Origin of the sequence: Brucella tritici (genome assembly GCF_902825325.1) — a bacterium.
Classification (GTDB): Bacteria; Pseudomonadota; Alphaproteobacteria; order Rhizobiales; family Rhizobiaceae; genus Brucella.
In genome coordinates this window covers 57,672-115,342 of sequence record NZ_CADEAR010000008.1, presented here as the reverse complement: position 1 = coordinate 115,342, position 57,671 = coordinate 57,672, and the positions used below count along the sequence as shown (strand labels likewise).

Here is a 57,671-nt window from a genome sequence, read left to right as displayed (position 1 = left end):
TCGACACCGAAGGCGGTGTTCTCGGCAACATCATTCTGGCCATTCTCAATGCCAATGGTATCAAGACCACGGATCGCATCCAGCTCGGCGCGACGCCGGTCGTTCGCAAGGCGATCACCGTCGGCGAAATCGACATCTATCCCGAATATACGGGCAATGCCGCCTTCTTCTTCAACAAGGCGGACGATCCGCTCTGGAAAGACCCAGCCAAAGCCTATGAGACTGCAAAGCAGCTCGATTACGATGCCAACAAGATCGTCTGGCTGGCGCCATCACCGGCAAACAACACCTGGGGCATTGCGGTGCGCAAGGATGTCGCCGACGAAAACAAGCTTACGAACCTGAGCGAGTTCGGAAAGTACATTTCAGGTGGCGGGAAGGTCATTCTGGCCGCATCGTCGGAATTCGTGAACTCGGCAGCAGCCCTGCCAGCGTTCCAGACCGCCTATAGCTTCACCCTGAAACCCGACCAGCTCATCACACTTTCAGGCGGGGATACGGCCGCAACCATTGCTGCCGCTGCCAACCAGACCAACGGCGCCAACGCGGCCATGGTCTACGGCACCGATGGCGGCATCGCACCCTCCGGGCTTGTGGTTCTTGAAGACGACAAGCATGTGCAGCCGGTTTACCAGCCCGCCCCGATCATCCGTGAGGAAGTCTTGAAGAAGAATCCGAAAATCGAGGAGTTGCTGAAGCCCGTTTTCGAGAAACTTGACCTGACCACCCTTCAGGAACTCAACGGTCGCGTGCAACTGGGTGGCGAACCGGCAAAGGCGGTTGCCGAGGATTTTCTTAAAGCCAACGGTTTTCTCAAGTAGAGAGCGCGATAACGGATAATTGCCGGGCATGAGTGCAACAAACCAGACGATCCAGGCAAATGGCACGAAGGGCCTGTTTGCATATATCGACAAGCTCGGACTGGTCATTGCAGCAATCGGCTTATCGGGATTGCTTCTGCCATTCGCAAATTTTCGGGCAAACCGCATCGTTCAAGGCGAGCCGCGTTATCTTTTGGATGCCCTGCCGACCTCGTTGGCGCTGCTGTTCGCCGCTGTCGTAGCGGCAGGACTGCTGATCGGCTTTGTCCGTAACAACAATTCGTTGCGGCTGTTCGCTGCTCTGTTCTGCCTCGCATCGGTCATGGTGGCAATCGGCTTCGCCGCGTCATATCTGTCGCCCGAAGGAAACAGATATGCGCGGGTTTCTCCAGCTTCCGGCTTTTGGCTGCTGTTTTTTGCGAGCGCACTTTATGTCGCGGATGGGCTGGTCCGGTTGCGTGCCGGTCCGTTTTTACGGGTCGGACTGCTGGTCATTGCGGGATTGCTTCTGGCCGCGCTGCTTTCCTCGGGACTCTGGGACAGCATCTCATTCATGAAGGAATATCAAAGCCGCGCGGACAGCTTCTGGAATGAAGCCGAACGGCATATAGCCCTGGCTTTGGGATCGCTTGCAGCGGCAACCGCAGTGGGTATTCCGCTGGGGCTTGTCTGCCATCGCTTGGCCGGGCTGCGCGCTTTCGTTCTGAACAGCCTCAATATCGTGCAGACCATTCCGTCCATGGCGCTGTTCGGTATTTTGATCGCGCCACTCAGTTGGGTCGCCACGCAGTTTCCATGGGCGGGCGCTATCGGTATCCGTGGAATCGGAGCTGCACCGGCATTCGTCGCACTTTTCCTCTATTCGCTGCTGCCTATCGTGGCAAATACCGTCGCAGGACTGGCACAGGTGCCGGAACCGGTAACGGACGCAGCCCGCGGCATGGGCATGACGCGCCTGCAACGCCTCTTCAAGACCGAGTTTCCGCTCGCTTTTCCCGTTATTCTCACCGGCATACGTATCGTCATGGTGCAGAATATCGGCCTCACGACCATCGCGGCATTGATTGGCGGCGGCGGCTTCGGAACATTCGTTTTTCAGGGCATTGGGCAAACGGCGATGGATCTTGTTCTGCTGGGCGCCTTGCCTACCGTTCTCCTCGCCTTTGCAGCCGCCGTCATTCTCGATGCCGCGATAGAAATCACCGAAAGAGGCAGCTCCCAATGATCGAGTTCGACCATATCACGAAGCGCTATAACGGGCGCGCAGCGGTGGACGCGGTGAGCTTTACCATCGAACCCCACAGCATTGCTGCCATTGTCGGGACGTCCGGTTCCGGCAAGACGACCCTCCTGCGGATGGTCAATCGTCTGGTCGAGCCGACCGACGGGGAAATCCGCATCGATGGCCGCAGTGTCATGGACGAACCCGGTCATGTTCTGCGCCGGCAGATCGGCTACGTCATCCAGCAGAACGGACTTTTTCCGCATCGCACCGTCGCGGAGAATATTGCGACGGTTCCCCTTCTGCTCGGATGGCAGAAACAGCGCATCGATACCCGCGTGGATGAACTGCTTGAGCTCTTCCAGCTTGAACCGGCAGACTATCGCGACCGCTACCCGCATGAACTTTCCGGCGGGCAACAGCAACGTGTCGGTGTGGCACGCGCGCTCGCTGCCGGGCCGAACATCCTTCTCATGGACGAGCCGTTCGGGGCACTCGATCCGGTAATCCGGGCCAAGGCGCAGGAAGATCTGAAGGCGATCCAGAAGCGGCTCGGCACGACCATAATCCTTGTCACGCACGACATGGAGGAAGCCATATCGCTGGGTGATCGTATCGCCGTCATGGATGACGGAAAATTGCTGCAATATGGTCCGCCGGCAGAAATTCTTGCCCGCCCGGCAACCGATTTCGTTGAGCGCCTTGTCGGTACGGGCGAACGGCCCTTCCGTCTCCTCTCTCTGATGGACCTGAAAACCGTGCTCCAGCCCGGTGATGCGAGCGGTGCAACAATGCCGGTAACGGCGTCGCAACGCGATGCCCTTGCCGAGCTTCTGTGGTCAGGGCGCAAAGCCCTTCCCGTTCTTGACCATGATGGAAGGCCACTTGGACAAGTCACGCTCGACAGGCTGCTGCATCAGGCAGAGCGTCCGGCATGAAATTGTTCCTGTCCCTTGTTCCGCGTGCGCTGCTTCTAGGCATTCTGCTGCTGTTTCTGTGGCGGCCCCATCTTTTCGAGCCATTGTTTCGACCGCTCGTCGATGAGGGCGTCCCCGTCATTTATGATCGTGCAAATTTCGTAACGCTGACTTTACAGCATCTCGGTCTGGTCGCTCTGGCTGCACTGGCTTCCACGATTGTGGCTGTCTCGATGGCAATCTTTGTCACCAGAAAGCAGGGTGCGGAGTTTCTGCCGCTCTCACGCAGTCTTGTGAATATCGGCCAGACCTTTCCTCCCGTTGCAGTGCTGGCACTTGCAGTGCCGGTCTTCGGTTTCGGAGACAAACCGACCCTGATTGCGCTCTTCCTCTACGGTCTGCTTCCGATTTTTGAAAATACGCTGACAGGACTAACGACTTTGCCGCCTCCGGTTGTCGAAGCTGCGCGCGGCATGGGGATGACCAGCGCACAGCGGCTTGTGAAAGTCGAGGTTCCACTTGCCATGCCGGTTATTCTGGCGGGTATCAGACTTTCCGCCGTGATCGGCCTTGCAACGGCCACCATCGGCTCGACTGTCGCTGCCAGAACGCTTGGAGAAGTCATCATCGCCGGGCTCATTTCCAACAATCTTGCCTTCGTTTTGCAGGGAGGGCTCGTCGTGGCCGCACTTGCCATACTCATCTTCGATGGGTTTCAGGCAATTGAGCGTTATCTCCTGAAACGTTCCGGGCGGGGCCTTTGAAAGACGCCACGGCATTCCTATATCCTTGCAAATAACCAGCCAGTGAGGAACGGGATGAATATCGGGCAGGCGGCTGCAGCATCTGGCATATCGGCGAAGATGATCCGCCATTATGAAACAATCGGACTGATTGAAGCTGCCGAGAGAACCGGTTCGGGCTATCGCGTCTATACGCAGAAAGATGTCGAAACCCTGCGCTTCATCCGCCGCAGCCGCGATCTCGGTTTTCAGGTTGAACAGATCAAGGAACTCCTGACGCTCTGGCGCGACCGCAACCGCGCATCGGCTGATGTCAAGAAGGTGGCGCTTGGGCATGTCGAGGAGCTGGAAGCCAAGATGCGCCAGCTTCAGGAAATGGCTGATACGCTGCGCTACCTCGCGAAAAACTGTCACGGCGACAACCGCCCCGATTGCCCGATCATTCACCAGCTTGCAGAAAACAGCGTGGAAAGCCGCAAACGTCCGGCTCCGCGAAAAGGTGAATTGCTGCACGGCAAAATCTGAGATTTTCAAATGAAAACGCCGGGATTACTCCCGGCGTTTTTCTTTCATATCACCGGCTCAGCCTTTCGGCAGAGTATAGGCGATCACGTAATCGCCGGGCTTGGTGCCGACAGAACCATGCCCACCGGCAACCATCAAAACGAACTGCTGATCGCCGACCGTATAGCTCATCGGCGTCGACTGACCTCCAGCAGGAAGCCGTGCTTCCCAGAGCTGCTTGCCCGAAGTCAGGTCATAGGCGCGCAGATAGTCATCCACGGCTGCACCAAGGAAGGCAACGCCGCCTGCGGTAATCATCGGTCCGCCAATGCCCGGAACGCCGACCTTCAGCGGAAGTGGAACCGGTGACATATCGCGGATCGTTCCATTCCGATGCTTGTAGGCGATTTTGCCGGTTCGCAGGTCAACACCGGCGACATAGCCCCATGGCGGCGTCTGGCAGGGAATGCCGAGCGGCCCCAGGAATGGTCCCATGAAGACGCCATAAGGGGCGCCGTCGTTGCGGTTCAGGCCCTGCTCGCTTCCCTTTTCATCCTGTCCTTTCGGCGGGATGTCCGCACGCGGGACAAGACGTGAGGTGAAGGCGAGATAGGTCGGCATACCAAACATGACTTGCCGCACCGGATCGACGGCCACGCTGCCCCAGTTGAACACACCGAAATTGCCCGGATAGACAATCGTTCCGCGCAGCGAAGGCGGGGTATATCGGCCTTCATAGAACAGCTCGTGGAACTTGATACGACAAGCGAGCTGATCGAACATCGTCACGCCCCACATGTCGCTTTCGCGCAAGGGCGGCGGACTGAAAGTGAGGTCGGAAATCGGCTGCGTTGGGGCTGTATGGTCCTCGGGTATCGCGCCTGTCGGAGCTGGAATTTCCTTGACCGGAATGATCGGCTCGCCGGTACGTCGATCCAGAACATAGAGATCGCCCTGCTTCGTCGGTCCGACCAGTGCCGGAACCCCGTTGATTTCCAGCAGGACCGGCTGGGCTGGAACGTCCATATCCCATAGATCATGGTGAACCGTCTGACGCACCCAGCGAAGTTGTCCGGTGTTCACATCGAGAGCGACGATGGACGAGGAAAACTTCTCCACATTCTCGCTGCGGTCCATACCAAGCTGGTCGGGCACCTTGTTGCCGAGCGGAACAAAGATTAGCCCAAGCTTCTCATCGACGCTTGAAACGGACCAGCTATTGGGTGAGTTGGTCGTGTAGTGCTCACCCTCCGGCAGCGGCGTGGTTACATCCGGATTGCCCGAATCCCAGTTCCACAGCAGTTGGCCGGTACGGATATCGAATGCGCGGATGACGCCGGACTGTTCTTCCGTCGAGTAATTGTCATTGACGGCGCCGCCAACGATGATCTTGTCTCCGACGACGACAGGCGGTGAAGTGGAGTAATAATACCCTGCCGGATTGTATTTCATGCCATGGCTGAGATCGAGCGTACCGCCATTGGCGAAATCCGTGCAGATTTCTCCGGTGGCCGTATCCAGTGCAATCAATCGTGCGTCAGATGTCGGCAGATAGACACGCTCGGCGCATTTTGCTCCAGCCGTTGCGGTCGCATCCTTCCAGTAGCTCACACCACGGCAGGTCTGGTGCTGGCGATCCGTATTGAAGCCAACCTTGGGATCGAATTTCCACTTTTCCTTGCCGGTTGCCGCATCCAGCGCAATAGCCCAGTTATGCGGCGTGCAGAGATAAAGGGAATCGCCAATCTTGAGCGGCGTAACCTGATAGGTCGTTTCGCCAACATCCTGCGGCTGCTTCACATCGCCGGTCTGATACTGCCAGGCAACCTGAAGCTTGGAAACATTATCCGGCGTTATCTGCGCCAGCGGCGAATAGCGCTGACCGTAAGGCGTTCGACCATATTGATGCCATTCGCCATCGGGCACGTTACCGCCAAGATCGGGCGTTGCAGCCACCTTCTCCGTCGGCAGGTCTCCGGCAATGTTGTAGCTATCCTGGGTTATCGCATAGCCTGCGACCACGACTGCGATCACCGAGGCTGCAGCCAGCGGCAGACCACTATCGCCTGCCCCGTTGTTCAGTGGTTTCCTGATCCAGGGTGTCAGCATCCAGAAGCCGAGCAGCACGATGATGCCGCCGCGTGCGCCAAGCTGCCACCAATCGAAGCCGACTTCGTAAACGGCCCAGCCCAGCGATCCGAGGATAACAAGCGCATAGACCCATAATGCCGAGGCGCTGCGCCGGGACAGCAAAACGGCGGTCAGCAGAAAGCCGATCGCCGCGAGTATGTAATACCAGCTCCCGCCAAGTGCGGCGAGCCAGATGCCTCCCGCGCCGAGCGCAAGCCCAATCAGAAAAAGAACGATGGAAGTTAACCAGATAAGCAAGACATTACCCCTTCCAGCATAAACGGCATCCCATCATATGTGCAGAGAAGCCGGGCGGATTAACCGCTCACCAATTTCGAGGCAATCCAGATATGGCCAGATATGGCCAGATATGGCCAGATATAGGTTGCAAGTCTTGCGGCAATCCGTGTGCCGCACAACTCCATGCTGCCTACATATCCACATAGGCGAGCATGGAAAAAATCTAGGGAGCGGCAGAGTAATTCTTTCGCGGGAAAGATCGAAAGGGACTGACCTCCATTCGAGCGCCATCCTTGATTAAGGCAGAGTGCAGGAAAGGGGCTTTGGGCCGTCAAAAGACGTAAAACGGTGCCGGAATATGCATATTTTCGCTCGTCAATTGCGGCGAGCGCATGGCAAAACTGTGTGTATTCCGGCTTTCAGGAGGCTTTTTAGCGGCATCACGCAGAACCGCGCATGATGAGGTGGCTATCGAGACGGCGTATTTCCTTCTCGACTGCCGCCCCGCTTTCCTGCGCATTGATCCGCGAAAAAAGCATATCGAGACCCAAATGCGCAATTTGCCGATAGTCCTGCGCAACCGTCGTCAGCGGCGGACAGGTGAAGCGGCTAAGAGGATGGTCGTCATGACCGGCGACGCGAAGATCGCAGCCCTCTTCACGCCCGACATGGCGCCGACGCTCGAATGCCGCGGAAATTACGCCGAAAGCCAGACGATCATTGGCACACAGGACCGTGCGCGTCGGAAAGCCGCCGCGATCAAAAATCCGGCCCGCCTCCTGATAGCCCAGTTCCTCGAAATTCCAGTTCTTTGCTTCTATGGGAAGGATGATCGGTTCAACGCCAAGCCTTTCCATCGTTTCGATATAGGCCGAACGCCGCTCCAGCGCATTCTGGTTTACCGCCGGCATTTCGAGGAAGCAGGGGTGTTCCCCCGTTCGATAAAGATATTCGGTGATATTCCCTATGCTCTGGCGATTATCCGTGCCGACGAACGGCTGGTCATCGCTGATGCGGCTGTCCAGGAAGACCGCAGGTGTCGAGTTCGACAGACTGGAAAGAAGCTTCTCATCGGTATCGAAACCGAGCGGGGCCATCAGAACACCCGCAATCTTGAGAGACATCAACGTGCGCATCGCCCGCGCTTCGAGTTTTCTGTCACCATGAGATGACAGCACGATGGTCCAGTAGCCCTCCGCCAGACAGCGCATCTCGATCTGGCGAATGATCTCCGCGTAGAAGGGATCGGATATATGCGGAACGATAACGCCGATGTTCTTCGGCTTCTTGCGATTGAGACTGACTGCAAAAATGTTGGGCTGATAATTATAGTCTTTCAGCGCCTTTTCGATACGAGCCCGCGTGGAAGGCTTCACGCTTTCAGGATTGTCGAAATATTTCGAGACCGTAGGACGAGACAATCCGCTTGCCGCCGCGAACTCTTCCATCGTCCTGATCTTCTGTTCGGTCATGCCCTGCTTTTCCCACTGGGGTATCGAAGTGATTTTTCGGTGTCACCCACTTTTCTTTTCATGCGTAAATTTATTTCCGCTCAGAAGCAACAAATTTCAGCGCATCAGTGATCAACAGCCCACGCCTTCACCTCTTTTCTATAGCTCACGCCCGCGTCGCGTGCCCAAATTCAATCGTTATAATTTTTACACGTGAAAAATTTTATATTGACACGCTGAACAAGCTCTAGCATGTCTAGGGGAGCTCAATCATGGGCTGAAGGCCCTGCCCTTCGGGAGGTTTGCAGTTGGCGACAACTAACGAACCAGCAGGAAAACCGTTGTTCATGTCCCATAGAAGGACGTCCCGGCGAGCGCCGGTCATTCGGAGGAAATCATGTTTCGCAAATCGCTCAGCCGTATTCTCTTTTCCGGCGTAGCCCTGGCCATGATGGCAGGTGCTGCATCTGCCGAAGGCATCGGCGCATCGCTTCTGACCCAGCAGCATCCTTTCTACATCTCGCTCGCAGACGCGATGAAGAAGGAAGCGCAGGCAGAGAATGTGCCGCTGGAAGTCTCCATCGCCAATCAGGATTTGAGCAAGCAGCTCGCCGATGTGGAAGATTTCATCACCAAGGGCGTCGATGTCATCATCATTTCGCCGGTTGACAGCAAGGGCGTCCGCTCGGCCATCAACAAGGCTGAAAAGGCTGGCATCAAGGTCATCACCGTCGACGTTCCGGCCAACAATGTCGATGTGACTTCCTTTGTGGGCACGGACAACTTCGCAGGCGGCGAAAAGGCTGCCGAACTGATGGCAAAGTCCATCGGCGAGAAGGGCAACGTCGCCGTGATCGATTACCCGACGGTTCAGTCGGTCGTTGATCGTATTGAAGGCTTCAAGAAGGGCATCGCCAAATATCCGGACATCAAGATCGTGGCGATCCAGCCGGGCATCACCCGTCCAGAAGCTCTTTCGGCTGCCCAGAACATCCTTCAGGCCAATCCGGATATCGTCGGCATCTTCGGCTTCGGTGACGATGCCGCATTGGCCGCTGCCTCGGCAGTAAAGTCGGCCAAGCTCGAAAACCAGGTCAAGGTGATCGGCTTCGACGGTATGGAAGAAGCCCGTAACGCCGTGAAGAACGACCCGATCATGGTCGGCGTTATTGCGCAGTACCCGGACCAGATGGGCAAGGTCGCGGTTGAAACCGCTGCCAAGGTTATCAAGGGCGAGGAAGTGCCTGCCAAGCAGCCGATCGTTCCGGGCGTCGTCACCAAGGACGGCGAAACCAAGTAACACCGCGTGAAACAGCGACACTCCTCCCAGTTGCTGTTTCCTATCTGCGTGCGGCGGCCCGGCGAACACCACGCGCCTTGCCGCCGCCGCAACCCTTTTTGAATTGCAGACTTCGCTCGCGATCAATCTTAAAATCCGCCTGCGGAACTGAATAACGGAGAGTGGAGGCCCCCAAAGTGACAGATACCGAGACAGCCACCAGATCCGAACGAGAAGCCACGCCGGATACGGTTCTTGAAATTCGCGATGTCGCGAAATCCTTCGGCCCGGTCATCGCGCTGAAGCGCATGAACCTGACGGTGCGTCGTGGTCGCGTGCATACGCTGCTCGGCGAAAACGGCGCCGGCAAATCCACGCTGATGAAGATTCTGGCTGGCGTGTTCAAGCCAACATCCGGCACCATCTTGCTCAAAGGTGAGGCCTATGCGCCGAAGAACCCGCGCGACGCGCGTGCCAGTGGCATCGCCATCGTCTTTCAGGAATTGAGCCTCTCCCGCAACCTGACCGTTGCCGAGAATATTTTCGCGAACCACGAGCCAAGCCGCTTCGGGTTTGTGCGGGAGCGCGAACTGAACGCCGCTGCCGACAAGCTCATTGATGAGCTTGGCCTGCCTGTCGATGCGCGTGCAAAGGTCGGCGATCTTTCGATTGCCCAGCGCCAGCTCGTCGAAATCGCCAAGGGATTGAGCCAGCCTGCTGACATCGTCATTCTGGATGAGCCGACCTCGTCGCTGTCCGATAGCGAAGCTGAAATTCTGTTTTCGATCATCGAGCGGCTGAAAGCGAAGGGCACTGCCGTCATCTATATTTCGCACCGCATGGAAGAAATCATGCGGCTTTCCGACGACATTACGGTTGTCCGCGATGGCGAATATGTCACGACCGCCGAAAAGAGCGAGACCAGCATCGACCGTCTGATCGCGCTGATGGTCGGTCGTGAGATGAACGATATCTACCCGCCACGTGAAGCGCCGCGCCCTTCGGAAAATGTTCCGCCGATTCTGGCGACGAAGAACCTCTCCGTGCCGGGCAAATTCCATGACGTCACCATCGATGTGAAGCCGGGCGAAGTTCTGGGGCTGTTCGGACTGGTCGGTTCTGGCCGTTCGGACGTGATGAAGGCATTGTTCGGGATGCTGCGGCCCACGGGTGAGATCAAGCTCGACGGCGAAGTCATCACGCTTTCCTCACCGACCGATGCTATTCGCAACGGCATTGCTTTCGTGACCGAGAACCGCAAGGAAGAAGGTCTTGTTCTTCCGCATAGCGTTGAGCGCAACATCAACATGGTTGGGCTTGGACAGCTGGCGGGGCCTTTCGGCCTGATGCGCTCCAGAGCAGAGCGCTCCGCTGCCAAGGCGGAAGTGCTGCGTCTGGCCATCAAGACAGCATCCATCGACACGGTTGCCGGATCGCTCAGCGGCGGCAACCAGCAGAAGATCGTGCTGGCAAAGTGGCTGCAGACAAAGCCGCGCATCCTCATTCTCGACGAGCCGACGCGCGGTGTTGACGTTGGCGCGAAATTCGAAATCTATCGCATCATCCGTGAACTTGCCGCCAATGGCGCGGCGATCCTGATGGTTTCCTCCGAACTGCCGGAAGTGCTGGGTCTCAGCGACCGCGTGGCCGTCATGCATAACAAGCATGTCGCTGCCATTGTCGATGCCGATGGCCTCACGCCCGAAACCGTCATGAGCTACGCAGCAGGAATGCACATATGAGCAACGCACAAAATCTTCAGAAGAAAGCCGTGGACGCGGAAGTCCGCCGTTCGCTTTTCAGCTCCCCGCTGATCCGCCAATATGGCGGCATCATCATCTCGCTGGCCGTGCTCTGCGTGGTCTTCGCGGTGTTGAACCCGCGCTTTCTCGCCTTCAACAACTTCATGAACATCATGCAGCAGGTGGCGGTGATCGCCGTTGCCGCCTACGGCATGACCTATGTGATCCTGCTCGGTGAAATCGACCTGTCCATCGGTTCGATCATCGCGGTTTCCGGCATGGTGGCGGCGCAAGCCTTTGCCATGGGCTTCGGCTTCGTACCGACTGTTGTTTTCACGCTTGCGGCGGGCGCCATCATGGGCGGGCTGAATGGTGTGCTTTCGGCAAAGCTGATGCTGCCATCCTTCATCGTGACCGTTGCGACGATGGGCATCTATCGCGGCATGGTCAGCCTGCCGACCAATGGTGCACCTGAAATCATCGAAAACGACACATGGCTCGCCATCGGTTCGGAAAACTGGCTCGGCCTGCCGATCATCATCTGGATTGTCGGCGTCCTGTTCATCTTCAACTATATCCTGCTGTCGAAGACCGTTTTCGGCCGCCGTATCTATCTGTCGGGCGGCAACAAGGAAGCGGCGATCTATTCGGGCATCCGCGTCGATCGCATCAAGATCATCGTCTTCATGCTTTCGGGCGTCATGGCGGCGATCAGCGGCATTCTCCTGTCGTCGCGTCTGTCCTCGGCGCAGACCAATGCGGGCATGGGCTACGAACTCGACGCCATTGCGGCGGTCGTGCTGGGCGGCACCTCGCTTGCTGGCGGCGTCGGCACCATGGTCGGCACCATTCTCGGCGCGCTTATCATCGGTGTCATCAATAACGGCATGAATATGCTGTCGGTGCCTTACTTCTATCAGCTCATCGTCAAGGGCGTGGTCATTCTGGTCGCGGTCTGGCTCGATGTGCGCTCGAAATCCGTTCGTACGTAATCGCGGTGCAGCTTATGAAAAAGATCATCACCATCGGTGAAATCGTCGTCGAGATCATGGCCGTGGAAACTGGCAACGGTTTCAAGTCTGCCATCCCGTTGATCGGCCCGTTCGCTTCCGGCGCGCCTGCGATCTTCATCGATCAGGCGGCCAAAATGGGCCAGCCTTGCGGCATGGTCAGTGCAGTCGGCAATGACGATTTCGGCGCACTCAATGTCGAGCGCCTGCAAAAAGACGGCGTGGATGTTTCGGCCATTGGCGTACATCCGACAGCCGCCACCGGCAGCGCCTTCGTGCGTTATCGCCCCGATGGCAATCGCGATTTCATCTTCAATATCAAGCACAGCGCATGCAGCGCCATCGGCCTGACACCGGAAGCTGAAAAGCTGATCGAGACCGCCGATCACCTGCACATCATGGGTTCTGCCCTGTTCTCCGACGGCATTGTTTCGGCGATCCACGAGGCGACAATCCGCATCAAGGCGAAGGGCGGCACAGTGTCCTTCGACCCGAATATCCGCAAGGAAATGCTGGAATTGCCGGGCATGCGCCAGGCACTGGCCCATGCGCTGGAAAACACCGATCTGTTCATGCCAAGCGGCCCGGAAATTTTCCTCTTCACCAAGGCGACCGAGGAAAAGGCTGCTGTGAAAGAACTGCTGGCCCGCGGTATCAAAGCCGTTGTGATCAAGCGCGGCGCTAAAGGCGCAAGCTATTTCGACCAGTCTGGCGAAGTTTTCGCACCTGCTTTCAAGGTCGATGAAATCGACCCAACCGGAGCAGGCGACAGTTTTGGCGCGGCATTTGTCACCTGCTGGCTGCGCGACATGGCCCCGAAGGAAGCTCTGGTCATCGCCAACGCCACCGGCGCACGCGCCGTTGGTGTCAAAGGGCCGATGGAGGGCACCTCGACCATGGCCGAAATTGAAGCCTTCCTTCAGAAAAACGGAGTTCCAGCATGAGCAGCACGAACGTTCTGAGCGCACTTCCCGCACGTTACGCCAGCGGAACTCGCGGCGGCATCACGTCGATCTGCTCTGCGCATCCTCTGGTGATTGAGGCCGCTCTTCTTGAAGGCATCGCGACCAGCACGGACGTGCTGATCGAGGCCACCTGCAATCAGGTCAATCAGGACGGCGGCTATACGGGCATGACGCCTGCCGACTTCCGCCGCTTTGTGGAAGATATTGCGGCTCGCGTCGGCTTCGACACCAAGCGGCTCATTCTGGGTGGCGACCATCTCGGTCCGAACCCGTGGAAGCATCTGCCTGCCGAAGAAGCCCTGCTGAAATCGGATGTCATGATCGACGCCTTCGTGCGCGCAGGCTTCACCAAGATCCATCTCGACACGTCGATGGGTTGCGCTGGCGAACCGGTTGCACTGCCTGATGCCGTGACCGCCGAGCGCGCCGCGCGTCTGGCCAAGGTTTCCGAAGCTGCGGCCCGTGAAGCCGGATACGACCTGCCGGTTTATATCATCGGCACTGAAGTGCCGATTCCCGGCGGTGCGATGGAAGAAATCGAAGAGCTGGAACTGACCAAGCCGGGCGCGGCGGTCGAGACAGTCGCCATTCACCGCAAGGCTTTCGCAGCACTTGGACTGGAAGACGCCTTTGCCCGCGCCATCGGCGTTGTGGTGCAGCCGGGCGTCGAATTCGGCAACGAGAATGTGGTCTTCTACAACAGCGAAAAGGCGACGGCGCTGAGCGGCGTTCTCAGCGAAATGCCGCAATTCGTCTTTGAAGCACATTCGACCGATTATCAGCCGGTGGAAGCGCTTTCCGATCTCGTTCACGACGGCTTCGCCATTCTGAAAGTCGGCCCCGGCCTGACTTTTGCACTGCGCGAGGCGCTTTACGGTCTCGACCAGATTGCGGCTTTCCTCGACAAGCTGCCGGAAGAAGAAACCCTGCGCGGCAAGATGGAAGCACTGCTTCTGGCCGAGCCGAAGAACTGGGAAAAATACTACCATGGCGATGCAGAAGAACTGCGTCTGCAACGCCATTTCTCCTATAGCGACCGCATCCGCTATTACTGGCCGCATCCGGTGGCAACCGCTGCCGTGGACGCGCTTTTGAAGCGTCTGGAAGGTCGCAAGATACCCGAAACGCTGATCAGCCAGTATCTCGGCACGCTTTATCCGGCAGTCGCATCGGGTGGGATTGAACCGACGCCGCATGCTTTGATGGTGGAAGCCGTCCGCAATGTCGTGCGGATTTACGGCAAGGCCGTCGGAACTCATTAGAGCGGTTCCGGTTGAAACGGAACCGCTCTATGTCTTTGTTTGTACGCATTATCCTACGCAAAACCGCTTCGCACTTTTGCTGGAAATGCTCTGAAACAAAAAGGCGCGGTCAATACCGCGCCTTTCTTTTGCTCAGACCTCTATCGGGCTCTTAAAAGCCTTGAGCCGCAAGGCATTGCTCAGCACAAAAATGCTGGAGAAAGCCATGGCGCCTGCCGCCAGAACCGGCGACAACAGCGTTCCGGTGACAGGGTAAAGAACACCCGCCGCCACAGGGATCAGCGCGACGTTGTAGGCAAAGGCCCAGAACAGGTTCTCGCCGATGTTGCGGATCGTCGCCTTCGATATCGCGATGGCATTGACCACACCGCGCAGATCACCCGACATCAGCACCACATCCGCGCTTTCAATCGCAATATCCGTGCCGGTGCCAATCGCAATACCAACATCGGCAGCAGCCAGTGCAGGCGCATCGTTGATACCATCACCGACAAAGGCAATCCGCTTCCCGCCTGCCGAAAGCCGCTTCAGTGCCTCGACCTTGCCGTCCGGCAGCACTTCCGCAACCACTTCATCGATACCCAGACGCCTTGCGATGGCCTCGGCAGTGCGGCGGTTATCGCCCGTGATCATGGCGACCTTCAGCCCCTGTTCGTGCAGGGCAGCAATGGCCGCTGGCGTGGTTTCCTTCATCGGGTCGGCAACGGTCAGGATTGCCGCGAGCTTGCCGTCGATGGCGGCGTAGAGCGGGGACTGTCCTTCATCGCCGAGACGCTTCGCATCATTGGCGAAGATAGCAACGTCATGACCAAGCTTTGCCATGTAACGATCAGCGCCGATGGCAACCTCATGACCGGACACGTGAGCCTTCAAGCCAAAACCGGGCACAGCTTCGAAAGCCGACACATCCGCGAGCTTCAATCCCTTCGCCTTCGCTGCTTCCACAATCGCATCGGCAATAGGATGTTCGGAGCGTGCTTCAACGGCTGCCACAAGCGCCAGAAGTTCGTCCTTATCAAAACCTTCGACGGTCGCAAAATGCGCGAGTGCGGGCTTTCCCTGTGTCAGCGTACCGGTCTTGTCGACGGCAATAACGGAAGCATCGCGCAGGGTCTGCAAGGCATCACCACGACGAAACAGGACGCCGAACTCGGCTGCGCGGCCAGTGCCAACCATAATGGAGGTCGGCGTGGCCAAACCCATGGCACACGGGCAGGCAATGATGAGAACCGCAATGGCGTTCACCAGCGCATAACCCAGCATGCCCGTGCCGCCGATCGCCAGCCACAATGCAAAGGTCAAAGCGGCAGCCGCCATCACGGCGGGGACGAACCAGCCGGTCACCTTGTCGACCATGGCCTGAATAGGCAGTTTGTCGGCTTGCGCATCCTCGACCATGCGGATGATCTGCGAAATCACCATGTCGCGGCCAACCTTGGTCGCACGGAAGGTGAAAGCACCGGTCTTGTTGATCGTGCCGCCAACCACTTCCGCGCCCTTTTCCTTGGCAACAGGCACAGGCTCGCCGGTAATCATCGATTCATCGACATAAGACGAACCGTCGATCACTTCGCCATCGACCGGGACTTTCTCGCCGGGACGAACTTGAACGATGTCGCCAGCGCGAACATCTTCCAGCGGTACGTCAATCGCTTCGCCATCACGCAGAACCCGTGCCGACTTGGCCTGCAAGCCGACCAATCGGCTGATAGCCGCACTGGTGCGCCCCTTGGCGCGCGCTTCCAGATAACGCCCGATCAGGATCAGCGTGACGATGACGGCGGCGGCTTCAAAATAGACATTCACCGTACCCTCGGGCAGCACTCCCGGAAGAAAAGTTGCAACGACGGAGAAGCCCCAGGCCGCGAGCGTACCGACCACGACGAGCGAATTCATGTCGGGCGTGCCGCGCAGGAGTGTCGGTATGCCTTTCTTGAAAAAGCGCAGGCCCGGCCCGAACAGAACCAGCGTTGTGAGCACGAGCTGCAGATACCAGCTGTTCTGCATGCCAATGCGGTCCATGACGAACATATGGACCGCCGGGATGAGATGCGACCCCATCTCCAGCACGAACACAGGCAATGTCAGAAGGGCGGCGAGGATGACGCTTTTCTTCAGTTCTGCCGCTTCCGCATCCCGCTTTTCGGACTGGGTCTCCTGTTTTTCGCTGCCCTGCTTTTCATCAAGTGACCGCGCCTCATAGCCAGCACTTTCAACTGCCTTGATAAGCTCGTTGACCGATACCTGCCCTGCCAGATCGACATGCGCCCGCTCCGTTGCGAGGTTGACGCTGGCGCGGGTCACACCTGGCACGCCGTTCAATGCCTTTTCGACCTTGCTGACACAGGAAGCGCAACTCATGCCCTCAATCGCCAGATCTATGCTGGCAGCCGGGACTTCATAACCCGCCTTGCGAATGGCATCGATCACCGAAGGCAGATCTGGCGCGCCTTTGAAAGTCACATCGGCGCGTTCCGTTGCGAGATTGACGGAAACCTTGTCGACGCCCGGAACTTTGGACACGGCTTTTTCAACGGATGACACGCAAGACGCGCAACTCATCCCTTCGACGGGCACTGGAAAACTGATGGTTTCGTGATTAACAGGCTTGTTCATGGCAATCCCTTTCATCGCCCGGAAAGGGCATAATTCGAGAGTTGCTCTCTAGATAGTCCTTCCCACCGTTGGAAGGTCAAGCCCTTTTTGAAACAAGGTTCGATCAGGATATTTCGCGACTTCGGGAGACGTGCTCTAACACTACAGTTGCAAATTCGTCAGGCCGTGGCGAAAGAGTGATTTTCGAAAACCGGAGTGGAGCGTACCTCCAGGTATAGTCCCAAAAATTTGCAGACTTTTCGGATAAGGCTATGCGCCAGAGAAAGCTACGTGGGCACCGGAACGCAGACAAATTGCTCTTTGCAGCCCGGCATCACGAAGAATGCAACTGTAGTGCTAAATCGGCAATCTGTTATGTGCCGCAGGCATTTCCAGACCGACATTGCTGCGATTTTGAATGAACGAATGCACGTCGCCAGCAGGCATTGGCCGCCCGGTCAGGAAACCCTGCACCTCACCAAAACGCTCGGTCTTCAGACGCTCCAGCTGTTGGGCGGTTTCCACGCCCTCAGCCGTCGTGACAATGTTGAAGCCCGCGCCAAGCGTCGCGACGGCCTGAATGATGGCCAGATCGCGCGTATCGACTTCGATGCCCGAAACGAAACTGCGATCAATCTTGATTTTATCGAAAGGAAATGATCGCAGATAACTGAGCGAAGAATAGCCGGTCCCGAAATCGTCCATAGCAATACGAACACCCAGTCGGCGCAGTTCGAACAGCAGCTCGATATTGTTCTTGCTGTTCGACAGGAAGACCGACTCCGTGATTTCAAGCTCAAGTCTGTCCGGTGAAAGACGCGCCGCTTCAAGCGCGTCCGTAACCGAGTGCAAAAGCGTTGTCTGGCTGAACTGGACCGGCGAGAGATTAACGGAAACCTTGATGTCCTCCGGCCAGAGAACAGCCTCCCGACATGCCGCCCTTAGAACCCACTCGCCAATCGGTCCGATCAAACCTGTTTCTTCTGCCAATGGAATGAACTCTGCAGGAGAAACCATGCCCCGCTCTGGATGACGCCAGCGGATTAGCGCTTCAAAACCGGAAATCTTGCCGCTCTCAAGATTGAATATCGGCTGATAGTGAAGCTCGAATTGTTCATCCAATAGAGCCTGGCGAAGTTCACCGGTCATGACATAGCGCTTCTCAGCCGCCAGGCGCAGGGAATGCTGATAGAAACGGAATGTGCGACGTCCACCAGATTTCGAGGCGTAAAGCGCTAGATCGGCATTGCGCATCAGCACATCTGGGTTGTCGCCATGCAATGGCGCCTGGGCAATCCCCATGCTGCAGGTGACGAATTCCGAATTGCCCACCAGCTTGAACGCATCCTGAAAAGCCGAAAGAATGCGGTCGGCAAACATCGCGATCTGCCCCAGTGTGCCGCTGCGATAAACGATAGCGAATTCGTCACCGCCCAGCCGGGCAATGAATTCATCCGGGGTCGTGATTTGCTTCAAACGATGCGCCACTTCCTGCAAAAGCTGGTCACCCGCCTGATGGCCGATACTATCGTTGATGTTCTTGAAATGGTCGATGTCGAGATAGAACAAGGCGAAAGGCTGGGAATCTCCGCCCTTTTTCAATAGTCCCTCAACATGGTGGGAGAAATAGGCGCGGTTCGGCAGACCGGTCAGACTGTCATGCATGGCAATATGCGCCATGCGTTCTTCGATCTCACGCCGTTCGGTTATATCCTCAAGGAGACCAATCAAATAACGAGGTTCATTCCCTTCGACGGGCGGAATCGAGCATTTTATGATCCGCACCGTGCGCGACGTTCCATCCTTGCGCTCGATCTTGCGTTCAACACTCAACACTTCCCGACGCTGCATTGCCATTCGGTCCTGCTGGCTGATGACAGCTGCTTCGCGCTTGGGGAAAAGATCCAGGTCTGTTGACCCGATAGCCTCGTCTATCGGCTGTCCGCTCGCCGCGGATGCTGCCTGATTGTAGAGCACATAACGACCCTCATCGTGCATATCCTTGACGAAGACGCCTAGCGGCAGATTGTTGACGAGACTGTCCAGTAAGGTTTGGGCGTGAGTTGCCTGACGATTGGCCGCCGCCAATTCTGTCCTATCCTGAACAATAGCCAGAATTGCTTCCTTGCCATCGAATATTACCTGGCGTCCATAGGTCAGAACGTCGATGGTTTCACCATTGGCGCGCAGATGCTGCCAGCGCTCCGGTCGCTCAAGATCGCTTCGGTCCCGTATAGCGGCAAGCATCCGATCCCGTTCGGTCTGTGGGCGAATATCGAGCACTGTCATGCCCGGAATCTCGTCAGCAGTATAGCCGTAGAGCCGGTAGGCTGCGTCATTCATCACGATGAAACGCAGTGTTTCCGGGTCATAAACCCACATAGGTGTCGGATGGGTTGTAAAAAGGATGCGGAAGTCCGGTTCGGACGCGCGCGCCATCGTGTCTTCAGCTGAAGCCGAAGCGCCCTTCCGCTTCCTCATCGCAAACCCCTCATCCGACTGATCCTACAGGATAATTCCGACCCATCTCACAAGCAGGCCGTCTTGTTTCATAGCACTATGAGCAACACGCGGAAGATGCACCCCGAACATAGATTAAAGCCGAGAATTTTAATAAACCATATACAAATCGAGGGTCGATTTAAGGAATTTCTTCTAAGCCACACTTTTTCCATCGCTTGACCAGCTTCAACTTCCGGCCTATGCCTACAGATGCAAAATTCGTTGGGGTGTCTCGAAAGAGGCTGAGAGACGCATTCTCGCGTTAACCCATTGAACCTGATCCGGGTAATACCTGCGTAGGGAACGGAGTTTGGCGCGTCGCGGACCGGGAATATTCCCCAATGGAGCTCAGGCTCCGCTCATGTTCATGGCGTCTCATCTTCCGTTCGGAATGAGAGACGACATATGGACCAAAAACACAGTTTCTCCCGAACAACATCGACAAGCGACCGGGCGTCGCCGATACCGATATGCGTGACCATCGCCGGTTCCGACAGCGGCGGCGGTGCTGGCATTCAGGCCGATCTCAAGACATTCTCCGCGCTCGGCGTCTATGGCGCCAGCGTCATTGCCGCCGTCACTGTGCAGAACACGCGCACCGTCAGCGCCGTACACGATGTCCCGGCAGACATCGTCGCCGGGCAGATCGACGCCGTATTCAGCGATCTCAATGTCGCGGCGGTGAAGATCGGCATGGTTTCGGTGCCGGAAACCATCGAGGCCATCGCGCGCGGCCTTGCGCATTTTTCCGGGCCCATCGTGCTCGACCCCGTCATGGTGGCAAAATCCGGCGACCGGCTTTTGAGCGAAAACGCCATTGCGCTGTTGCGCCGGAAACTGTTGCCGCAGGCCACGCTTCTCACCCCGAACCGGCCCGAAGCTGCCTGTCTGCTCGATTGCGATACGGCACGCAACGACGGCCAAGCCGAGGAACAGGGCCGCGCTCTGCTCGAAATGGGCGCGAAAGCCGTATTGATGAAGGGCGGTCATGCGGAAGGCAAAATCTGCGTCGATCTGCTGATCCGCCGTGACCAGCCCACCCTGCGCCTCGAAGCGCCGCGCATCCTGACTGCCAACACGCATGGCACAGGCTGTACGCTCTCTTCGGCCATCGCGGCGCAACTGGCAAAAAACCTGCCGCTCGAACAGGCACTGCAAACGGCACATACCTATCTGCAAGGCGCAATCCGTGCCGCCGATACATTGAAAGTCGGTCACGGCCATGGGCCGGTGCATCATTTCCACAACCTCTGGAACACAACTACAGGGGAGACCGTCTGATGCGCGTTACCATTATCGGCGCGGGCGTTGCCGGATTGGCCACCGCCGCCGAATTCACCGATCAGGGCCACGCCGTCACCGTGATTGCCAAGAGCGTGGAAATCGGGTCCGACAGTTGCTCGTGGTTTGCGGGTGGAATGCTTGCCCCATGGTGCGAGGGCGAGAGCGCGGAAGAACCGGTCGTTCGCCTGGGGCAGGAAGCGATTGGCTGGTGGGAACGGCACGTTTCGACAGTCCATCGCAAGGGTACGCTTGTGCTCTCGCACACACGCGATGCGACCGAACTTCGTCGCTTTGCCCGCAGGACGGAGGCATTCGACACCATTGATCAAGTGCAGATCGATGCGCTGGAACCAGACCTTGCAGGCCGTTTTCGGCAAGGACTTTTCTTTGCAGGCGAAGGCCATCTCAACCCGCGCAAAACGCTGATTGAGCTCGCCGAAAACCTGCAGAAGAAAGGCGTGGTCTTTCATCTGGGGCAGGATGCGAAAGACGTAAAAATCGAGGCCGACATGACCGTCGATGCGCGCGGTCTTGCAGCGCGTGATCAGTTGCAGGACCTGCGCGGCGTCAAGGGTGAGATGCTGGTTGTCCGCTCACGCGACATCAATCTCAAGCGGCCCGTGCGCCTCCTGCATCCGCGTATTCCGCTCTACATCGTGCCGCGCGGCGACGGCGTGCACATGATCGGCGCGACGATGATCGAAAGCGGCGAGCGATCCGGCATCAGCGTGCGCTCGACGCTGGAACTTTTAAGCGCCGCCTATGCGCTGCATCCAGCCTTCGGCGAGGCGGAAATTCTCGAAACGGGCGTCGATGCGCGCCCCGCATTTCCCGACAATCTGCCCCGCGTGAGACGGCGTGGCAAAACCATCTATGTCAACGGGCTTTACCGCCACGGCTTCCTGCTTTCGCCGGCGATAGCGCGCATGGCGGTTGCGAGCGCGACCATGCCGGAAGATGCGCCGGAACCTATGCCAGAATTTGTGGAGGACTACGCATGACAATCGTGCTGAACGGTGAGGTCATCACCACGGCAGCCGCCAATCTGGCGGCGCTGCTCACCGAGATCGAGCTGGATGAAGCGGTTGTTGCAACCGCGCTGAACGGCGAATTCGTGGCCAGCGACGAACGCGCAGCCACGCTCCTGTCGCCTGGCGACCGCATCGAAGTTCTGGCCCCGATGCAGGGAGGCTGAGATGCTCGAATTCTACGGAAAAACGTTTGAAAGCCGCCTGCTGCTCGGCACGGCGCAATATCCATCGCCCGCTATTCTTGCCGATGCGGTGCGCGCCTCGCAGGCCGGAATCGTTACCGTGTCGCTGCGTCGCGAAAGCGGCGAGGCCCGCGCCGGACAGGACTTCTGGGCGCTGATCCGGGAGCTGGGCGTGGCCGTTCTGCCCAACACGGCAGGCTGCCACACGTCGCGCGAAGCAGTGACCACCGCCCGGATGGCACGCGAAATCTTCGGCACCAACTGGATCAAGCTGGAGGTGATCGGCGATCACGACACGTTGCAGCCTGACCCGTTCGGTCTGGTCGAAGCAGCACGCACGCTCTGCGACGATGGCTTTGAGGTCTTTCCCTATATGAATGACGATCTTGTCGTCGCGGAAAAGCTGATCGAGGCCGGTTGCAAGGTGCTGATGCCCTGGGGTGCGCCCATCGGCTCGGGCCGTGGCCTCAACAATCCTTATGCGCTGAAAACCATGCGGGCGCATTTCCCCGATATTCCGCTTGTTGTCGATGCCGGCATCGGCGTGCCGTCCCACGCGGCGGCGGCGATGGAACTGGGCTATGACGCCGTGCTCATCAACACCGCCGTTGCCAAGGCTGGCGATCCGGTGGCCATGGCGCGCGGTTTCGCGCTCGCCATCGAAGCCGGGCGGCTCGCTTTCGAAGCGGACGCCATCGAAGCGCGCGACATGGCCGCCCCCTCTACTCCCCTTCTCGGAAAGGCATTTTTGTGATGGCCCTCGATCCGTTTTACCCGATTTTCGACAGCGCCAAATGGCTTGAACGCATGGTGCCTCTCGGCGTCAAGCTGGTGCAATTACGCGTCAAGGATAAGAGCGAGCCCGAACTGCGCAGTGAAATCCGCGCCGCACGGGAAATCTGCCTTGCACATGACTGCCAGCTCATCGTCAACGACTACTGGAAGCTGGCGCTGGAGGAAGGCTGCGACTTCATCCATCTCGGACAGGAAGATCTCGACGATGCCGATCTCGACGCCATTCGCGCGGGCGGCCTGAAGCTCGGCGTTTCCAGCCATGACGAAGCCGAACTCGACCGCGCTTTGTCGGTCAAGCCCGACTATATTGCGCTCGGCCCCATCTATCCGACCATTTTAAAAAAGATGAAATGGCACGAGCAGGGCCTGCCCCGTCTTGGACAATGGAAAGCACGGATCGGCGATATTCCGCTGGTTGGGATCGGCGGCATGAGCGTCGAGCGCGCACCGGGCGTTTTCGAAGCGGGTGCCGATATCGTTTCCGTCGTCACCGACATCACCCTCAATGCCGACCCCGAAAGCCGCTTGCGCCAATGGATTGAAACCACGCGCGCGTTCGCCGGAAAAGCTCTGGAGCAGACCCCATGAAAAAGATTGCCTTCGCCGCCCTGTTCGGCCTCGCTTTCACCACTGCCACTTCGGCTCACGCCGACGACAAGCTCAAGCTCATTCTCGACTGGTATGTGAACCCCGATCACGGTCCCATCATCGTCGCCGACAAGCTCGGCTATTTCAAGGATGCCGGGCTGGAGGTGGATATCGTCGCGCCCGCCGATGCATCAACGCCCACCAAGATGGTGGCGGCAGGACAGGCCGACCTCGCCATTTCCTATCAGCAGCAGGTGCATCTTCAGGTGCATGAAGGCCTGCCGCTTATCCGCGTCGGCACGCTGATCGACTCGCCGCTCAACTGCCTGATGACCCGCGACGATGGATCGGTGAATTCCATCGCCGATCTCAAGGGCAAGAAGATCGGCTATTCGGTCGCCGGAACCGAGGAAACATTGCTCGGCACCATTCTCGGCCAGCACGGCGTCAAACTCTCGGATGTCGAGCTCATCAACGTCAATTTCTCGCTGGCGCCATCGCTGATGTCGAAACAGGTCGATGCCGTGATGGGCGCTTATCGCAATGTCGAATTGAACCAGATGGCCGTCGAAGGCGTGCCCGGCAAATGCTTCTTCGTCGAGGAAGAAGGCGTGCCGGTCTATGACGAGCTGGTCTATGTCGCAGCTTCCGACAAACTGGACGCGGCGGAAAAGGACAAGATTTCGCGCTTCCTGTCGGCCACAGAGAAGGCTGCGCAATATATCGTCAATCACCCGGACAAGGGCTACGAGCTGTTTTCATCCTACAGCACGGAACTGAAGGACGAGCTGAACCAGCGCGCCTGGAAGGACACGGTTGCCCGCTTCTCGCGCGCACCTGCGAGCCTCGATTATGGCCGCTGGCGGCGTTACGAAGCCTATCTCAAGGAGCACAATCTGGTGCCCTCCATCCTGCCTGTCGAGAAATTCGCCATCGACGTCAACGCGGAAGGGAGCAAGTCATGAGCCAGCCACAGCCGCATTATTCATCCGAACTGTTCACGCGCCTGCGCGCCGCGACCCTTGATGACTGGAAGCCCTATATCGATCATGCATTCGTGCGCGGATTGGGTGACGGCACGTTACCCAAGGCGGCCTTCCTGCATTATCTCCGTCAGGATTATGTCTATCTGCACCACTATGCCCGCGCCTTTGCGCTTGGCGTCGTCAAGGCCAATACATTACAGGAAACTAGGCTTTGCGCCCAGATCATGCATGGTCTGGCTGTGACGGAACTGCCACTTCATGTCGGCATCTGCGCCCGTGAAGGGATCAGCGAAGACGAGCTTTATGCAACGAAGGAAGAGCCGGAAAACCTCGCTTATACGCGCTATGTGCTCGATTGCGGACAGGCGGGCGACTTTCTCGACCTGCTGACAGCGCTCGTGCCCTGCGCGCATGGTTATGGCGAAATCGGCCTGAACCTTGCCGTGACCGCCCTGCCCGGTACGCCTTATCAGGAGTGGATCGACACCTATGCGGGGCCTGAATATCAGGACATGTGCCACACGGTCGGCAAACTGTTCGATCAGGCCGCAAAGGACCGTATCGGCGACAACTTCGAGAAAAGCCCGCGCTGGCCAAAGCTCTGCCAGATTTTTGCCACCGCAAGCAGGCTCGAAGCCAATTTCTGGTCTATGGGTTTGAAGGCCGGATAGTGAACGAAGCACTCCCGAACCGAAGCCGGAAAAAGCGCGCTGCCGACGGCTTGCTGTCGGCTGCCATAGCGCTTGCCATCTGGCAGGCGGTGGTGAGCATCGGCCAGATGCCGCGCTTCATCCTGCCCGGCCCGCTGGATGTGGTGCAGTCACTGATCGGCAACGCCGGGCTGATTGCCGAGAACGCCGCCGCCACTATCGGTGAGGTGTTGGGCGGCCTCCTCCTTGGCAGCTCGGTCGGCATCGCCACAGCCATCGGACTGATGATGTCGCCGCTGGCGCAGCGGCTTGTCATGCCCGCCATGGTTTTCAGTCAGGCGATCCCCATCTTCGCGCTCGCCCCCATTTTGACTTTGTGGCTTGGCTATGGACCGGCGTCGAAGATCGCGGTCACAGTGCTGATGATCTTCTTTCCCGTCGTTTCGACCTTCTTCGACGGTATGCGTCGCACCGAAACGAGCCTGATCGACGCGGCGGAAATTCTGGGGGCCGGACGCATGGCGATCCTCTTTCGCATCCGCATCCCATCCGCCTTTCCTTCGCTGGCGTCGGGCTTGAGCCTCGCCGCCGTCTATGCGCCCATCGGCGCGGTGGTAGGCGAATGGGTCGGTGCATCGAAGGGCCTCGGCTATCTGTCTGGTTGTGAGACCTCATTGGCATAATAAAGCACATCATCTACTTTGGCCATGAGTTCGTCGTCAATTGCGGGTTTGTAAACAGGGTTGGCGAGGCGAGCGTTCTTCTCAATATGTTGCTTTACTTTGTCGACGGGCGACATTCCCGAAAGAACCCGCTGTCTTCGTCGATTGTAGGCATGGTTGAAGCCGATGAGCAGTGTTTCGAGATCTGCATGGCCGGCGACATTGATACCGAGAACTTCGCTCGCGACACGACCGTTAAAGCGTTCCACCATGCCGTTAGTCTGGGGCGTATATGGCTTTGTCGTACGGCGGATGACTTTGAGTTTTGCGCAGGCTTCTTCGAAGGCATCGGCGGTGAAGCATGATCCGCGATCAGTGAGCACATGCGTGATGCGGAAGGGAAACGCCTTTCGTGTCTGGCTCAAGAAGGCAACTGCATTGGCTGCATTTTCAGCATCGTAAACGGCCAGATGTACGAAGCGCGAACAGCGATCGATTGCAACATAAAGATAACGCTTGCGTATCTCTCCATCTGCGGTCCGCAGCTTCGGTAAATGTTTGACGTCAATATGGACGTAGCCCAGATCATATTCGCGAAAGCGGCCCTGTCCTTTGGTCGGAAGGGTTGATGGTTTTGCGGGACGCCTGTTCAGACCTTCAGCCTTCAGGACACGATAGATGTTGTCGCGGTTGAGATGCGGCAGAAAGTGGCGAAGGACGAAAGTCAGATCATCCAGTGGAAAGCCCGTTGCGCGTCGCACCGCGCAGATGATGGCACGCTCTTCCTCCGTGACGCGCCATGGCAAACGCTTTGGACGGCTCGAGCGATCCTGGACAGCATGCTCTCCCCGTTTGCGCCATTTGCGCACTGTTTCATCGCTGATGCCATAGCGTCTGGCGATGACACTTGTCGGCTCCGTTGATCGGGCGATCTCTGCTCGTACTGCAGGGGTCGTTCGCGCTTGAGGATGGATTTGCATCATCACAGGGCCTCATTAATCATGGTTTCGAAACGCCAGGCATTTTCAGCAATAGCCCATCCTACCTCATCCCAATGATGTTCCGCAACCAAACAGCTTATCTGATGCTGCTCGCCAATGGACGCGCCAAAGTGGATCTGATGTTCGCCTGCCTGTTCGTGCTGGCGGCCTTCACCATGCTGCTGCATGGCACGGTGTCGCATTTCGCCCGCAAGCTTGCCGCCTGGCCGCGAAAAGCCGCATAAAAAAACCGGCGGGGAAACCGCCGGTTTTTTTGCATTCACTCACACAACAATCAGGCCAGCGTATAGGCTGTCTTGACGGTGGTGTAGAACTCGGCGGCATAGCGGCCCTGCTCGCGCGGACCGTAGCTCGAACCCTTGCGCCCGCCGAACGGTACATGGAAATCGACACCCGCGGTCGGCAGATTGACCATCACCATGCCCGCTTCCGAATTGCGCTTGAAATGCGTGGCATATTTCAGGCTCGTCGTGCAGATGCCCGACGACAGGCCGAAGCTCGTATCGTTGGCGGTAGCAAGCGCTTCTTCATAATTCTTGACGCGGATGACCGAAGCGACCGGGCCAAAGATTTCCTCGCGGCTGATGCGCATCTGGTTGGTGGCTTCGGTAAAGAGTGCTGGCTGGAGATAGAAGCCCGGTGTTTCGCGGTTCAAACGTTCGCCGCCAAAAGCAAGCTTTGCGCCTTCCTTGCGGCCGATCTCGATATAATCCATGTCCTGCTGAAGCTGGCTTTCATCCACGACCGGACCGATATGCGTGCCCTGCTTCAGGGCATTGTCAACCACGACGCTTTTCAGCTTTTCAATCGCAGCAGCGACAAACTTGTCGTGAATGCCTTCGGTCACGATGATACGTGAAGACGCAGTGCAACGCTGGCCAGTCGAGAAGAAGGACGAATTGACGACGGACTCGACCGCGACATCGAGATCGGCGTCATCAAGGACGACGACCGGGTTCTTGCCGCCCATTTCGAGCTGGAAGCGGCGGTTGTGCTCGATGGATGCCGCCGCAACGCGCTTGCCCGTACCGGTCGAGCCGGTGAAGGTGACGGCCTGAACGTCCGCACTGTCCAGAATGGTCTGGCCGACGACCGAGCCCTTGCCCATGACGAGGTTGAGAACGCCCTTGGGCAATCCCGCACGATGTAGGATATCGACAATCGCCCAGGAGCAGCCCGGCACGAGGTCGGCCGGTTTGAACACGATCGTGTTGCCGTAGCAAAGTGCCGGAGCGATCTTCCAGGCCGGGATGGCAATCGGGAAATTCCATGGCGTGATGATGCCGACGACGCCAACCGGCTCACGGGTGATTTCCACACCGATACCCGGACGGGCAGAAGGCAGAACCTCGCCCGCCAGACGCAGGGCTTCGCCTGCGAAGAAATCGAAAATCTGGCTGGCGCGGATGGTTTCGCCGATGCCTTCGGCCAGCGTCTTGCCTTCCTCGCGAGACAGGAGACGGCCAAGCTCGTCCTTGCGTGCCAGGATTTCATCGGCAGTTTTGCGCAGGATGGCATGGCGCTCCAGAATGCCGGAACGCGACCAGGCCGGGAAAGCGGCCTTTGCAGCGGCAATGGCTGCCTTGGTGTCTTCGGCAGTTGCCCGCGCATAGGTTCCAACGACATCATTGGTGTCCGAAGGATTGATGTTGGCGATCCCGTCGCCGCCGACCCATTCGCCCGCAATCAGATTTTGATGAACTGTCATGAACTCTCCCTGTGCGCCGCACGGCTCTGATATATCTCAGGACGACCCTTCACCCATGAGCGGCAGAATTGCAAGGCCGGAGCTGTCCTGTAACGGAAAAAGTGAAAATATCCGTTCGGCAAAGGGCTGAAAGCTGGATCAGCGCCCCTTAAAACAAGGCTTGCAAATTTGTCACAGTCAAATGGCTGGATAGAAAATTCGTCATTTTGCGCCTTGGCAAAAATTTTTGCTCATTTATTGTGCAACCATCTGCAACACTGGCAAGAGGTATGAGATGCGTGTCTATTACCCATTCCCCATGGTGCCCAGTGTTAATGCGGGCGCGTCCAAGCTTTAAGTCTTTGGCCCGCATTGCAGGCTGAGGCCTGAACGCCCTCCCTAAAAGGGCATATTCCTAACAACTTCCAAATTTGCCGCAGCCGTCACCGGCTGTTTGTTTTGTCTTTGTTTTCACGCATTGTCCGACGCAAAACCGCTTCGCACTTTTGCTGGAAATATTTTTACAGGAACCAGAGTCCGTTTAAACCCGGCCTGGTATTATAGATATGACTCGGTTTCGCATCGATTTCCGGGGACCTGCCTTCCGCAATGTCCTCGGCTACACTTTCGGCCATTGGCGAAGTCAGCCCTTGCGACTGACGCTGATGATAATCGGTATGCTGCTTGCAACAGCCGCAGATGTTCTGACGCCGCTCTATTCCGGTCGGCTGGTGGACGCATTGTCGCTTGGCGGCGACAGTGGGTGGGATGCCGCCATTCATGCCCTGATCGTCCTGCTTGCGCTGGGTGCGCTGGCGCTGATCACGCGTCAGTTGACCTTCTATGTCATCACGGACTTCACCTTGAAGATCATGAGCGACATGGCAGCAAGCTCGTTCCGCAAGCTGCAGCGCTTTTCGACCGACTGGCATGCCAATGCCTTTGCCGGATCGACGGTGCGCAAGGTCTCGCGCGCCATGTGGGCCCTCGACCTGCTCAACGATACGCTGATCGTGGCGCTGTTGCCGTCAATCCTGATGCTGGTTGGCTCCGTGGTGCTTCTATCGTGGTACTGGCCGCTGATGGGGCTGCTGGTTGCAATCGGGTCGGTGCTTTTCATCGTCTGCACGATCGTGATCTCGCTTGGCTTTGTTGCGCCTGCGGCAACGCTTGCCAATAGCTGGGACACGCGTATGGGTGGCGCTTTGGCCGATGCCATTTCGTGCAATGCGGTTGTCAAGGCATTTGGCGCGGAAAGCCGTGAAGATGTGCGTCTTGCAAAGGTCGTTTCCAAGTGGCGCGGTCGCACACGCCGCACATGGCTGATCGGTACGCTGAATGGCTTCATTCAGGGTGCGAACCTGCTGGTGATGCGTGGCGTGGTTATCGCCTTTGCGCTCTATCTTTGGAGCCAGGGCAAGGCCACGGCGGGTGATATCACCTTCGTCCTGACAGCTTTCTTCATGCTGCAAGGCTATTTGCGCGACGTGGGTATGCATATCCGCAACCTGCAGCGTTCGGTCAACGACATGGAAGAGTTGGTCGACATCGAGGCACAGCCTTACGGCATTGCCGACAAGCCAGGCGCACCGGCGATCAAGATCGGAAACGGCGAGATCACGTTCGATCACGTCACTTTCCACTATGGCAACCACGAAGCCGCTCTCTATCGCGACTTTTCGGTCAAGATCGAAGCTGGCGAACGGGTTGGTCTGGTTGGCCATTCTGGCTCGGGCAAGACGACATTCGTCAAGCTGATCCAGCGGCTTTACGACGTCAGCGGCGGCGCGATCCGTATTGACGGACAGAACATCGCCGAAGTCACACAGGCATCGCTCAGATCGCAGATTGCCATCGTGCAGCAGGAGCCAATCCTGTTTCACCGGACGCTGGCCGAGAACATCGCCTATGCCCGCCCCGGCGCGACACAGGCGGAGATCGAGGAAGCTGCACGCCTTGCAAGCGCGCATGACTTCATCAGCCGCCTGCCGAAAGGCTATGCAACGCTTGTCGGTGAACGTGGCGTGAAGCTTTCGGGCGGCGAGCGTCAGCGTGTCGCTATTGCCCGTGCATTTCTGGCAGATGCACCGATCCTTATTCTGGATGAAGCCACATCGAGCCTCGATTCAGAATCGGAAGTGCTGATCCAGCAGGCAATGGAACGGCTGATGGTGGGTCGTACAACGCTTGTCATTGCGCACCGACTTTCGACGGTCCGTGCACTTGACCGGCTGCTGGTCTTCGACAAGGGCAAGATCCTTGAAGAAGGCGACCACGACGCGCTGATCCGCAAGCCGGGCGGCATCTACCGCCGTCTGTTCGAACGGCAGGCGCTGGAACTGACCAAGGGACTGGAAGACGTCTTTTCGTAATCCAATCTCCTATATAGCCATGAACAGGGCTGGATCAATTCCGGCCCTGTTCTCATTTTAAATGCTCCATTCATCATCCATTCAGATCACGGTGCGTATCACTCGCGGCCCAAGCGTGCCTTGACATTTCCATGACAGAAATGTGACAGGCTTTTTGTGGAAGTTCGGGAGTTGGTGAGTAAAACATGCCGGGTGTGATGGAAAATACCGCAGCGCGTCGCTGGAGCGATGCCGCGATTTTCGGGCCTGCCCGTATTGCCTGGCCGCTGCGCCTCGCAGCAATTACGCTTGCTTCCATCGTGCTTTCGACGCTGCTGGTTTTCGCTGTCGAATGGATCGTGCGCGGCTCATTCACCGACACGATGCAGTTCTTCCGCACGCCGCATAAGCCTGCATGGACGACGGTTGCGCTCTTTGTCGTCGTGCTGACGGCGAGCGACGCCATTTTCGGACGGATTCACTATGGCTTCTTCGTGATTGGCCCGCTGGCGCTGATTGCGGCCACAACCGCACGCGAAAAGAGCCTTTATCTCGGCGACCCGCTTTATCCGAGCGACTTTCTCTACGCCCGTCAGATCGTCGATCTCCTGCCGCTTCTGGTGCGTGACCGCCCGTGGAGCGCGGTCGGCATAGCCCTGCTTCTCATTGCTTCGGCAGCAGTGATGATAACCGTGACATTGTTCTGGTGGCGGCGCTTCGATCCAATCCCGTGGAAGGGGCGGATGCTGCGTCTTGCCTTTGCGCTACCATTACTCGCCTGGTTCGCGGTGATTTCTGACTATGCCAGTTTTTCGCTCGCGCGCGACCGTCTGCGTATTCTGCCGATCATGTGGGATCAGAAGGAAAACTACGCCCATAACGGCTTTACCATGGCCTTCATCCTGAATGTGCCGATGGCTACCGTCTTCGCTCCGGAAGGCTATTCTTCGGAAGCAATTGCCGCCATCGAACCGCCAGCACAGTTGATCCCTGCTGCCTTCGATACCAGCAAGCCTGACGTCATTATGGTGATGAGCGAATCCTTTTGGGATCCGACGCGCCTTCCGGGCGTGGCTTTCAGCGCCGATCCGATCCCGACAGTTCGTGCCGAACAATCCGGTCATGTCTTCTCGCCGGAATTCGGTGGCATGACTGCCAATGTCGAGTTCGAGGCTCTGACCGGGTTTTCCAAAGCCTTCCTGCCCTCTGGCAGTATCCCTTATCAGCAATATGTCCGCCGTCCCCTTCCCTCGCTTGCAAGCTTCTTCAAGGATCAGGGTTATGCGACACGGGCCATCCACCCCTATCGCCAATGGTTCTGGAACCGCGGCCCCGTTTATGAAAGCATGGGCTTCGACCGGTTCATGTCGGAAGAAAACATGCCGCCGCTGGAAAAGCGCGGCGCACTGGCTTCCGACGCTGCCTTGACCGATGAAATCATCCGCGAAGCAGATTCCATGGATGCGCCATTCTTCTTCTTTGCCGTCTCGCTGCAGGGACATGGCCCTTACGAAGCCAATCGTTACCCGGATTCCAAACTTGAGGTGCAGACTGACGCCAGCGAACATACGCGCCAGTCGATCCGTTCCTATTCGCAAGGCGCGATGGATGCCGATGCGAGCCTTGCACGGTTGATGGAATGGGCATCGAAGCGCGACCGGGAAACCATTCTCGTCTTCTTCGGCGACCATCTGCCTCCACTTGGCCCCGTCTATGTCGAGACCGGATTTATGACAAACCGCGTCGCAAGCCGTACGGCACCTGCCGCCGATATGATGTTGCAGCACGAAACGCCGCTTGTTCTCTGGTCAAACAAGCGCGGCGCCGAGCGGGGAACCGGCACGATCAGCCCTGCCTTCCTGCCGCTGCACATTCTGGACATGGCGGGTATGCAGCACCCCTACTACACAGGCTTCCTGCGTCAGTTGCATGAGCAATACCGGGTCGTCGATAATCATGCAATTTTCGACCGGTCGGAGAAAGCCGAAGAAGGCTGGCAACAAAGGCCGCCATTCCCGCCACTCCTGCGCGATTATCAGATGCTGCAATATGACATGATCTTCGGCAGCAATTTTGCCCGCGAGCGGTTCTTCCCCGGCCCGCATTCACAAAGCTGACCTGCAGTGTCAGGCGGGAACCTTGCCTGACGATTGGCGGATGATGAGCTTGTAGTCGATCCGTCGGGAAGCCGATGCATGACCGGTTTCGATCTGGTTGAGAAGCATGTCCGCCGCATCGCGGGTCATCTCGAAAATCGGCTGGCACACGGTGGTGATCTGCGGCGAAACCATGCTGGCAATCGCGCTGTCATCGAAGCCGACTACCGTTAGCTGGTCAGGTATCGCAATGTTACGATCATAGGCGATCTGCATGACGGCTGCGGCCATATCGTCGTTTGAGGCAAACACGGCAGTCGGCGGCTCTTCGAGCGATAGCAGCTTCTTTCCGGCAGTGAGACCGCTCGAAAAACTGAATCCGCCTTGCACCTCATAATCAGGATTGCTTTCGATTCCCGCCTTTTCCAATGCGCGGCGATAGCCTGCGAGGCGCAGCTCTGCCGAACGATGGGTTGGATCGCCAATGACGATCGCAATCCGGCGATGACCGAGTTTCAGAAGATACTCCATCAGATCGACGGCAGCCGCCTCGTCATCGATTGTAACGCTGTCGGTCGGGTGCACATTAACGTCGCCTGCGACACGGGCAAATGGCATTGCCGAAGCTGTCAGTTCGGCCAGAATTTCCGGATCGTCCGACATGGGCGGCGTCACGATGATGCCATCGAGACCGGAAGCATGCGCCGTTTCAATCAGCGCGCCGCGGATATCTTCACGATTTTCGACAGGGAAAATCAGCAACCGGTATCGCGTGTCGCGCAGCCGTTCCAGCGCGCCCATCTGCAGTTCGGTGACATAGCTGGCGCTTGGGTTCTCGAAGAAAAGACCAATCAGGTGAGAACGCCGCTCAACAAGATTGCGGGCTGCAGCATTGGGACGGTAACGCAGCTCGCTCCCCGCCTGCCTGACTTTTTCGCGAATGGCTTCGCGCACATTCGGTTCGTCATTATAGACGCGTGAAACTGTCTTGATTGACACACCGGCAAGGCGTGCCACATCATGAATGGTTGCTCGTTTTCCTGCAGCGGCCATGTTGGATCGTCTCCCTCCCTCTCCGTCCTAACTAGCCGCTTTGCCGGGAAACGAAAAGAGAAATCAGGGAACCGAACAGACGCGCGAGCGCGTCAGAAACCGAACCTCGCGCCCATTGTCGAGCGAGAACATGCCGCCGCGCCCCGGCACGACATCGATGATGAGTTCGGTATGTTTCCATGCCTCATATTGTGGGCCGCTAATATAGACCGGCGCGCCACCGATTTCACCCAGTTTTACGTCCGTGTCACCGACAATGAATTCGCCTTGGGGATAGCACATCGGTGATGACCCGTCGCAGCAACCGCCGGACTGGTGAAACATGATCGGCCCATATTCGGCCTGCAGTTCACGGATGAGATCAAGCGCTGCCGCCGTGGCGCTAACCTGACCCTTGCCGTCGCCGGAAGCTACCTCAACCATATCCTCCTCCATGATACGAAAGGGCGGAAATTCACCGCCCTCTCTTATATTAGCCCAACCGGCCTATTGAGTCAGGTCCATGACCACGCGACCTTCGATATTGCCTTGGCGCATATCATCGAAGATGGAATTGATATCTTCGAGCTTCTCTGTGCGGATGGTGGCCTTGACCTTGCCGTCGGCTGCAAAATCCAGCGACTCCTGCAAATCGAGCCGCGTACCGACGATTGAGCCGCGCACGGTAACGCCGTTCAGCACCATGTTGAATATTGAGAGCGGGAAATCGCCGGGCGGCAGACCATTCAGCGATACAGTGCCGCCCCGCGATACCATGCCCAGGGCCTGTTCGAAGGCAATCGGCGAAACCGCCGTAACCAGCACGCCCTGCGCGCCGCCATCGGTTTCTTTTTTGATATAGGCCGCAGGATCGTTATGCGTCTTGGCATTGACGGTTACCGTCGCACCAAGCTTGCGGGCCAGATCGAGCTTTCTGTCATCGATGTCGACAGCGGCAACGTTAAGCCCCATTGCCTTGGCATATTGCACCGCCATATGACCAAGACCACCAACACCGGAGATCACAACCCAGTCTCCGGGCTTGGTGTCGGTTACCTTGAGGCCCTTGTAAACCGTCACGCCAGCACAGAGAACCGGCGCGATTTCGTTGAAATCAATGTTCTTCGGCAAATGTCCGACAAAATTCGGGTCGGCCACGACATATTCGGCAAAACCACCATTGACCGAATAGCCTGTATTAAGCTGTTCCTCGCAGAGCGTTTCCCATCCGCCCAGACAATGACGGCAGTGTCCGCATGCAGTGTAAAGCCATGGAACGCCGACGCGGTCGCCTTCCTTCACATGTTTGACACCACGCCCCACAGCCGAAACATAACCGACGCCTTCATGCCCCGGAATGAATGGCGGATTGGGCTTCACAGGCCAGTCGCCTTCGGCTGCATGCAGATCGGTATGGCAAACGCCTGACGCATGGATGGCAACCTGTATCTGCCCCGGACCGGGCTCAGGAACTGGCACTTCATCGATCGTCAGCGGCTTTCCGAATGCCCGCACCACGGCGGCTTTCATTGTCTTTGCCATGAAGTTTCTCCTTCGTTGTCGAACTGAGCAGGCTTCCTGGGGGAGGGAAGAAATGAATGTCGAAAACTGAATGCTTTACGGAGGCATTAGAGCGCGTTTCGATCTGATTGAATCAGATTGGCGCTCTAACTGTTTGTTTTGACGCGCATCTCGTCCGAGAACCGTTTCACACTTTTCGGGATGCGCTCCAGAAAAAGGTCGCCCGGGCGTTTCCGCCCAGGCCCCCTTGGGAGGGTATTGGAAACCGTTATGCTCGACGCGATACTGACATGAAGAACGGCTCCGCCCCTTGATTGAGCGCAATACGAAGATTTTTCTCCGTATTGCGGTTGCGGGTTCAACTTTGGTTAGAAGAAACCCAGTTTCTTCGGGCTATAGCTCACCAGCATATTCTTGGTGTTCTGATAGTGGTCCAGCATTTTCAGATGGTTTTCGCGACCGATACCCGATTGCTTGTAACCGCCGAATGCAGCATGGGCCGGATAGGCGTGGTAGCAATTGGTCCACACACGACCGGCCTGAATGGCGCGACCGAAGCGATAGGCGCGTGTCCCGTCGCGGGTCCAGATACCGGCACCGAGACCGTAAAGCGTATCGTTGGCAATCGATAGCGCCTCGGCATCGTCCTTGAAGGTAGCAACGGACACGACGGGTCCGAAGATTTCCTCCTGGAAAACACGCATCTTGTTGGTGCCCTTGAATACGGTCGGCTTGACGTAGTAACCGCCAGCCAGATCGCCTGGCAGAATATTGCGCTCGCCACCTGCCAGCACTTCAGCACCTTCCTGACGGCCGATGTCGAGATAGCTCAGGATCTTCTCGAGCTGTTCGCTGGAGGCCTGCGCGCCGATCATCGTGGCAGGATCAAGTGGATCGCCCTGCACAATCGCATCCACGCGCTTCAGCGCCTTTTCCATGAACTTGTCGTAGATCGATTCATGGATGAGTGCGCGGCTCGGACAGGTGCAGACTTCGCCCTGGTTGAGAGCGAACATGACAAAGCCTTCGATGGCCTTGTCGAGGAAGTCGTCATCTTCCGCAGCAACATCCTTGAAGAAGATATTCGGCGACTTGCCTCCGAGTTCCAGCGTAACCGGAATGAGGTTCTGACTGGCATATTGCATGATCAGTCTACCCGTCGTCGTTTCGCCGGTGAAGGCGATTTTCGCGATGCGCGGGCTGGATGCAAGTGGTTTGCCCGCCTCAAGGCCAAACCCGTTGACGACATTGATCACACCGGGCGGAAGAAGATCACCGATCAGTTCCATAAGCACGAGGATCGATGCCGGTGTCTGTTCAGCCGGTTTCAGAACCACGCAGTTGCCCGCCGCAAGGGCCGGAGCAAGCTTCCATGTCGCCATCAGCAGTGGAAAGTTCCACGGGATGATCTGGCCGACAACGCCGAGCGGTTCATGGAAGTGATAAGCGACCGTGTCGTGGTCGATTTCGGAAATGCCACCTTCCTGGGCGCGGATGACGCCTGCAAAATAGCGGAAATGGTCGATGGCCAGGGGAAGATCGGCAGCGGTGGTTTCGCGGATTGGCTTGCCGTTGTCCCAGGTTTCCGCAGCAGCGAGCGCAGGCAGATTTTCCTCAATCCGGTCTGCAATGCGATTGAGGATGAGCGCGCGTTCCGCCGCACTCGTCTTGCCCCAGGCATCCTTGGCGGCATGCGCTGCATCGAGAGCCGCTTCAACATCTGCGGCGTCCGAACGGGCTACTTCGCAAAGCACCTGACCGTTAACTGGCGAAGTGTTTTCGAAATAGCGGCCCGATTTAGGCTCGACCCATTTGCCCCCGATGAAATTTCCGTAGCGTTTTGCGAAAGCCGGCTTCACGGTCCGGCTGAATTCAACCTTGTTCATGACATTCCTCCCAAAACCACGCTGCTCCTACAGCGTTTCATGCGTGAGGATCGCGCGGCAGTGCGAAAGAGTCATCCCGCGCATTCAAGCTCGCAAGGTTATGTGTCGCAATATTGAGACAGTTGCGCCCGCTTATTGCTGATTAGTGCGGACGAATGATCTTCAGGCGATTGAGCTTGCGGTGAAGCGTGGCGCGACTGATGCCCAAAAGCCCGGCAGCGGCTGAAATATTCCCTTCTGCACGCGCAAGAGCGCGCAAAATAACACTCCGCTCCGACTCCGCCATATCTTCACGTGGATCGGCATGCCAGCCGAGAAGATCGGCTGCGGGCAACGGAACCGCAAGAGCGGCATCGTCAAGCCCCATTGCCAGACGCGCCGCACGCGTTGCGCCGATGACCAGGTCATCCTTGTCGACCGCGATCAGTGCGCCGCCGGTTCTGTCGGGGCTTGGCGCCAGCATGATACGAGCCTCGGGAAAAGCCTGACGGAAATTTTCAGCCTCGATGCGCCGGGCAGCATCGATTACAGCGACAGATATGAGCTGCGCAAAAGCCTCTGTCAGATCGGCGCGGCATGACGAAACATCAAGCGCTGCCATCAGGCGCCCCTGATGATCGTGGATCGGGGCGACCGTACAGGAAAGCCCGATATTACGCGTGTGAAAATGCTGGTCGCGATGAATTGTCAGCGGACGCTGTTCGACAATGCAGGTGCCGATCCCATTCGTACCTTCGCTCTGTTCGCTCCAGACCGCACCGGTCCAAAGCCCCCAGCGATAGAAGGTATCGTCATCGCCCGGTGCGCCACGACGTTCGACCGGCACACCCTCGCTATCGGCCAGAAGCACACAACAACCGACCCCGCCAACGGCCAGATAAAGGCGGTCCATACTGGCTTGCGCTATGCTGACAAGGCGTTCGATACGTTGATGAGCGGTCCTGAACTCACCGTCGGAAAGGGTGCGCACAGACCCCAGTTCGGCAGGATCAAGCCCATGCAGTTCCGCCGAGCGCCGCCATGAGGCGACCAGAGCCGATCTGGCAGCGCCACCGGCTGTCATGATTGCGGACTGAATCCGATCAGCATGCGTTAGGTCTTGCGGTGTGCCCATCTTTTCCTCCCAGGAAGGCTGGAACCCGCTGTATGGGAGAATAATGACTGCTCAAAACACAACTGGCAAGTGCGGCTAAAGATTGAGAGAGCTTAGGCGACGCGTGCTGGCTTCAGATATTCCTCAAGCGAGGAAACATCCGCCGCATTAAGCCGAAGACCAAGTTTCGTACGCCGCCACAAAATATCCTCGGCGCTCACTGCCCATTCATTAGCGAGCAGATACCGCACTTCGGCTTCATAAAGATCGGCACCAAAATGCTGTCCGAGGTCGGCAAGTGAAACGGCTTCTCCAAGCAGAACATGAATACGCGTTCCATATTGTCGGAACAGACGCCGCGCATGAGCAGGTGTCAGGAAAGAATATGCGGCAGCCACCTTTTGCAGCTCACGTTCGAACTCGACATCCACGAAATCACCGCCGGGCAAGGGTGCAGCATGGGTCCACGGCGTCCCCTTTCTGCCTAACCGATGCTCGATCTTCTCCAGCATATGTTCGGCAAGCCGCCGCGCCGTAGTCAGCTTGCCGCCAAAGACGTTAATCAGAGGAACAAGCCCATCCGGCGCATCTTCTTTCAGCACATAATCGCGGGTCGCTTCCTGTGCCTTGCTTGCGCCGTCATCATAAAGCGGGCGCACACCGGAATAGGTCCAGACAATATCCGAGCGATTGACCGGCTCCTTGAAATATTCGCTGGCTGCCGCGCAAAGATAGTCGGTCTCGCCATCGGTGATCGCGACCTTGGCCGGGTCACCCTGATAATCCTGATCGGTCGTGCCGATCAGTGTAAAGTCGTCCTCATAGGGAATGGCAAAGATGATGCGCCCATCATTGTTCTGGAAGAAATAGGATCGGGGATCGGAGAACTTCTTGCGCACCACAATATGGCTGCCCTGAACAAGTCGGACATTGTGAAGCTGTCGATCTCCTTCGACACCTTGCAGGACCTTGTCGGCCCACGGGCCGGCAGCATTGACCAGCAGGCGAGCCCTAACTTCCTCGCGCTCATGTGTACCGGTATCTTCCAGCGTAATGGTCCAGTATTCCCTGTCACGGCGCGCCGCCACGACTTTTGTGCGGGTTCGGATCATCGCACCGCGATCTGCTGCATCCCTAGCGGTCAAAGCGACGAAACGTGCGTCATCGACCCAGCAATCGGAATATTCGAACGCCTTTGTAAAAAGCGGCTTCAGGGGCTGCGCTGCCGGGTCGGAGCGCATATCGAGTGTACGCGTTGCAGGAAGCTTTTTACGCCCGCCCAAATGGTCATAGAGAAACAATCCGAGCCTCAACAACCATGCTGGGCGCATTCCGCCCTTATGATAAGGCAGCACAAACCGCATCGGGTGAATGATGTGCGGTGCGTTGGCCCACAACACCTCGCGCTCCATCAGCGCCTCTCGCACCAGACGAAATTCGTAGTGCTCCAGATAGCGCAAGCCCCCATGAATAAGCTTGGTTGCTCGCGACGAGGTGCCGCTTGCCAGATCGTTCATTTCGGCAAGGCCAACTGAAAATCCCCGGCCAACCGCATCACGCGCGATACCGCAGCCGTTAATGCCGCCGCCGATTACAAAAATATCGAATAGTTTCTCTTGCGCCATGGCGAACCCCGAAGACCAGTCTCCGAAAACCAAAGCGAATATAATTCATTTAATACGAAAGCAAACCGAAAATGAAACGAACCTACGTTCGTTTTTCGTCCGTCTCGCTCTCTCCAAGGGTTTCGATCAGTTCGACCTCGTTTTCACGGCACAATTCCCGCAACTGGTTCGACGGGCAGTGATCCGTAATGAACGTATCGATCTGCGATATGTGTCCGATACGCACCGGCGCGGTCCGTTCCAGTTTTGTGGAATCGGTGACGAGAATAACGTTCCGGGCATTGGCGATAATGGCTTGCGCCACTTTCACTTCGCGGAAATCGAAATCCAGGAGAGCTCCGTCTTCATCCATGGCAGAAGCGCCGATAATCGCATAGTCGACCTTGAACTGCCGGATGAAATCAACGGCTGCTTCGCCGACGATCCCCCCGTCGGACGGACGAACGACACCGCCTGCAACAACCACCTCTATCGAGGGATGAACGCGCAACGTATTGGCAACATTGATGTTATTGGTGATAACCATCAGATTGTTATGGTCAACCAGTGCCTGGCTGACGGCTTCAGTCGTGGTGCCGATATTGATGAACAGGGAGGCGCCGTCCGGAATGATTTCTGCAGCAGCGCGTCCGATCGATTCCTTTTCGTGCGCGGCGATGCGGCGGCGCGCTTCATATTCCATGTTCTCCACGCCGGACGGATAGAGCGCGCCTCCATGGATACGACGCAGCATCCGGGCGCGGCAAAGATCGTTCAAATCCTTGCGTACCGTCTGCGGCGTCACTTCAAAAGCCGCAGCAAGATCATCCACCAGAACCTGCCCTTGCTTGCGAGCGAGCTCAAGAATTGCATTGTGACGGGGGGTGAGCTGCATTTTTATCCCGGAGCTGGCATTATTCTGATTGCGTTCGGGTAATTTCGCGGTTTTTCAATAGAAAGCAACCATTTCAGTTCGAATAGCTTCGAATAGCATTCGCTTTTCAGCAATTTTCGACTTTTATCGCCGCCACTCGGCACCACCAAAAGGAGACTATAAATCCAAATAAAACCTTCGTTTAATTTTCTAACCAAAGACGTATTTCACCGATCAATTTCCAAATCTCAATCATCACTTTGGGCATATTGCTCTGATCGTCATAAACCTATTCGTTAAATGTGGATCGAATATCTATATTCATAAGATTCCAAACTGGCGTATTCTTGTAATCATCTCTTGAACACAAAAGACTGAAGTAAAACGAGAGATTTGAGGCATGAAAGAATGGGTTTGGCGCGTTCATCCCTGCTCAATGCGAACATAAAACAAGATAATCGGGCTGCTTGATTCAGGCATTATAATGCGGGGAAATGAGTAGCGTTATTGCGTAGCAGGCCAAGTGTGAAATTGGGGTTCAGAAGGCAACGAACATCGCTAGCATGACTAAATGCAAGCCCAATAAAAAGAATACTCTCTCATATTCGAAAGAGGCGGACTACTTGTTCGCCCTTTTTTCGTGCAAACGGCATTGAATTGGAGCGTTTTTCGATCTGATTGGATCAGATCGGCGCTCTAATCATTTGTCTTTACGCTCATCCTTCCGAAAACCGTTTCACACTTTTCGGGATGCGCTTTTAAACGAAACCCGGAGAGTTCAATCGAGATCGAACTTCTCACCATACATGCGATGCAGCTTGCAAGCGACTTCCGTGCGGTTCGCAGCACCGATCTTCTTCATGATATTATGGACGTGTGCCTTGACCGTGCCTTCGCTCATACCGAGCTCGAAAGCGATGATCTTGTTCGATTTACCAATCCGGATGGCATGGACGACTTCGATCTCGCGCGCTGTGAGCAACTCACCCAGAACATCGTCGTCAATGTCAGTCGGTGCCGTCTGGAAAACCATGGAAGCAGGCACATACATGCCGCCGGCCGTGGCAAGATGGATGGCCTCTACGCAAACCTTGATGTCAACCGAAGTGGGAATATAGCCGCGAGCGCCGATTTCCATAGCACGCACAACCTGTGCCCATTCTTCGCGCTCGGCAAGGAAAACGACCGGCACCGGACGCCAGAGCTCGATCACAGCCTGCAACTTTTCCGAGAAGAACGGATCGGCGAGGCGCTTCGAACCTATATTGATAAGAACAACAGCAATATCGTCTGTCGGATCTGCGATCTCGATCGCCGCTTGTGTCTCCACGGGAAGCTTGAGGCCATTCAGCACAAGCCCGTTATAAAGGCACTGCCGTTCAAGATTGCTCTTGCACACGAGCAACATGCGCCGTCCGCGCGCTGCTTCAATGCTGGCGGCGTTGCCCCTATCGCCCATATTCTCCGAAGCAGCCCAAAGGCTATCCCCTCTTGTCTCCAACATGTGATACTCCCGGCGCTACTCAAGTTGCTCTATGTTTATGCATCCAACTATTACTTTCGTCAGAGACGAACAATTTCCTGCGCTTGCCTGGATAGACCTGTAACCTTGACTGGGGTAAATATTGCTATCGGGAAATAATCGTGTCATTAACTTATGTTAGCAATGCAGAAAATTTATGACCGTCCATAAGAACGACTTGGAGAGCGGTAGGATATAGCCTCTATATCTTTCGTTTAGATGGTTTTCGAGTTTACTGAATTTACCAACGCCGAAGAGGCAGTTAGGTGTTTCAAAACTCACGGATACTCAGACTTTTGATGGAAACGCCGACTGCTATTTACACGGTTGTCCGACCGCCATGTGATTAGGCGGAACTCTGAGGCGCTTATCGATTTGATTGAATCGAGTAGGTGCCCTAGTTGTGACTTTCAGGTGCAACTTTTCCGAAAGGCTGTCTTACAAATTTCGGGATACGCTCTAGTGGGTTAGAAATGCATAGTGGCAGGCAGACCACAGACCCATCAATTGAAGCGCTTATTGGTTTATTGGAGGCACCTCCAATTCTTGCCAAGCTGGAAGCGCGGGAAACAGACGCGCTTTCATCTCTCACCATTATTGAAAACGACTTTACCGCCGATGCCATCATCATCGAGCAGGGTGCGCGCGTCAGAAGCATCCATCTCGTACGCTCCGGTTGGGGTTGCGTATATCGCGATCTGTCGAGCGGCGAACGACAAATCATCGATTTTCCCATGCGGAGCGATTTTCTCGGACTCAGAACTGCCGATGGCTATAGCTACAACACAATCGCGGCGATCACGCCCATGTCGATTTTCGAAATCCCGCTTGCCTCGCTTGAAACTTCTATTGAGCGCGCACCGCGCCTCAGTCTGATCCTTATCGAGCTTCTTGCGCGTCAGCGCTCGATGTTGATCGAACATCTTACCAATATCGGATGCCGCGCAGCATTTGTCCGAACTGCCCACCTGTTTCTGGAGCTTTCCGATCGGGTGCAATCGTGCGGGATGGGCGATCCGGACTCTTTCTATTGCCCTTTGACGCAATATCAACTCGCCGATGCTCTGGGACTGACGCCCATCCATCTCAATCGAATGCTGCGTGATCTACGCGAAGAGGGCCTAATCCTGTTCCGTTCGAACCGTGTGGAAATACTGGATCGCAAACGCGTGGTCGCCCTTGCCCAATATGATGGAGAGTTCATGCGCCTGTCGGTTTTCGGGAAAGCGGAATAACAACCGATGTGAATTCTATTCTCTGGCGCTATTGTGTGGAATCCGAAATTCGCATCACTTAGGAGCAGTGCCGTGAACGAATTTCGGATTCAAAGCCACACTAGTAACACATTGAATCCAGTGTGGTTTACGGATTTTAAGTTCCTCAATGCGGATGTCTCGCAAATGACAGGAACTTCAAATCCACCACACTAGCCGCAGAGATGAAGGCCCTGATCCGGGCCTTCATATTTGTCAGCCTGCATTTCCTGCTACCAGTGATTGCCAATCAATCGCTTGATCCGAAGCCTCCGGCTTTATCGAAACCACGACCCCGGTTTTGATCCGTCGCCGCATGACGACGTCGCTTTCATCCGATGTCATCCGAATTGTGCCTCCGTCACTGAGCACCTGAAGGCGCGTGCGAGAGATTTTAAGCTCGGTTGCCAACAGACGATCCAGGCGCATATTGACCGGAAGGGCAACTTGCAACTCGATCTCGATTGTCTTGAAAAAGGCTGCTTCGTGCACAACACCTTTAGCGACATCGTATTCTGCAAACTCGTCGACGCGCTGCGATTTGCGTCTCAATGCCTGCATATTGAACGCCTCGGCCCAAATCCATTGCGGATCGTTGGAATGAAGAGCCTCCAGTATCCTGGGATCGATCTCCCGGACATTCTGCCGTTCAAAGATCGACCGATTCCATGTCTTGTCGCATGTCAGGCATTTGTAAATCAGCCACGCATCAAGCTTACGGCCGTTGGCATTCAGCCGGACCTTTCCGCTTGATCGAAAAGCGTTCAGCTTGCCGCATCCACTGCACGCAATCCAAGGCTGAGGGGCAATTTTCGGTGTGATCGTCCACCGCACCCGAAGAATATCGCTCATAATATCTCGGTCTTCCATTTTGGAAGCTCACCAAGATGGCGAATGAGGTGCCCGTTCCGGGCGCGGCATGGCGATTTTTCAAGTGATTGAAGAGCAGAGACAGGCAAGCTGTTCCGGCACATTTGACAATGCCAAACCGGTCACTAACCGCCACCCGATGAACAAGTTCACACGCCCGACAGCTCGCTGCTATCAGGTTGCATGGGTGAAACTGGATTGAGACCGGAATTAATTAGGCAAAGTCTACCTCAATGTGCCAATGCTCTTCGGGAAAGCATTTAACACGGCATCAACTTGGATTGTAGCCAATACAGGTGCCTTGAAGGAAGAAATAGTTCGAGTGGTGCAAATGCAACGGCTCATCACAGGCTAGCGGATATTGATGTGAAGAGAAATATCGGGATAAAAGTGCTTTGGCACTTGGAAAATGGTCGGAGTGAGAGGATTCGAACCTCCGACCCCCTCGTCCCGAACGAGGTGCGCTACCAGGCTGCGCTACACTCCGTGACCATGTGGCCTTGACCATTGAGGCGGCTTATAACGCCCCAAATTTCAAGCTGCAAGAGCATCTTGTCGTTTTTTTAAACGCCTGACTTGAAAAGTCGGAAACATCTTTCCGGCAAGCATCAAACCGCAGCAAAAACAGGCTTCGTGCCACCGCCAAAAGCCACGAAATTGGGATTGGCAAAACCCGCAACACCCTCATTGGCGCGCTGGCCATAAGAGAGCGGCACGCCCTCGAAAGTCGTGGTAAGACCACCAGCGGCGCGCAACACGGCGTCGCCTGCTGCAGTATCCCATTCCATCGTCGGGCCGAAACGCGGATAGATATCGGCCTCTCCACTGGCAATCAGGCAAAACTTCAGCGATGACCCGATGGAAACACAGCTGCTGATCCTGTTTTCGTCCAGGAACTTCTCCGTTTCCGGGTTCTTGTGTGACCGACTGCAAACCGCCAGGCGCTCGGCCCCGTGGACGCGCACCGCTATCCCACGCCGCGTTCCGATCGCATGATCTTTGGTCGTCGTTATTTCTTCGGCACCATCGCCGTTTCCAATAAACAAGCGGTTGCGAACTGGTGCATAAACGATGCCGAGAACCGGAGCGCCATCCTCGATCAGACCGATATTCACCGTGAAGTCGCCGTTTCGCAGCAGAAACTCACGGGTGCCGTCCAGAGGATCAACCAATAGGAACCGCCGACCCAGCTGTGAAGGCAAACGTCCTGCCGCCACTTCCTCCTCGGCGACAACCGGAATATCCGGAACAACCGAAGCAAGCGCGGCAAGAATGATGGCTTCCGCGTCACGGTCTGCTTCCGTGACCGGGGAAGAATCCTTCTTGCTCTGAACCGCACAACCATTGGCATAGTGCTTCATGATAACGCGCCCCGCCTCAAGTGCAGCTTCCTGCAGGACGGCCAGTATTGCATCGTCGTTCGGATCGGCTTTCGGGGAGGCTGAAATCTTCATTGCTCAGATTGACCAGGAATCGCTGCCATAACTGCCGATGATACCACGTTCGGCGAGATACTTTTCTACTTCTGCGACGAGTTCGTCAACGTCACGACCCGTCGTGCTCAGGCGTAACTCCGGTGATACCGGTGCTTCATACGGAGAATCGATCCCGGTGAAAGCCTTGATCTCACCGCGCAAGGCCTGCGCATAAAGCCCCTTCGGGTCACGAGCGATGCATTCCTCTATTGGCGTATCCACGAAAATCTCCACAAACTCACCTTCCGGCAAGCGGGCGCGGATACGATCCCGTTCGCTCCGAAATGGCGAGATGAAGGAAACCAGCACCACCAGTCCTGCATCGGTCATCAACCGGGCGACCTCTCCGACACGGCGGATATTCTCTGCCCTATCCTCCTCCGAGAAGCCCAGATCGCTGTTGAGGCCATGACGGACATTATCCCCATCCAGCAGATATGTATGCTTGCCGAGCGCATGGAGACGCTGTTCCAGTCGGTTTGCGATGGTGGATTTGCCGGAGCCGGACAGACCCGTGAACCAAAGCACAGCCGGTTTCTGGAATTTCTGCGCCGCGCGTGTCTGCTTGTCGAGGTCGAAGGACTGCAGATGCACATTCGTCGCCTGACGAAGAGCGCTATCGATCATTCCAGCACCAACAGTCGCGCTGGTAAGACGGTCGATCAATACGAACGCGCCCGTTACACGATTATCGGCGTAAGGATCGAACGCAATCTGATCCACCGTCTGGAGATGGCAAAGTCCGATCTCGTTGAGGTCAAGGCGGGATGCTTCCTGACGGGTGAAGCTATCGACATCGGTTCGGTATACGATCTCGTTGATCGTTACCGGCGTCTGATCGGTCTCCGTACGCAGAATATAAGACCGGCCGGGATGCAACGCCTCCTCGCCAAACCAGACTATATTGGCCGAGAACCGATCAGCAACTTCGGGTCGGGCTTCCGTCCCAACCAGCATGTTGCCGCGAGAAACCTCAATCTCGTCCTCCAGAACCAGTGTGACAGCCTGTCCTTCGGAAGCGCGCGGCAGGTCACCGTCATAGGTGGCGATACGTTTCACGCGGGAGGTCTTGCCTGATTTGGCAACAACCACTGTATCGCCGGTAGTGATCGACCCGGATGCCACGGTGCCGGAGAAACCGCGAAAATCGAGATTGGGCCGGTTCACATATTGCACCGGAAAGCGAAAGGGCTTTGCCGCCGCCTCCGTGTCGATGCGCACGGTTTCCAGATGTTCGAGCAGATGCGGCCCCGCATACCAGTCCATGCGGGGCGATGGCAGGGTGACATTGTCGCCGAAACGCGCCGAAAGCGGGATCGGCTGCACACTAACAAAGCCAAGCTCTTTGGCGAAGCTCATATAGTCCGCGACGATGTGCTCGAAGGCTTCTTGCGAAAAATCGACCAGATCGATCTTGTTTACGGCCAAAACGATGTGACGAATACCGAGCGCCGACGCAATGAAAGAATGGCGCCGTGTCTGGGTCAGCACACCCTGTCGGGCATCGACAAGCACGATAGCAAGATCGGCGGTCGAGGCACCGGTTGCCATGTTGCGCGTATATTGCGCATGACCCGGCGTATCCGCGACAATGAATTTGCGACGTGGTGTCGAAAAGAAGCGATAGGCGACATCGATGGTAATGCCCTGCTCCCGTTCTGCCTCCAGACCGTCAACCAGCAATGCGAAGTCGAAGTCGTCATCCGTGGTGCCGAACTTGCGGCTATCGTTCTTCAACGATGCGAGCTGGTCCTCGAAGATCAGTTTCGTGTCATAGAGCAGGCGCCCGATGAGCGTCGATTTGCCGTCATCCACCGACCCGCAAGTGAGGAAGCGCAACAGGGTCTTACGCTCCTGATCGGCCAGAAAATCGCTAACTGCAGCATTGGCCGCAACAGGCTTGATTATCGCATTCATCAGAAATAGCCCTCGCGCTTCTTTTTTTCCATCGACCCGGCTTCGTCGCGATCGATGGCCCGGCCCTGCCGTTCGGATGTACGGGCAATCAGCATTTCCTCGACAATATCGGAAAGGTCTGCCGCGCTAGATTCAATTGCGCCAGTCAGCGGATAGCAGCCGAGCGTGCGGAATCGCACCAGCCGGTTTTCCACCCGTTCGTCCGGACGCAATTTCATACGGCCATCATCGACCATAATCAGCATGCCGTCACGCTCGACCACCGGGCGATGCGCTGCAAAATAAAGCGGCACGATGGGGATATTCTCCTGCAGGATATATTGCCAGATATCGAGCTCGGTCCAGTTCGACAGCGGAAAGACCCGGATCGATTCCCCTGCGGAAACGCGGGTATTATAGATTTTCCACATTTCCGGACGCTGGTTCTTGGGGTCCCATCCATGCTGTGCGTTACGGAAGGAAAAAATGCGCTCCTTGGCGCGCGATTTCTCCTCGTCGCGACGAGCGCCACCAAAAGCGGCATCGAACTTGTATTTGTCGAGCGCCTGCCGCAAGGCGACCGTCTTCATCACATGGGTGTGGACATTCGATCCATGGCTAAAGGGACCAATATTCTCGCGCACGCCATCCTCATTGATATGCACGAGCAGCTCGAAACCCTTTTCACGTGCCTGAGCATCGCGAAATTCGATCATCTCCCGAAACTTCCATGTCGTATCAACATGCAGGAAAGGAAAAGGCGGTGGAGCGGGATAGAATGCCTTCATCGCCAGATGCAGCATCACCGACGAATCCTTGCCGACCGAGTAAAGCATCACCGGATTGGAGAAGGTTGCTGCAACCTCACGAAAAATATGGATCGCTTCCGCCTCAAGGCGCTGAAGATGCGTCAGGTTCTTGGTCAGGGATGCATGATGCACGACTACTTACTCCCGGCAACCGGATGGGGACTCGATACTGGCGGGAGGGATGGCCCAAGGTCAGGAGATGGCCTTCATCCGGCGCAGATGCGGCAAAAGCCGCGATGCGCGCATTGTCGTGAAATGATGCGAAAAAGTGAAAGAAACCTATCGCGTATTGCGACCGGCTTGCGCGAAAAACTTACCGTATTTGCAAGCAGGGCCGGAACAAACTTGCGCGCGCTGGAAAAAGCTGATTTTTGGCCAAGCCACGGAAAATCATACAATTTTTGTGATATTTAACGGCTTTTCGCTGTGGAGCTGCCCGTTATTCGGACAGCTCCAGAGCAAATTATTACCTGGCAAGGCTCGCCTGAACATCGTTCAGCGTCGCTTCGAGTGCCGACACCATCGTATCGATCTGCTGATCATTGATGATGAGTGGCGGACAGAAGGCAAGCGTGTCGCCCATTGCGCGGGAAATGACGCCTCGCTCCTGGAGAGCCGCATTTGCCTGAGCTCCCAGCGCACCAGCCTGTTCAAGACCTGTCTTGGCCTGCTTGTCGGTGACAAGCTCGACACCGGCAATGAGACCGACACCGCGCACTTCACCGACCAGCGGGTGATCCTGCAACTCACGCAGGCGCTTCTGCATATAGGTACCGCGGTCGCGCGCATTGGCGACCAGATCACGCTCTTCGATGATGGCAAGGTTTTCCAGCGCGACTGCTGCCGCCACCGGATGGCCGGATGCCGTGAAGCCAGTGCCAAGCGTGCCGATCTTGTGGCTTTCTTCGGCAATCGGCGCGTAGACACGCTCATTGATGAGGAAGGCCGAAATCGGCAGATAGGATGACGAAAGCTGCTTCGACATAACGAGAATGTCAGGCTTCATGTCAAAAGTCTGGCTGCCGAACAGATTGCCCGTCCGCCCGAAGCCGCAAATGACTTCATCGGCGACCAGCAGAATATCGTAGCGCTTGAGAACCGCCTGCACCTTTTCCCAATAGGTTTTAGGCGGCACGACCACGCCGCCAGCACCCATCACCGGCTCACCAATGAAAGCTGCAATGGTGTGCGGGCCTTCAGCAAGGATCAACTGTTCCAGCTCATCCGCCAGTCGCGTTGCGAACTGCTCTTCAGTCTCGCCGGCCAGCCCTTCGCGATAGTGATGCGGACAACCCGTATGCAGAATGCGGTCGATCGGCAGATCGAAGGAACGATGGTTGTTGGGCAGACCCGTCAGGCTGGCAGAGGCAATCGTCACGCCATGATAGCCACGCTTGCGTGAGATTATTTTCTTGCGCTCCGGTTCGCCGAGCGCATTGGAGCGATACCAGATCAGCTTGATGACAGTATCGTTGGCCTCGGAACCTGAATTGGTGAAATAAGCCTTGCTCATCGGGACTGGAGCCATCGAAACGAGCTTTTCCGCCAAGTCGATAGCCGGACCGTGCGAACGGTAGGAAAATGTATGATAGAAGGGCAGCTTCTTCATCTGTCTTGCAGCTGCCTCGGCCAGACGCGGCTCCGAAAAGCCCACGCCGACGCTCCAAAGTCCTGACATCGCTTCGATATAGCGCTTGCCCGATACATCTTCGACGTAAATGCCATCGCCACGCTCGATGACAAGCGGGCCTTCCGCTTCGAGGCGGACAGCATCGGTGTAAGAATGGAGATGATAACGGATATCGCGGGCTTCAAGAGAGTTTGGCTGAGCAGTCATTCATTGATCCTCCGGGAAAGATAATGAATTTGTAGCCCGTTTCAGAAAAAGCGCAAACCGGAAAGCCGCTGAAAAATGCCCTTCGGATCAAACCGCCGAGGGACTTGGAAGATATTTAGAGAAGTCCGAAGGTACGGGCCTTGGCGACCGCCTGAACCTTGTTGACCGCAACGAGCTTGGTCAGAACGTTGCTGATGTGGAAATTCACCGTGCGTGTGGAAATATTGAGGATCGTGCCGATGATCTCGGCAGTCTTTCCTTCGCTTGTCCAGCGCAGGATTTCCCTTTCCCGCATCGTCAGGTTCACTTCAGAAACGCAATTCATCGCCGGAACATCAAGATGTTCATACATGGACAGATGCAGAAGATTGGCTGCGATCTGCATCTGACGCCGCAACATCGAAATCTCGCCAGAAGACAATGCCGGACCACTTCTCAGGAAAGACAACATTCCGAATACACCTTGAGCCGCCCAGCATGGCTGGGAAATTCCGACCTTGAGGCCGAAGCGCTGTGCATCCGTCCAAATCTGCGGCGCATCTGCAAACAGCTTTGGCGACCAGACCAAAGGCTCGATGCTGTTCAATGCCTTGCGAACCAAGGGGTCGACATCCGCATATTTTCTGGCCGTATAATGATCGATCCATTCCTGCGGCAACGATCCAAAGCTGAGCCATTTGACCACGCCATTCAGCAACGGAACGCGCATGACATAGGCCGTATGTGCAAAACCGCACTGCTTGGCATAGGTGTTTATGTATTCAAGGAGTTGTGCGGCATCGTCAGCAGATTGCATGGATTCATAAATTTGTTCCCATTTCATTGCAGACTTCCCAAAGAAAAATATAACTATTGATGATTATTGAAATTCGAAGCATTTAAATAAAATGCCAACAAATCACTAGCACATCCCTGTAGTTTTCTCCAAATACTAATCATAAATATAATATTATTCATTCATAAATATTATATGATTCTAAATTACATTTAACTTTATTCTTTTCTTAATTATTATATAAGGCAAAAATTCCAATACTGCGATTGAGCCAGATGCTATAGAATATGAAATGCCAAGCCGATGCAGCCGCGCCGGCTGTTTTGTAGCCGATCCATAACTACAAACCAGTCAAACGCCTGCAGCGCATCTGTCAAAACTACGGGTATATGAGATTAAGTTAATTTGACTGCGGCATTTATCAAGCCGCAGCCTCTTCCGAAGTTGTGCCTGGGGTATAATTGAGGATCGGTGTAAGCCAGCGCTCGACCTCCTCAACCGCCATTCCCTTGCGATCTGCGTAATCCTCAACCTGATCGCGTTCGACCTTGGCCACACCGAAATAATAACTTTCGGGATGGCCTATATAGAGGCCCGATACAGAAGAGCCGGGCCACATCGCATAGCTTTCAGTCAGTTCCACGCCCGTGTTTGCAGTCGCGTCCAGAAGGCGGAAAAGCGTCGATTTTTCAGTATGATCCGGCTGAGCCGGATAGCCCGGAGCAGGACGAATGCCTTTATATGGCTCACCGATCAATTCTTCTGGCGTATAGGTTTCGTCCGAAGCATACGCCCAGAATTCCTTACGCACACGCTCATGCATCAGTTCCGCAAAGGCTTCCGCAAAACGATCAGCCAGCGCTTTCACAAGAATAGCCGAGTAATCGTCATTGGCGCGCTCGAAACGTTCGGCTATCGCCACTTCACCAATACCTGCCGTGACGACAAAGCCGCCGACATAATCCTGCTTTCCGCTTTCGACGGGAGCTACAAAGTCGGACATCGCGACATTCGGACGACCATCGCGCTTGCTCAATTGCTGGCGCAGCGTGAAGAAGGTAGCAAGTTCCTGCCTGCGGCTTTCATCGGTGAAAAGACGAATATCGTCTCCCACCGCATTGGCAGGCCAGAAGCCGACGACAGCTTTCGGCGTGAACCAATTTTCGTCGATGACTTTCTTCAGCATCGCCTGCGCGTCGTCCCAGAGCTGCCGGGCGGCTTCGCCCTGCTTCTCGTCTTCAAGAATTGCCGGATAGCGGCCTTTCAACTCCCACGTCTGGAAGAACGGCGTCCAGTCGATATAGCGGGCGATTTCGGCCAGATCGTAATCGTCGAAAGTCTTCGTGCCGGTGAATGTCGGCTTTGTCGGAACAAAGCTATCCCAGTCAAGCTTATGCGCATTGGCACGCGCACGAGCGATCGGCAGGCGCTGTTTTTCTGCTTCATTGCGCGCATGAGCCGCCGCTACCTTGGCATATTCTCCGCGCAGACCGTCAACATAGGCCTGCTTACCTTCCGGCGACAGCAGGCTCGAAACCACACCAACTGCACGGCTGGCGTCGATGACATAGACCGCCTGTCCGCGCTCATAACGCGGATGAATCTTCACCGCCGTATGGACACGGCTGGTCGTCGCGCCGCCGATCAGAAGCGGAATGTCAAAACCCTCGCGCTCCATTTCTGCTGCCACATGCGCCATTTCGTCGAGCGAAGGCGTAATAAGGCCGGAAAGGCCGATGATATCTACCTTCTCGTCGCGCGCCACCTGCAGGATTTTCTGCGATGGCACCATCACGCCCAGATCGATGATTTCGTAATTGTTGCAGGCCAGCACGACGCCGACGATATTCTTGCCGATATCGTGCACATCGCCTTTCACGGTCGCCATCAGCACCTTGCCGGCGCTCTGACGTTCACCGCCGCCAATGCCTTTTTCAGCATTGAGGCGCTTTTCTTCTTCCATATATGGCAGGAGAACGGCCACGGCCTGCTTCATCACGCGGGCCGACTTGACCACCTGCGGCAGGAACATCTTGCCTGCGCCGAACAGATCACCAACCACGTTCATACCGGCCATCAGCGGCCCTTCGATGACGTGCAGCGGGCGTTCGGCAGACTGCCGCGCCTCTTCCGTATCGGCTTCAATATATTCGGTAATGCCGTTGACCAGCGCATGTTCAAGGCGCTTTGCCACCGGCCATTCGCGCCAGCTCAGATCCTGCACCCTGGCTTCCTTGGAGCCTGAATCGCGAAAACGCTCGGCGATTTCCAGCAAGCGTTCAGTCGCATCGGAGCGGCGGTTCAACACCACATCCTCGCAGGCCTCACGCAACTCTGGATCGATGGCATCGTAAACCGCGAGCTGACCGGCATTGACGATACCCATATCCATCCCCGCCTGAATGGCGTGATACAGGAACACGGCATGCATCGCCTCGCGCACAGGTTCGTTGCCGCGGAACGAGAAGGAAAGGTTCGACACGCCACCCGAGACATGGACATGCGGCAAGGTCGCCATGATCTTGCGTGTCGCTTCAATGAAATCGACACCGTAATTATTGTGTTCTTCGATACCGGTCGCCACCGCAAAGATGTTCGGATCGAAGATGATGTCTTCCGGTGCGAAGCCTACCTGTTCGGTCAGAATCTTATAGGCCCGTGTACAGATTTCGATCTTGCGCGCCTCGGTATCGGCCTGTCCGGTTTCATCGAAAGCCATCACGACAACTGCCGCGCCATAGGCGCGAACGAGCTTCGCATGATGAATAAAAGCTTCCTCGCCTTCCTTCATCGAGATGGAGTTGACCACTGCCTTGCCCTGAACGCATTTCAGGCCAGCCTCGATCACCTCCCATTTGGAGCTGTCGATCATGATCGGCACGCGGGCAATATCCGGCTCGGCAGCAATCAGATTGAGGAATTCGACCATGGCCTTTTCGGAATCGATCAGGCCTTCATCCATGTTGATGTCGATGATCTGGGCGCCATTGACCACCTGATCGCGCGCGACGTCGAGCGCAGCAGAAAAATCGCCAGCCTTGATCAGCTTGCGGAAGCGTGCAGAGCCGGTCACGTTGGTGCGTTCGCCAACATTGACGAAGGGAATATCCTCTGTGAGCGTGAAGGGTTCGAGGCCGGAAAGGCGCATCAGTGGCGCAACCTTGGCAGGTTTACGCGGCGGGTGCTTTGCAACAGCCTCGGCAATGGCGCGGATATGTTCCGGCGTGGAGCCGCAGCAACCGCCAACCACATTGACCATGCCGTCGCGGGCAAAGCCTTCGATCTGGGCGGCCATCGCTTCCGGCGTTTCGTCATACTGGCCGAACTCGTTCGGCAGACCGGCATTCGGATAGGCGCAGATGAAGGTATCGGCAATGGTCGACAATTCGTCGAGATGCGCACGCATGGCGTTGGCGCCCAACGCACAGTTGAGACCGATAGTGAATGGCTTGGCGTGACGCAGCGAATGCCAGAACGCCGTCGGCGTCTGGCCAGACAGGGTGCGGCCGGAAAGATCGGTGATCGTGCCGGAAATCATCACCGGCAGGAAGATACCTTTTTCCTCGAACACTTGTTCCGAGGCGAAAACGGCCGCCTTGGCATTCAGCGTGTCGAAGATGGTTTCAATCAGGATGATGTCGGAACCGCCATCGATCAGCCCCCGGATCTGCTCGGCATAGGCGATGCGCAGATCGTCGAAGGTAACAGCGCGGTAGCCGGGATTGTTGACATCCGGCGAAAGGGAAGCGGTGCGGTTTGTCGGCCCAAGAGCGCCCGCAACGAAACGGCGGCGACCGTCCTTCTGCTCGGCACGCAAGGCGGCGCGGCGGGCAAGGCGCGCACCGTCGCGGTTCAGCTCATAGACCTGCTCTTCCATGCCATAATCGGCCTGGGCAATTGTCGTGGACGAAAACGTATTGGTTTCCAGAATATCCGCGCCCGCGATGGCGTAAGCGTAGTGGATTTCCTCGATAGCCTTGGGCTGCGTCAGGGTCAGAAGGTCATTATTGCCCTGAAGCTGACAGTCGCAGGCGCCGAAGCGCTCACCCCGGAAATGTTCTTCATGAAAACCAAGCCCCTGAATCTGCGTTCCCATCGCACCGTCGAGGATCAGGATGCGCTCCCGCGCTGCCTTGGTGAGAGCTGCAAGCACTTCTGAGCCATCCGGCTGCGCTGCCGTTGCACCAAAAAGATCTTCGAGGGAAGAGGCCATAAAACACCGCCTGTATTCAATCTGTTATCAGGCAACAGGATTTGCTCGGACACACAAACCCGAATTGCCCTTTATACGCATATCACGGAAGTCGCTTAATGACATAAACATATCTTTATGTCAATTCGGAGCAAATATTTCCCAGTTTGTTATTCGGGCATCACCGATCTATTGCCGAGGCCAAGAAATCGTGACTGCGCAGGGCCACCGCTCTGCCACAATGTCCGGCCTAGAATAACCGCAGGGACGATATGTGTTGATCATTTTTACGCGCATCTTATCCGAAAGCCGTTCCACACTTCGGTATGCGCTGTGAGGAGAGGCCGATGAAAAGGTTTGCTTATTCCCTGTTTGCCGCATGTTTGTCACTCGGTATGGGACTATCCGCTGCTGCCGGGACGGCGAATGCAGCACAGCCATCCTTGATGGTGACACCGTCCGCCCGGGCTCTAGCGCCGAATGTACAGAACGTTCAGTATTACGACTATCGTGGTGACCGCCGCTATTGGCGGGAGCAACGCCGCTACTGGCGGCATGATCGTCCGCGCTACCGTCCTTACTATCGCTACGATCGCCGTTATTGGGGACCACCACCTGTTTATCGCTACCGTCCAGCCCCCGTCTATCGTGGCGGCAACCCGCATGTGCGGTGGTGCTATAACCGCTATCGCTCCTATCGAGCCTACGATAACACGTTCCAGCCTAATTATGGGCCACGGCGCCAGTGCTACTCGCCATATCTCTGAAACGAAAAAGCCCCGGAAAACCGGGGCTTTTTCTAAGTAAAGTGGTTCAAAAATCAGGTTACATAAGCACCGATTGAAGCCGCGACCAGACCGATCGCAACAGCAATCATCACGCCATAAACGCGCGGCTTGTCAAACAGAACGGCAAAAGCCGCGAACCAGCTGACAACCGCAGCGCCCAGCGCGAATAAAAAGCCCGGCTTATCGCCGTGGTACAGGTTAGCCGCCATGAGGCCGCCGATAATCAGCGCACCAAAAACGATCATCAACCCTGTGGCATATCGCTCGTAATCGTCCATTTAAATTCCTCGGTTCCGCTCCCGCCGCGACGGGTGCTGGCAACTCTCGTCAATGCGTTTGGCCATTTAAGGGCATTGGCCGGTTGTCATCACACAATCATTATTCGTGTCGTTCTTCAACCATTTCACTGCGCCATTTTCCGCAATTGTTACGACTTTTCACGTCAACGTTCCTATAGTTGCTGGATAACCGGCGTTTGTCCCGTTCAAAACCATGCTAGTATTACTTCCATGGAATCGTCGGGCATTGCCATTTTCGAAACAGAGATCGGACCGTGCGGCATTGCCTGGCGCGGCCCAAAGATCGTCGGCGTCGAGATTGGAGATACCGACGAGAAGGAAACCCGTTATCGGCTTGGCGAGCGGTTCCCCGGTGCCGAAGATACCGACGTCCCTTCCTTTGTCAGTAATGCAATCCGGGGCGTGCGCGCGCTTCTGGCAGGCGCCGATGTTGATTTTTCAGATACACCGCTGGCGCTTGATACCCAACCCGATCTTAACAGGCAGGTCTATGAAATCATTCTTGAGCTGAAACCGAGCGAGACAACGACCTATGGTGCAATTGCCCGAAGGATCGGCGATGTGAGTCTCTCACAGGCTGTCGGCTATGCGCTTGGCAAGAACCCGTTTCCGATCATTGTACCCTGTCATCGGGTGCTCGGAGCCAATGGCAAGGTCGGCGGCTTTTCGGCAGCGGGTGGTACGGCGACGAAACTGAGGCTTCTCAATATCGAACGTGCGAGAACGTCCAGCGAACCTGATCTTTTCGGCGGACTGCCGCTACAGGAAAGACCGCAGACAGACTGGTAGTTATTTTACGCATTTCCGAACGCAAGACCGCTTCGCACTTTTGCAGGAAAATGCTTTAGCGCTTGCCTGTCACAACATCGGCTGAAAAGCGCAATTCACGCATCGGACGCACCAGTTGCGTCGTCGCGTCATAGGTCGGATGCTTCTTGAAAGCGAAAAGCGCTTCCTCATCCTTGAATTCAGCATAAACAACGAGATCGATGCGGTCGCACATCGGATCGACCCTGGAGTTCGGCAGAACTTCAAAAAGGTCAGCATGGGGAATGGTGGCAAGTTGTTCCAACCCCTTTTTGACCGTCTCTATGTCCTGACCTTCTTTGACGCTGAAGAAAACAATATGCCGGATCACGCCGCGACTCCCTGAATTTGGTGAGGCGTGTCTAGCGCATCAAGGCGCGCAGAAAAATGGCAAATTTGAGCGATGTGCCTAACTTGCCTTGACACGACGCCAGGCAAACCC

At 56.4% G+C, this 57,671-nt stretch carries 47 protein-coding genes, 1 tRNA gene, 2 pseudogenes and 1 riboswitch (2 of these 51 cut by a window edge); of the genes and pseudogenes, 25 read left to right on the top strand and 25 right to left on the bottom strand.

All coding sequences use genetic code 11. The features are described 5' to 3' along the window. The 5 genes in view from HWX93_RS13490 to cueR are tightly spaced (at most 54 nt apart) and all read left to right on the top strand, a layout consistent with a single transcriptional unit that may run on beyond the window. Positions 1-821, top strand: the 3' portion of a protein-coding gene (locus tag HWX93_RS13490) for an ABC transporter substrate-binding protein (protein WP_151652209.1). The gene continues 109 nt to the left of window position 1, outside the view; 821 of the gene's 930 nt are visible here — the last part of the coding sequence; its start codon lies off the left edge, out of view; its stop codon occupies positions 819-821. Between the two features lie 19 nt (positions 822-840). Next, entirely contained in the window at positions 841-2,046 is a 1,206-nt protein-coding gene (locus HWX93_RS13485; protein WP_412842141.1) for an ABC transporter permease, read from the top strand. After that, positions 2,043-2,981, top strand: coding sequence for an ABC transporter ATP-binding protein (locus HWX93_RS13480; protein WP_151555468.1), 939 nt, complete (start codon positions 2,043-2,045; stop codon positions 2,979-2,981). Before HWX93_RS13485 ends, HWX93_RS13480 begins: the two co-directional genes overlap by 4 nt. Further along, positions 2,978-3,724, top strand: a complete 747-nt coding sequence (locus tag HWX93_RS13475) for an ABC transporter permease (RefSeq protein WP_176037613.1) — start codon at positions 2,978-2,980, stop codon at positions 3,722-3,724. The genes HWX93_RS13480 and HWX93_RS13475 overlap by 4 nt, the downstream gene beginning before the upstream one ends. Positions 3,725-3,778: 54 nt before the next feature. After that, positions 3,779-4,228, top strand: a complete 450-nt coding sequence (cueR, locus tag HWX93_RS13470) for a Cu(I)-responsive transcriptional regulator (protein ID WP_010658066.1) — start codon at positions 3,779-3,781, stop codon at positions 4,226-4,228. A gap of 57 nt (positions 4,229-4,285) precedes the next feature. Here cueR and HWX93_RS13465 read toward each other — a convergent pair whose 3' ends face one another. Continuing rightward, positions 4,286-6,595, bottom strand: a complete 2,310-nt coding sequence (locus HWX93_RS13465) for a glucose/quinate/shikimate family membrane-bound PQQ-dependent dehydrogenase (protein ID WP_151652211.1) — start codon at positions 6,593-6,595, stop codon at positions 4,286-4,288. Positions 6,596-7,017: 422 nt separating this feature from the next. Next, positions 7,018-8,049, bottom strand: a complete 1,032-nt coding sequence (locus HWX93_RS13460; RefSeq protein ID WP_151652212.1) for a LacI family DNA-binding transcriptional regulator — start codon at positions 8,047-8,049, stop codon at positions 7,018-7,020. Positions 8,050-8,425: 376 nt separating this feature from the next. Here HWX93_RS13460 and HWX93_RS13455 point away from each other — a divergent pair, with 376 nt between their 5' ends. The 5 genes from HWX93_RS13455 (at position 8,426) to HWX93_RS13435 (ending at position 14,286) form a co-directional block, all read left to right on the top strand. Further along, a complete protein-coding gene (locus HWX93_RS13455; RefSeq protein ID WP_151555470.1) occupies positions 8,426-9,328 on the top strand; it encodes a substrate-binding domain-containing protein in 903 nt (300 codons plus the stop codon). 176 nt (positions 9,329-9,504) lie between these two features. Next, positions 9,505-11,049 carry a sugar ABC transporter ATP-binding protein gene (locus HWX93_RS13450; RefSeq protein ID WP_151677290.1) on the top strand — a complete coding sequence of 515 codons (1,545 nt, stop codon included), beginning with the start codon at positions 9,505-9,507 and terminating at the stop codon, positions 11,047-11,049. Further along, positions 11,046-12,041 carry an ABC transporter permease gene (locus HWX93_RS13445; protein WP_078338347.1) on the top strand — a complete coding sequence of 332 codons (996 nt, stop codon included), beginning with the start codon at positions 11,046-11,048 and terminating at the stop codon, positions 12,039-12,041. The genes HWX93_RS13450 and HWX93_RS13445 overlap by 4 nt, the downstream gene beginning before the upstream one ends. A gap of 14 nt (positions 12,042-12,055) precedes the next feature. After that, positions 12,056-13,003, top strand: coding sequence for a sugar kinase (locus HWX93_RS13440; RefSeq protein WP_151652214.1), 948 nt, complete (start codon positions 12,056-12,058; stop codon positions 13,001-13,003). Then, complete coding sequence (locus HWX93_RS13435; RefSeq protein ID WP_176037612.1) at positions 13,000-14,286, top strand: D-tagatose-bisphosphate aldolase, class II, non-catalytic subunit; 1,287 nt, start codon at positions 13,000-13,002, stop codon at positions 14,284-14,286. The genes HWX93_RS13440 and HWX93_RS13435 overlap by 4 nt, the downstream gene beginning before the upstream one ends. Positions 14,287-14,418: 132 nt before the next feature. Here the strand turns inward: HWX93_RS13435 and HWX93_RS13430 are convergent, their stop codons facing one another. After that, positions 14,419-16,902: a heavy metal translocating P-type ATPase gene (locus HWX93_RS13430; RefSeq protein ID WP_109985935.1), complete on the bottom strand. Its 2,484-nt coding sequence runs from the start codon at positions 16,900-16,902 to the stop codon at positions 14,419-14,421. A gap of 336 nt (positions 16,903-17,238) precedes the next feature. Beyond that, the gene (locus HWX93_RS13425) at positions 17,239-19,362 is read right to left on the bottom strand and encodes a putative bifunctional diguanylate cyclase/phosphodiesterase (RefSeq protein WP_109985934.1); all 2,124 of its coding nucleotides are present in this window, start codon (positions 19,360-19,362) and stop codon (positions 17,239-17,241) included. 234 nt (positions 19,363-19,596) lie between these two features. Continuing rightward, a riboswitch (TPP riboswitch) is annotated at positions 19,597-19,703 on the top strand. 85 nt (positions 19,704-19,788) lie between these two features. On the opposite strand from HWX93_RS13425, the gene thiD reads away from it, so the two are divergent. The 8 genes and pseudogenes from thiD to HWX93_RS13385 form a co-directional block, all read left to right on the top strand. Then, positions 19,789-20,664 carry a bifunctional hydroxymethylpyrimidine kinase/phosphomethylpyrimidine kinase gene (thiD, locus tag HWX93_RS13420; protein WP_109985933.1) on the top strand — a complete coding sequence of 292 codons (876 nt, stop codon included), beginning with the start codon at positions 19,789-19,791 and terminating at the stop codon, positions 20,662-20,664. After that, a complete protein-coding gene (gene thiO, locus HWX93_RS13415) occupies positions 20,664-21,668 on the top strand; it encodes a glycine oxidase ThiO (protein ID WP_109985932.1) in 1,005 nt (334 codons plus the stop codon). The genes thiD and thiO overlap by 1 nt, the downstream gene beginning before the upstream one ends. After that, positions 21,665-21,862 (top strand): sulfur carrier protein ThiS, encoded by a 198-nt coding sequence (gene thiS, locus HWX93_RS13410; RefSeq protein ID WP_109985931.1) that lies wholly within the window; start codon positions 21,665-21,667, stop codon positions 21,860-21,862. The genes thiO and thiS overlap by 4 nt, the downstream gene beginning before the upstream one ends. A 1-nt stretch (position 21,863) precedes the next feature. Continuing rightward, positions 21,864-22,634 carry a thiazole synthase gene (locus HWX93_RS13405; protein WP_109985930.1) on the top strand — a complete coding sequence of 257 codons (771 nt, stop codon included), beginning with the start codon at positions 21,864-21,866 and terminating at the stop codon, positions 22,632-22,634. Beyond that, the gene (locus tag HWX93_RS13400) at positions 22,631-23,263 is read left to right on the top strand and encodes a thiamine phosphate synthase (protein ID WP_176037611.1); all 633 of its coding nucleotides are present in this window, start codon (positions 22,631-22,633) and stop codon (positions 23,261-23,263) included. Before HWX93_RS13405 ends, HWX93_RS13400 begins: the two co-directional genes overlap by 4 nt. Beyond that, entirely contained in the window at positions 23,260-24,228 is a 969-nt protein-coding gene (locus tag HWX93_RS13395; RefSeq protein ID WP_109985928.1) for an ABC transporter substrate-binding protein, read from the top strand. Before HWX93_RS13400 ends, HWX93_RS13395 begins: the two co-directional genes overlap by 4 nt. After that, a complete protein-coding gene (gene tenA / locus HWX93_RS13390; RefSeq protein ID WP_109985927.1) occupies positions 24,225-24,920 on the top strand; it encodes a thiaminase II in 696 nt (231 codons plus the stop codon). The genes HWX93_RS13395 and tenA overlap by 4 nt, the downstream gene beginning before the upstream one ends. Then, positions 24,920-25,555, top strand: a pseudogene (locus HWX93_RS13385) (ABC transporter permease); the annotation flags it as partial. The gene tenA and the pseudogene HWX93_RS13385, both read left to right, overlap by 1 nt. On the opposite strand, the gene HWX93_RS13380 reads toward HWX93_RS13385, so the two are convergent. Then, positions 25,549-26,544 (bottom strand): IS481 family transposase, encoded by a 996-nt coding sequence (locus tag HWX93_RS13380; RefSeq protein WP_176037610.1) that lies wholly within the window; start codon positions 26,542-26,544, stop codon positions 25,549-25,551. The pseudogene HWX93_RS13385 and the gene HWX93_RS13380 sit on opposite strands and share 7 nt — an antisense overlap. Before the next feature lie 95 nt (positions 26,545-26,639). Here HWX93_RS13380 and HWX93_RS13375 point away from each other — a divergent pair. Continuing rightward, a pseudogene (locus tag HWX93_RS13375) lies at positions 26,640-26,786 on the top strand (ABC transporter permease); the annotation flags it as partial. A gap of 50 nt (positions 26,787-26,836) precedes the next feature. Here HWX93_RS13375 and HWX93_RS13370 read toward each other — a convergent pair. After that, entirely contained in the window at positions 26,837-28,270 is a 1,434-nt protein-coding gene (locus tag HWX93_RS13370; protein ID WP_061344881.1) for an aldehyde dehydrogenase family protein, read from the bottom strand. Positions 28,271-28,815: 545 nt separating this feature from the next. Here HWX93_RS13370 and HWX93_RS13365 point away from each other — a divergent pair. Next, the gene (locus HWX93_RS13365; RefSeq protein WP_109985925.1) at positions 28,816-30,621 is read left to right on the top strand and encodes an ABC transporter ATP-binding protein; all 1,806 of its coding nucleotides are present in this window, start codon (positions 28,816-28,818) and stop codon (positions 30,619-30,621) included. A 185-nt stretch (positions 30,622-30,806) separates the two neighbouring features. Beyond that, positions 30,807-32,717 (top strand): LTA synthase family protein, encoded by a 1,911-nt coding sequence (locus tag HWX93_RS13360; protein WP_109985924.1) that lies wholly within the window; start codon positions 30,807-30,809, stop codon positions 32,715-32,717. Between the two features lie 9 nt (positions 32,718-32,726). Here HWX93_RS13360 and HWX93_RS13355 read toward each other — a convergent pair whose 3' ends face one another. The 8 genes from HWX93_RS13355 to HWX93_RS13320 all read right to left on the bottom strand — a co-directional run bounded on the left by HWX93_RS13355 (position 32,727) and on the right by HWX93_RS13320 (position 42,210). Beyond that, positions 32,727-33,749 carry a LacI family DNA-binding transcriptional regulator gene (locus HWX93_RS13355; RefSeq protein ID WP_109985923.1) on the bottom strand — a complete coding sequence of 341 codons (1,023 nt, stop codon included), beginning with the start codon at positions 33,747-33,749 and terminating at the stop codon, positions 32,727-32,729. 63 nt (positions 33,750-33,812) lie between these two features. Beyond that, the gene (locus tag HWX93_RS13350; RefSeq protein ID WP_109985922.1) at positions 33,813-34,172 is read right to left on the bottom strand and encodes a DUF779 domain-containing protein; all 360 of its coding nucleotides are present in this window, start codon (positions 34,170-34,172) and stop codon (positions 33,813-33,815) included. A 63-nt stretch (positions 34,173-34,235) separates the two neighbouring features. Beyond that, on the bottom strand, positions 34,236-35,270 hold the full coding sequence (gene adhP, locus HWX93_RS13345) for an alcohol dehydrogenase AdhP (protein ID WP_109985921.1): 1,035 nt from the start codon (positions 35,268-35,270) through the stop codon (positions 34,236-34,238). Positions 35,271-35,617: 347 nt separating this feature from the next. Beyond that, entirely contained in the window at positions 35,618-37,135 is a 1,518-nt protein-coding gene (adh, locus tag HWX93_RS13340; RefSeq protein WP_061344875.1) for an aldehyde dehydrogenase, read from the bottom strand. Between the two features lie 142 nt (positions 37,136-37,277). Continuing rightward, positions 37,278-38,249 carry a GAF domain-containing protein gene (locus HWX93_RS13335; protein ID WP_109985920.1) on the bottom strand — a complete coding sequence of 324 codons (972 nt, stop codon included), beginning with the start codon at positions 38,247-38,249 and terminating at the stop codon, positions 37,278-37,280. 92 nt (positions 38,250-38,341) lie between these two features. After that, positions 38,342-39,853, bottom strand: coding sequence for a glycerol-3-phosphate dehydrogenase (gene glpD, locus HWX93_RS13330; protein ID WP_176037609.1), 1,512 nt, complete (start codon positions 39,851-39,853; stop codon positions 38,342-38,344). Between the two features lie 82 nt (positions 39,854-39,935). Beyond that, entirely contained in the window at positions 39,936-40,727 is a 792-nt protein-coding gene (locus tag HWX93_RS13325; RefSeq protein WP_109985918.1) for a DeoR/GlpR family DNA-binding transcription regulator, read from the bottom strand. 757 nt (positions 40,728-41,484) lie between these two features. Next, positions 41,485-42,210, bottom strand: a complete 726-nt coding sequence (locus tag HWX93_RS13320) for a response regulator transcription factor (RefSeq protein ID WP_109985917.1) — start codon at positions 42,208-42,210, stop codon at positions 41,485-41,487. A 491-nt stretch (positions 42,211-42,701) separates the two neighbouring features. Between HWX93_RS13320 and HWX93_RS13315 the strand changes: the two genes are divergently transcribed. Further along, positions 42,702-43,463: a Crp/Fnr family transcriptional regulator gene (locus HWX93_RS13315; RefSeq protein ID WP_109985916.1), complete on the top strand. Its 762-nt coding sequence runs from the start codon at positions 42,702-42,704 to the stop codon at positions 43,461-43,463. Between the two features lie 234 nt (positions 43,464-43,697). Here HWX93_RS13315 and HWX93_RS13310 read toward each other — a convergent pair whose 3' ends face one another. After that, a complete protein-coding gene (locus tag HWX93_RS13310; protein WP_109985915.1) occupies positions 43,698-44,333 on the bottom strand; it encodes a DUF1062 domain-containing protein in 636 nt (211 codons plus the stop codon). 67 nt (positions 44,334-44,400) lie between these two features. Here HWX93_RS13310 and HWX93_RS13305 point away from each other — a divergent pair, with 67 nt between their 5' ends. Then, positions 44,401-44,553, top strand: a complete 153-nt coding sequence (locus tag HWX93_RS13305; protein ID WP_176037608.1) for a hypothetical protein — start codon at positions 44,401-44,403, stop codon at positions 44,551-44,553. Positions 44,554-44,761: 208 nt separating this feature from the next. On the opposite strand, the gene HWX93_RS13300 is transcribed toward HWX93_RS13305, so the two are convergent. From HWX93_RS13300 to metH, 7 genes are all read right to left on the bottom strand, one after another. Then, positions 44,762-44,838: transfer RNA gene (locus tag HWX93_RS13300), tRNA-Pro, on the bottom strand. A 121-nt stretch (positions 44,839-44,959) separates the two neighbouring features. Continuing rightward, positions 44,960-45,805, bottom strand: a complete 846-nt coding sequence (cysQ, locus tag HWX93_RS13295) for a 3'(2'),5'-bisphosphate nucleotidase CysQ (protein ID WP_176037607.1) — start codon at positions 45,803-45,805, stop codon at positions 44,960-44,962. Positions 45,806-45,808: 3 nt separating this feature from the next. Next, complete coding sequence (gene cysN / locus HWX93_RS13290) at positions 45,809-47,743, bottom strand: sulfate adenylyltransferase subunit CysN (RefSeq protein ID WP_176037606.1); 1,935 nt, start codon at positions 47,741-47,743, stop codon at positions 45,809-45,811. After that, positions 47,743-48,663 (bottom strand): sulfate adenylyltransferase subunit CysD, encoded by a 921-nt coding sequence (gene cysD, locus HWX93_RS13285; protein WP_176037605.1) that lies wholly within the window; start codon positions 48,661-48,663, stop codon positions 47,743-47,745. Before cysD ends, cysN begins: the two co-directional genes overlap by 1 nt. A gap of 334 nt (positions 48,664-48,997) precedes the next feature. Further along, positions 48,998-50,368, bottom strand: a complete 1,371-nt coding sequence (locus tag HWX93_RS13280) for an aspartate aminotransferase family protein (protein ID WP_176037604.1) — start codon at positions 50,366-50,368, stop codon at positions 48,998-49,000. Between the two features lie 115 nt (positions 50,369-50,483). Further along, the gene (locus HWX93_RS13275) at positions 50,484-51,191 is read right to left on the bottom strand and encodes a LuxR family transcriptional regulator (RefSeq protein WP_109985911.1); all 708 of its coding nucleotides are present in this window, start codon (positions 51,189-51,191) and stop codon (positions 50,484-50,486) included. 373 nt (positions 51,192-51,564) lie between these two features. Then, positions 51,565-55,356, bottom strand: a complete 3,792-nt coding sequence (metH, locus tag HWX93_RS13270) for a methionine synthase (RefSeq protein WP_176037603.1) — start codon at positions 55,354-55,356, stop codon at positions 51,565-51,567. Between the two features lie 326 nt (positions 55,357-55,682). On the opposite strand from metH, the gene HWX93_RS13265 reads away from it, so the two are divergent. Further along, positions 55,683-56,102, top strand: a complete 420-nt coding sequence (locus HWX93_RS13265; protein ID WP_176037602.1) for a BA14K family protein — start codon at positions 55,683-55,685, stop codon at positions 56,100-56,102. 53 nt (positions 56,103-56,155) lie between these two features. On the opposite strand, the gene HWX93_RS13260 is transcribed toward HWX93_RS13265, so the two are convergent. Further along, positions 56,156-56,401, bottom strand: a complete 246-nt coding sequence (locus tag HWX93_RS13260) for a hypothetical protein (protein ID WP_010658028.1) — start codon at positions 56,399-56,401, stop codon at positions 56,156-56,158. A 231-nt stretch (positions 56,402-56,632) separates the two neighbouring features. Here HWX93_RS13260 and HWX93_RS13255 point away from each other — a divergent pair, with 231 nt between their 5' ends. Next, positions 56,633-57,211 (top strand): methylated-DNA--[protein]-cysteine S-methyltransferase, encoded by a 579-nt coding sequence (locus HWX93_RS13255; RefSeq protein ID WP_176037601.1) that lies wholly within the window; start codon positions 56,633-56,635, stop codon positions 57,209-57,211. A 55-nt stretch (positions 57,212-57,266) separates the two neighbouring features. Here the strand turns inward: HWX93_RS13255 and HWX93_RS13250 are convergent, their stop codons facing one another. Further along, complete coding sequence (locus HWX93_RS13250) at positions 57,267-57,560, bottom strand: Dabb family protein (RefSeq protein ID WP_109985907.1); 294 nt, start codon at positions 57,558-57,560, stop codon at positions 57,267-57,269. A 78-nt stretch (positions 57,561-57,638) separates the two neighbouring features. Then, on the bottom strand, positions 57,639-57,671 hold the final stretch of the coding sequence (locus HWX93_RS13245; protein WP_109985906.1) for a DUF934 domain-containing protein. 492 nt of this gene lie beyond the right edge of the window; the window shows 33 of its 525 coding nt (coding positions 493-525); the start codon falls outside the window, past its right edge; the stop codon is at positions 57,639-57,641.

What these genes read in the sequence shown, in the direction of transcription:
- HWX93_RS13480 (WP_151555468.1), top strand. Translation starts at nt 2,043, where the DNA reads ATGATCGAGTTCGACCATATCACGAAGCGCTATAACGGGCGCGCAGCG.
- HWX93_RS13475 (WP_176037613.1), top strand. Translation starts at nt 2,978, where the DNA reads ATGAAATTGTTCCTGTCCCTTGTTCCGCGTGCGCTGCTTCTAGGCATT.
- cueR (WP_010658066.1), top strand. Translation starts at nt 3,779, where the DNA reads ATGAATATCGGGCAGGCGGCTGCAGCATCTGGCATATCGGCGAAGATG.
- HWX93_RS13460 (WP_151652212.1), bottom strand. Translation starts at nt 8,049, where the DNA reads ATGACCGAACAGAAGATCAGGACGATGGAAGAGTTCGCGGCGGCAAGC.
- HWX93_RS13455 (WP_151555470.1), top strand. Translation starts at nt 8,426, where the DNA reads ATGTTTCGCAAATCGCTCAGCCGTATTCTCTTTTCCGGCGTAGCCCTG.
- HWX93_RS13445 (WP_078338347.1), top strand. Translation starts at nt 11,046, where the DNA reads ATGAGCAACGCACAAAATCTTCAGAAGAAAGCCGTGGACGCGGAAGTC.
- HWX93_RS13440 (WP_151652214.1), top strand. Translation starts at nt 12,056, where the DNA reads ATGAAAAAGATCATCACCATCGGTGAAATCGTCGTCGAGATCATGGCC.
- HWX93_RS13435 (WP_176037612.1), top strand. Translation starts at nt 13,000, where the DNA reads ATGAGCAGCACGAACGTTCTGAGCGCACTTCCCGCACGTTACGCCAGC.
- HWX93_RS13430 (WP_109985935.1), bottom strand. Translation starts at nt 16,902, where the DNA reads ATGAACAAGCCTGTTAATCACGAAACCATCAGTTTTCCAGTGCCCGTC.
- HWX93_RS13425 (WP_109985934.1), bottom strand. Translation starts at nt 19,362, where the DNA reads ATGAGGAAGCGGAAGGGCGCTTCGGCTTCAGCTGAAGACACGATGGCG.
- thiD (WP_109985933.1), top strand. Translation starts at nt 19,789, where the DNA reads ATGGACCAAAAACACAGTTTCTCCCGAACAACATCGACAAGCGACCGG.
- thiO (WP_109985932.1), top strand. Translation starts at nt 20,664, where the DNA reads ATGCGCGTTACCATTATCGGCGCGGGCGTTGCCGGATTGGCCACCGCC.
- thiS (WP_109985931.1), top strand. Translation starts at nt 21,665, where the DNA reads ATGACAATCGTGCTGAACGGTGAGGTCATCACCACGGCAGCCGCCAAT.
- HWX93_RS13405 (WP_109985930.1), top strand. Translation starts at nt 21,864, where the DNA reads ATGCTCGAATTCTACGGAAAAACGTTTGAAAGCCGCCTGCTGCTCGGC.
- HWX93_RS13395 (WP_109985928.1), top strand. Translation starts at nt 23,260, where the DNA reads ATGAAAAAGATTGCCTTCGCCGCCCTGTTCGGCCTCGCTTTCACCACT.
- tenA (WP_109985927.1), top strand. Translation starts at nt 24,225, where the DNA reads ATGAGCCAGCCACAGCCGCATTATTCATCCGAACTGTTCACGCGCCTG.
- HWX93_RS13380 (WP_176037610.1), bottom strand. Translation starts at nt 26,544, where the DNA reads ATGATGCAAATCCATCCTCAAGCGCGAACGACCCCTGCAGTACGAGCA.
- HWX93_RS13370 (WP_061344881.1), bottom strand. Translation starts at nt 28,270, where the DNA reads ATGACAGTTCATCAAAATCTGATTGCGGGCGAATGGGTCGGCGGCGAC.
- HWX93_RS13365 (WP_109985925.1), top strand. Translation starts at nt 28,816, where the DNA reads ATGACTCGGTTTCGCATCGATTTCCGGGGACCTGCCTTCCGCAATGTC.
- HWX93_RS13360 (WP_109985924.1), top strand. Translation starts at nt 30,807, where the DNA reads ATGCCGGGTGTGATGGAAAATACCGCAGCGCGTCGCTGGAGCGATGCC.
- HWX93_RS13355 (WP_109985923.1), bottom strand. Translation starts at nt 33,749, where the DNA reads ATGGCCGCTGCAGGAAAACGAGCAACCATTCATGATGTGGCACGCCTT.
- HWX93_RS13350 (WP_109985922.1), bottom strand. Translation starts at nt 34,172, where the DNA reads ATGGTTGAGGTAGCTTCCGGCGACGGCAAGGGTCAGGTTAGCGCCACG.
- adhP (WP_109985921.1), bottom strand. Translation starts at nt 35,270, where the DNA reads ATGGCAAAGACAATGAAAGCCGCCGTGGTGCGGGCATTCGGAAAGCCG.
- adh (WP_061344875.1), bottom strand. Translation starts at nt 37,135, where the DNA reads ATGAACAAGGTTGAATTCAGCCGGACCGTGAAGCCGGCTTTCGCAAAA.
- HWX93_RS13335 (WP_109985920.1), bottom strand. Translation starts at nt 38,249, where the DNA reads ATGGGCACACCGCAAGACCTAACGCATGCTGATCGGATTCAGTCCGCA.
- glpD (WP_176037609.1), bottom strand. Translation starts at nt 39,853, where the DNA reads ATGGCGCAAGAGAAACTATTCGATATTTTTGTAATCGGCGGCGGCATT.
- HWX93_RS13325 (WP_109985918.1), bottom strand. Translation starts at nt 40,727, where the DNA reads ATGCAGCTCACCCCCCGTCACAATGCAATTCTTGAGCTCGCTCGCAAG.
- HWX93_RS13320 (WP_109985917.1), bottom strand. Translation starts at nt 42,210, where the DNA reads ATGTTGGAGACAAGAGGGGATAGCCTTTGGGCTGCTTCGGAGAATATG.
- HWX93_RS13315 (WP_109985916.1), top strand. Translation starts at nt 42,702, where the DNA reads ATGCATAGTGGCAGGCAGACCACAGACCCATCAATTGAAGCGCTTATT.
- HWX93_RS13310 (WP_109985915.1), bottom strand. Translation starts at nt 44,333, where the DNA reads ATGAGCGATATTCTTCGGGTGCGGTGGACGATCACACCGAAAATTGCC.
- HWX93_RS13305 (WP_176037608.1), top strand. Translation starts at nt 44,401, where the DNA reads ATGGCGATTTTTCAAGTGATTGAAGAGCAGAGACAGGCAAGCTGTTCC.
- cysQ (WP_176037607.1), bottom strand. Translation starts at nt 45,805, where the DNA reads ATGAAGATTTCAGCCTCCCCGAAAGCCGATCCGAACGACGATGCAATA.
- cysN (WP_176037606.1), bottom strand. Translation starts at nt 47,743, where the DNA reads ATGAATGCGATAATCAAGCCTGTTGCGGCCAATGCTGCAGTTAGCGAT.
- HWX93_RS13280 (WP_176037604.1), bottom strand. Translation starts at nt 50,368, where the DNA reads ATGACTGCTCAGCCAAACTCTCTTGAAGCCCGCGATATCCGTTATCAT.
- HWX93_RS13275 (WP_109985911.1), bottom strand. Translation starts at nt 51,191, where the DNA reads ATGAAATGGGAACAAATTTATGAATCCATGCAATCTGCTGACGATGCC.
- metH (WP_176037603.1), bottom strand. Translation starts at nt 55,356, where the DNA reads ATGGCCTCTTCCCTCGAAGATCTTTTTGGTGCAACGGCAGCGCAGCCG.
- HWX93_RS13265 (WP_176037602.1), top strand. Translation starts at nt 55,683, where the DNA reads ATGAAAAGGTTTGCTTATTCCCTGTTTGCCGCATGTTTGTCACTCGGT.
- HWX93_RS13260 (WP_010658028.1), bottom strand. Translation starts at nt 56,401, where the DNA reads ATGGACGATTACGAGCGATATGCCACAGGGTTGATGATCGTTTTTGGT.
- HWX93_RS13255 (WP_176037601.1), top strand. Translation starts at nt 56,633, where the DNA reads ATGGAATCGTCGGGCATTGCCATTTTCGAAACAGAGATCGGACCGTGC.